The organism is Amycolatopsis orientalis DSM 43388, assembly GCF_000411975.1.
Taxonomy (GTDB): domain Bacteria; phylum Actinomycetota; class Actinomycetes; order Mycobacteriales; family Pseudonocardiaceae; genus Amycolatopsis; species Amycolatopsis orientalis_D.
On sequence record NZ_ASXG01000161.1, the window covers coordinates 1 to 50,198 of the forward strand.

A 50,198-nucleotide genomic window follows, 5' to 3' on the forward strand; every position below is an offset into this window, starting at 1 on the left:
GGGCGGGGCGGGAACGGCGCAGGCCAAGTGCGCCGTTCCCGCCCCGCTCATTCTGCACCGAAGCCTCGCCCCGGTCGCGGCGAGGACCTTGCCGGCGCGGCGAGCTCTGGAGAACAACGGGAGTCCGTGCGGGCCCGATCTCGTCGCTGACGTCTGCCAGCCGACCACCCCGAGAAGGGAGCGACATGGCCAGCCCCGCCGACCGCCTGCTGACCTCCGTCGCGCTGCTCGACCGTCCCCGCCTCGCCGCGGTCGCCCTCACGCCGCCGACCTCCGCCGCCTTCCTCAACCAACCCCGCCTCACCGCAGTCGTCGTCGCGTCGCTGACCTCCGCCACCCTCCTCAACCCCACCCGGCTCGCCGCGATCGTCCTCACGCCGCCGACCCCCACCACCCTCCACGACCAACCCCGCCTTACCACAGTCGCCCCGGCATCGCCGACCCCCGCAGCCCTCCTCAAGCACCCCCGGCCCACCACACTCGTCCCCGCGCCGCCAACCCCCGCCCACGCCGACCACCACGCGAACGGAGCGACATGGCCAGCCCCGCCGACCGCCTGCTGACCTCCGTCGCCCTCCTCGACCGTCCCCGCCTCGCCGCGGTCGTCCTCGCGTCGCTGATCTCCGCTGGCGCCGGGCTGCTGCTGCCCGCCGCCCTCGCCGCGGCGACCGATGCCGTGCTCAGCGGGCGAAGCAGCACCGGCGCGGTCGGGTGGCTGCTCGCCGTGGGCGTCGCGGAGATCGCCGCGGACGCCGTCCTCGTGGTCCTTCCCGCCCGCCTGACCAGCAACGCGAGCGCATGGCTCCGCCGCCGCGTGACCGACCGGCTGCTTGCTTTGGGCACCGGATCGCCCTTCGCGCCCGGCGACGCGGTCAGCCGGGTGACCGGCGATTGCGCGGCCGCCGGCGGCATCGCGGCGGTCGTGGTGCAGCTGATCTCGACCGGCGTCCTGTCCTCCGGCGCGGTAGTGCTGCTCGCCCTCCTGGACTGGCGGCTCGCGCTGGTATTCCTCGGCAGCCTCCCCTTCGCTCTGCTGCTGGCCCGCTCGCACCTGCGGGGCACCGCCAAGGATGTCCTTGCCTACCAACGGGTCTCCGGCGAGCTGTCCGCCCGCCTGCTCGACGCGGTCACCGGCCTGCGGACGATCGCCGCGTCCGGCACCGCCGACGCCGAGGCCGCCCGGGTGCTGCGCCCGCTGCCCCGGCTGAACCTGGCCGGTCAGGGCATGTGGCGCACCCAGGCGCGGATGGTGTGGCGAGCCGGTCTCCTGCTCCCGACGGTGGAAATCCTAGCCCTCGCCGCCGCCGGTTTCGGCGTTCTCGACGGACGCTTGACCGCCGGGGACGTCCTCGCCGCCCTCGGCTACGTCGCGCTGGGGCTCGGCCTGGTCACGCAAATCCCGTTGCTCACCACGCTTTCCCGCATCCGCTCGGCCGCGCACCGGATCACCGAGGTCCTCGACACCGATCCGCCGCCGCGCGGCGCACTCGGACTGTTGCCCGGAAACGGCACCCTGGAACTTCGCGGCGCGACCGTGCACGGTGCGCTCGCCAACGTCGACCTCACCATTCCCGGCGGCTGTTTCGCCACTGTGGTGGGAAGTTCGGGCTCGGGAAAGTCCACTGTGGTCTCGCTGCTGGCCGGTCTCCGCCGCCCCGATGCCGGACAGGTGCTGCTCGACGGCCGCGATCTCAGCGTCCTGCGCCCGGACGAGCTTCGGGCGGTTGTCGGATACGCCTCGGCCGAGCCCGCACTGCTGGGGGCCACGGTCGCTGATGCCGTCGCTTATGGTTCGTGGGCGAGTGTCCCGGCGGTCGACGCGGCGTGCCGGACCGCGCGCATCCACGACGTCCTCGTCCGTTTGCCGCGAGGTTACGACACCCCTCTGGCCGAAACGCCGTTGTCCGGCGGGGAAAGCGCCCGGGTCGGCCTCGCGCGTGCGCTCGCGCGGAACCCGCGAGTGCTCCTGCTCGACGACGCCACCGCCAGCCTCGACACGCTCACCGAGCGCGCCGTGACGGCGGAACTCGGCCGCCGGACCCGGGTGATCGTGACGCACCGGGCCGCGATGGCCGCGCGGGCAGATGTGGTGGTGTGGCTGGCGGCGGGGCAGGTACTGGCGGTCGGGCCGCATGCGCGGCTGTGGCAGATGCCGGGTTATCGCGCGGTGTTCACGGAGGAGACGTGAACACGGGCAGATTTCCCGGACCGGCCATGAGCGTCGGCCGCCTTTACCGGAGCGCGCTCGCCGGGCAGTGGCGCGGCGGGTTGGTTCTCCTCGCCTGCTCTGTCCTCGAAGGACTGCCCGCGTTTTTCTCCGGACGGCTCGTTGAACTGGCCGTCAACAGCGGGTTCGCCGCGGGCAGGCCCGGCGTCGGCCTCGGCTGGCTCGGGGTGTTCGGACTCGCCGCTCTCGCGGGCGCGTTCGGGTCGCGGCTGGTGTGGCGCCAGCTGGGCAAAGTGGTGGAGCCATTGCGGGACGCGCTGGTGACCGCCGTCGTGCGCGGGGTGTTGCACGATCCCGCGCCGCCGCGGGGCGGGCCGGACGCTCGTGGCGTCGCGCGGATCACTCAGCACGTCGAGGTCGTCCGCGACGCCACCGGCGGGCTTCTGGTCCAGGCCCGCGGCATGATCGTCACCACGGCGGCGGCGATCGCCGGGCTGGTGACCGTCGCCGGGTCGCTGGCGTTGCCGGTCGTGGTGCCGGTGGTGCTCGCGCTGGCCGGATTCGCCGCGCTGCTCCCCTCGCTCGCCCGTCGGCAACGCGCGCAGACGCTCGCCGACGAAGGCACCGCGGGCACCACCGGCTCGATTTTCGCCGGGATGCGCGACGTCGTCGCCTGCGGAGCCGAACCGGTCGCCGCGCTGACCGCCGACCACGCGGTGGACCGGCAAGCCGCCGCCGCGGTGCGCGTCGCCAGGTCAGCGGCGCTGCGGTCGGTGCTCGTGGCGCTCGGCGGGTTCGTCCCGCTGGTACTCGCGCTGGCCTTGGCGCCGTCGATGGTCGCTCGCGGCGAACTGACCGCCGGTGCCGCGCTGGGCGCGCTCGTCTACCTGGCGACCACCTTGCAGCCCGCGCTGCGCGGACTCGCCTCCACCGCGTCCACGGTCGTCCTCCGGCTGCTGGTCGCGCTGCGCCGGCTCGCCGAAACCACCGCCCCGCCCGAACACCGCCCGGAGACCGAAAGCCCCGCCGGACTCGGCCTCGCCGTCCGCGGCCTGACGTTCCGCTGGGGCGCGGCGCCGGAGCCGGTCGTCCGCGGGCTGAACCTCGACCTGCGCCCCGGCGACCACCTGGCGGTGGTCGGCCCGAGCGGCATAGGGAAATCGACCCTCGCCGGGCTGCTCACCGGTCTGCTGGAGCCGCAGCACGGCGAAGTCCGGCTGGGCGGCGTACGCGTCAGCGAACTGGCCGACCGGCCTCGGCATCTAGTGCTGGTGCCGCAACAGGCCTACCTTTTCGCCGGGACCGTGCGGGAAAACCTGTCCCTGTTCCACCCCGAAGCCTCCGACCGCCGCCTCGCCGCAGCCGCCGAAGCCGTCGGCGCCGCACCGCTGCTGTCCCGCCTCGGCGGTCTGGACGCCGAACTCGGCCCCGGCGCGGAAGGCATTTCCGCCGGGGAAGCCCAGCTCCTCGCGCTGGCGAGGGCTTATGCCTCGCCAGCCGGAGTCGTCGTCCTGGACGAGGCGACGTCCACTTTGGACCCAGCTGCGGAGGTCCATGCGGAACGCGCCTTCGCCGACCGGGGAGGCACCCTGATCGTGATCGCCCATCGGTTGTCGTCCGCAGTCCGGGCCCAGCGCGTGCTGCTGATGGACGGCCGGGACACACTGCTCGGCCGACACGAGGAGCTTCTGGCCACAGCGCCGCGGTATGCCGAGATGATGCGGGCCTGGCTGCCGGAGCGGTCGCGTCTTGAGGCCAGTTGAACTGCGGGCTGCCTGAAAGTGTGCGCTGAGCTTCCCGCTGACGCGTGAGAACCCGCCCCTCATACCTTGCGCGACAGGAAGATCTTGCTCCCGCGGGTCGGGTCGTCGCGGACGGAACGAGACGGACGATGCGCTTCCCGGCTTCCCTCAGGAGGCGTCGATTCGTACTTCCGCGCAGCCGCGGCGCGGGCTGGCCACCTCTCGTTGACAAGTGGAGACCGTCTCCATATTTTCGCTAAGTGGAGATAGTCTCCATTTCCCGGGCGATGAGGTGCGGCTGTGAAGATCTTGATGTTCGGACGCGGCGTCATCGCGGCGATGTACGGCTGGGCCTTGGAACGGGCGGGGCACGAGGTGGAGTTCTACGTCCGGCCGGGCCGGGCGGCGGAGTACGGTGACTCGATCGACCTCGACGTCCGCGATCTGCGGGCGTGGGGGCGGCGGGTCGTCGAGACGTGGCCGGTGCGGTACCGGGAGGAGCTGGAACCGGACCATGGGTTCGAGCTGATCGTGCTGAGCGTCCAGCACTACCGGCTGCCGGAGGCGGCGGCTTTTCTGGCGCCTCGGGTCGGGACGGCCACGGTGCTGGTTTTCGGGAACGTGTGGTCGGAGCCGCTGGACGCGCTCGGGGATCTTCCCTCGGACCAGGTCGCCTGGGGCTTCCCGCAGGGTGGCGGCGGTTTCGGCGAGGACGGTGTGCTGCGCGGGATGTTGTTGCCGCGCAGCGTGTTCGGCACCCTCGGCGGGCCTCCCGGCGAACGGGAGCGGGCTGTCCGACGGGTGTTCAGGGACGCTGGGTTCCGGGTTCGGGAACGCCCCGACTTCCGCGGCTGGCTGTGGGTCCATTTCGCGTCGGACGCGGGACTGCACTCGCAGGGCGTGCGGGCCGGGTCGTTGAGCGCGCTGGCCGGGTCCCGGGAGGGTTTGCGCGAGGCGTTGCTGACCGGCCGCGAACTTCTGCCGCTTCTCGAAGCCCGGGGCGTCGACCTGCGGCGCCATCGGGCCGCGGTGCTGCCGTTCCGAGCCCCGACCTGGCTGACCGCTCCGGCGCTGGGCTGGCTGCTGGCCCATGTCGCCCCGGCGCGGGTGAATTTCGAGGCGCACTCCGACCCGGACGCCCGCGAGCCGCGCGAGATTTGCCGAGACGCCCTGACCGAGGCCCGGCGGCTGGGCGTCCCAGTGCCGCGACTGGAGGCGGCGGAACCGTACTTCGGACTGGACCGGAAGTGACTCTTTCGACGGCTGTGGATCGCTTGCGTGGCGGGCCTGGTTGCCGGGGTAGGCGGAACGCACACGCCGATCTGCTCGCCAGCCACACCCGATGCCGGCCGGGCACGCGAGACCCGCACTCGCTAGGCGCGGCGCGGGCTGTTCGCGCGAGGCCGGATTGCTTGCCACGACGCGCAGAAACCGTTCGCACGAGCCCGGTCCCCTTGCCACGTCGAGCAGAACTGCTCGCGCGGGTCCGGCAGCTAACCGCACCACCGGAACTCCGCCCCGACCCGACACCACGCGACACCCCACTGTTCACGCGAGCCCGCCTGCCCGCCACATCCAGCAGAACCCATTCGCATGCGCCCGGCAGCACACCGCACCACCGGAAGCCCGCCCCAGCCCAGCATCACGCAACACCGCCCACCGTCCACACGAGCCAGTCGGCCGCCGTCCAGCAGAAGCCGTTCACGCGAACCCGGAAGCTCGCCCCAGCCCAGCATCGCGCGACACCGCCCACCGTCCACACGAGCCAGTCGCCCGCCGTCCAGCAGAACCCGTTCACGCAGTCCAGCAGCAAACCGCACCATCGGAAGCCCGCTCCGGGCCCCGCATCTCGCGCCAGCGCCCGCCGTTCGCACGAACCCGCATCCCCGCCACGTCCAACAGAACCAGTTCACGCAAGCCCGGCAGCACACCGCGCCACCGGAAGCCCGCCCCGGCCAAGCATCACGCGACACGTTCGCGCGAACCCCGCCGCGCGGCCACTGAATCGTGGAGGCGAATCCGTTGCCGCGCAGCAGATCCTCGGCGGCTCACCCGAGGATTCCCGGCCCGGCACACCCACACAGCCCGGCACCCTGGCCCGACGGCCTGGCTCACCACCCCGAAGCAAGGCGAGGCGGCTGCGAGGACAGGCGCGCGGGCTCACACCACCCCGGCCGCGATCAGCTGTTCCCAGATCACCCCCTGGTCCACGACCTCGACCCCCAGCTTCTCGGCCTTCGCGAGTTTGCTCGCGCCGACGTCGGCACCGGTAATGAGGAGGTCGGTGCTCGCCGAGACGGACGACGCGGTGGTCGCGCCCGCCGTTTCGCACAGGCGCTGGAACGTGGGGCGCGGCACCTTCTCCCCGGAGCGCGGGTCGCTGATCGCACCGGTGACGACCACGGTCTTGCCTTCCAGCGGCGCTCCCGCGACGACCGCCGGCGGGAGGTCTTCTTCCAGGACGTCCAGGGAGACCCCGCGTTCCCGCAGGCGTTCGAGTTCGGGGCGCAGCCGGGTGAGGTGTTCCACCAGCGAGGCGGCGACCTTCGGGCCGATGTCCTCCACTTCCACCAGCCCGTCCACACCCGCGTCCAGTACTTCTTCCAGCGAGCCGAAGCCGGCGCGGCACAGCCGGGCGGCGGTGCCTTCCGACGCCATCGGGATGGCGAGCCCGATCAGGGCCCGGCGCAGGCCGACCTGGCGGCTGGCGTCGATCGATTCGATCATCCGCGTCGCCGAGACCTCGCCGATGCGGTCGAATTCCAGCAGGCGTTCCTTGGTCAGCCGGTAGAAGTCCGACGGATGCTCCAAGATCCCGGCCTCGGCCAGCCGTTCGATCCACACGCCGCCGATCGCGTCGATGTCCGCGGCCGCACGGGACGCCCAGTGGATCAGCCGCCGGACGGTCTGCGCGGGGCAGGAAACATTGGTGCAGAACAGTTCCCGGCTGTTGCCCTGTTCGGTGAGCGGCTGCCCGCACGACGGGCACGTCGACGGCGGGACGATCTCGCGTTCGGCTCCGGTGCGTTTCGACTCGTCGAGCACCCCGGCGACGAACGGGATCACGTCGCCTGCCCGGCGCACCAGCACGGTGTCGCCGATCTTGATGCCTCGGGCGCGGATGACCTCCTGGTTGGCCAGGGTCGCGCGCGTGACCGTGGTCCCGCCGACGAACACCGGTTCCAGCCACGCGACCGGGGCGATCTTGCCGGTCTTGCCGACGTCCCAGACCACATCGGACAGTACGGTCGTCTTCTCCTCGGCGGCGAACTTGTACGCCAGCGCCCCGCGCGGCGAACTCGAACGGGTGCCCGCGGCGGCGTACGCGGCCCGGTCGGCCAGCCGCAGGACGGCGCCGTCGATGTCGTAGTCCAGGTCGTTGCGCTGCTGCTCGATCGCGGTGATCACCGCCTGCGCGGAGGCCGCGTCGGCGCACCGGCGCATGTCCGCTGCGGTGAACCCGAGTTCCAGCAGACCGCTGCCCAGGTCGGTTTCCGCGCTGCCGGGCTCGGTGTCGAGGTCGAAGGCGAAGAAGCGCAGCCGCCGCTCGGCTACTGCGACCGGATCCTTCGCGCGCAGCGTGCCGGCCGCGGCGTTGCGGGGGTTGATCAGCGGTTTGTCCGGATGCGCGGTGTTGTAGGCGGCGAACGTCGAGCGCAGCATCACGGCCTCGCCGCGCACTTCGACCCGGCCGGGGGCGCTGACCTGGTGCGGGATGCCGTCGGTGAGCGCGCGCACCAGCATGGTCACGTCGTCGCCGGTGGTCCCGTCGCCGCGGGTGACGGCCCGGGCGAGGCGGCCGTCCTCGTACACCAGGGCCAGCGACAGCCCGTCGAGTTTGGGCATCACGACCACCGGCTGGCCGGGGAACCGGTCGAAAAACGCCTCGACCTGCTCCGGCTTCGTCGCCTTCTCCAGCGACAGCATCGGCCGCGAATGCCGGATCGGCGCGTGCAGCACCGCCGGACCGCCCACCTGGTCCAGCGGATTCGGGTCCGGGGCCAGCTCCGGGCTCGCCTCGATCAACCCGCGCAGCTCGTCCTCGATCGCGTCGTACTCCGCGTCCGCCACCGCCGGGGAACCCCGGTAGTAGGCGTCGCGCAGCGCCACGATCTGGTCGGCCAGCTCCTGAATACGTTCCCGAACGTCCACGGACCGGAACGCTACCCGGCCGCACCGACAAAACCGGGCTGCGACGCAACCGGGGCACCCCGGCGGGCGGGAGAACGCGTTTCCGCTGCGGGAACAGCTGGCTTCCGCGACCGGGACGCTCCCCCTGAGGGGCGCCGGCTGCCCGCCCAACCGACCTGAGCCGAGCAAAAACGGGAAGGTTCCAGCGCAGGCAGGTGCGGGGATCGTCCGGCCCGCACCGATTCCGGACGAGCTGACGGGGGTCGGGAAAGCTCGCGGCGACCGGTCAGGAAGCCGGATCCGCGTCCAGTTCGGCGAGAGACCGGGCCAGCCGGCGGATCATCGTCCGTCCTTCTTGGACTTGCAGCCGGGGGAACTCGAACCCGAGGACCCCCACGCCGGTCACGCCGACGCGGCACCGCAGCGCCTGCGCCATCCCCGGCACCAACACCGGGTCCGCCACCCAGGCGAGCCGGTCGAGCGTCCACGTGTGCAGCAGTTTGCCCGGGGCGGCCCGGACCAGTCCGCCGACGGTGAAGACCGCCAGCCGGTGCGAGGTGAGCGTCAAGATCACCCGGCCGGGGATGGCGATCGGCGCTTGCGGGGCGTCGGACTTCCCCCGCCGCGCCGCGAGCGCCATGCCCGCCGCTCCCGCGATCCCGGCGATGCCCGCCGCACCGGCGATCATGGTGTTCCGCACCCCGCCGGTCCGGAACGCGAGCAACGCGGAGAACACGCGCTCTCCGGGCACGAGGTCGTCGGCGAGCCGGCTCTGGGCCTTTTCCTGCAATGTCACGTTCCGCGGCCTTCCTCGGTTTCGTCTCCGCGTGGACGATCCCAGGACGCCGGGCGGCCGGGGACGGGATTTTCGCCGACGGCCCGGAGCGGGTCAGCTCTGCCGCGCGGCTTGGGCGCGCTCACGAGCTTCCAGGATCTCCGGAACGTGGCTTTCCGCCCACTCGCGGACGGCGCGCAGCGGCACCAGCAGCGACCGGCCGAGATCGGTGAGCCCGTATTCGACGCGCGGCGGCTGTTCCGCGTACTCGACGCGGGCGAGCAGGCCGTCCTCCTCCATCGCGCGCAGCGTTTCGGTCAGCACCTTCGGGGTGACGCCCTGGATCTTGTCCGCCAGCGCGGTGAAGCGCAGCGGCCCGTGCTCCAGCGCGTTGACCACGAAAACCGTCCACCGCGCGCCGATCCGGTGCAGCACCACCCGCGACGGGCAGCTGGCGGACATGACGTTGTAGCCCACGGCGGCTCCTCCGGTTCCGGTTACGTTGAAGTACCTGGTTACTTTTCCATAGCCTACTTCGGCCACGGCGAACCGACGGAACGGAGAAGGACATGGGCAACGGACTGGCCGGACAGACAGTGCTGGTGCTGGGCGGACGGCATCTGGGCACGGCGATCGCCGACGCCGCGACAGCCGAGGGCGCGAAGGTGCACGTCGCGTCGCATCGACCCGGCGGGCTGCACATCGACCTGCGCGACGAAGCGACCATCGCCGCCGCTGCCGCCGAACTCGGACCGGTAGATCACCTCGTCAACACGGCGGCGGCACCCCACGCGGCGCCGGTTCGCGAACTCGACCGCGAAAGACCGTCGACGCCTTCACCGCCAAGGTCATCGGCCCGCTGCTGCTCGCGAAGCACTTCACGATCCGGCGGTCGCTGCTGCTGTTCTCCGGCCAGGTCGGCTGGCGTCCCGCGCGCGGAAGCGTGGTGACCGGCGTGACCAACGGGGCCGCCGCCTTCGCCGCCCAGCACCTCGCCGCCGAACTCGCACCGGTCCGGGTCAACGCGCTGTCGCCGGGCATCATCGACTCCGGCGTCTGGGACCGCAAAGGCGACGCCAAACCGGATTTCCTCGCCAACGCCGCGAAGCGCACCCTCGTCGGCCGCACCGGCACCGTCGCCGACGTGACCGACACCGTGCTGTGGTTGCTGCGAGCCGAATTCCTCACCCGCGAAACCATTCACCTCGAGGGCGGCCGTCCCTGACTCGCCTCCCGTGCCCCGTTGAGGGAAGCCGGTGCGGCCGCTCTCTCGTCGGCACGGAGTCTTTGGTCCCGGTCGGAAAGGCGTTGCGGCACTTCGGAATTCTTCCGTTCGCTGCGCCGGTCGACCGGGACCGGCCGCTTCGCCCGACCGTTCGAACCCCAGCGCCCGGAAATTGCGCCGTTCCCCGAACCGCCTTCCGGACGTGCGCGGCCTCCCCGGTCAATGGGCCGGACGGCCGGATTTCCCGTTCCGCTAATCAGCCGCCACGGTTTCGCGGAGAATGCGCTGCGCGGTCATCCGGGTCGCTTGCAGCGACGCATGCGCTTCCCGGGAATTGAACTCCCGTCGCGGGGCCGCCACGCTCAGTGCCGCCACCGCCGTCCCGGTCACGTCGAAGACCGGAATCGCCGCGGCGAGCAGTGCGCCCGGAACGCGCGGATTGAACGACACTTCGCGCTGCCTGATCTCGCGAAGCTCCGCGCTGAGCCATGCCGGGAGCGCGCCGTCGTGCCCGTCTTCGCCCCGGTAACCGGCGAATACCGCGAACCGCTCGGCGAGCCCGGGTCGAACGCCATCAGCACCCGGGTCACAGGTTCCGACATCGAGCAGAGCCCGCAGATAATGCCGCGCGGCGGGCCCGGGAAGCAAAGTCCCGTCCAACCGAGAAAGGCGGATTTCGGCGCGCAGTTCATGATCCGCGCAGATTCGCCGCAGCCGTGAAGCCCTTCCGCATGCGCTTCACGCGCTGACTGTACAGCGAGCCCGTTCGGTCAGCGCGGCTTGTTCCATGCCCCGGGACAGCGGGCTTCGCGCAGATACGCGGGAGTTAGCGGCGAGCGTGCTGCCCTTCGACCGGTGCCCGGAAGAACGACCGCACCGGCACCAGCAGCCCGGCCAGCGACAGGACCACGAACGCCACCTGATGCACGTGATCCGTCCCCGGCGGCAATCGGAACACCAGATGCGCCAGCCAGAACACCGGATAGAACCACAGTGCGAACCACGCCCACCGCTCCCCGGCACGGAACGGGAACACCGCGGTCAGCCCGCCGAACAGCCCGAGTCCGGCGGTGGCGAGCGCGTCCGTGCGGTAGAGCAGCGCGTCCCCGGCGGGCGGTGCGACGAGCACCACGATCCCGAACCCGAGAATCCCCGCGCTGACCGCCGCGAGGCAGATCCAGCCGATCCGCATCGGCACGCCACCGTTCATCCGGCGAATTTACTCCGCTTCCGCCGGGTTTGGCGCTGGAGAACTGACGGTGCGCGCTCAGGCAGGGGCGCGGTTTGCTCGACCACGACCTCGCGGACAAGTCACGCGCCGCTCCACACCGGCATGCCGCCCACCCGATCTGCTCGAGCCCTGCCAGTCTCGGCTCCAGCGAACTGCCCCGGAGCCGACCCCAGCTCGCCGCCCAGTCGCTACGGCTCGGCACGCGCCTGCGATCGCCCGCTCCTCGTCAGCACGGCATAAACCAGCCCATCCCCGATCTGTACTCAGCCATCCCCCGCCGGCAGGACGCAAGCCAGCCGACGCAGCGCCTTCTTCACCGCCGCCACCGACATCCCGCGCTCCTGCCGCTGATTCTGATACAGATCAGGCGCCAGCGGAGCCAGCAGCACATCCGGCAGCGCCTCGTCCCGCAACCCCGCCTCGCGAACCTGCGTCGCCACGAACACCCGCCAGAACCCGTACGCCCCGGTCCGATACCGCCGAGCCCCGGTTTCCGCGCCGAGCGCCAGCGGCAGATGCTGCTCCAGCAAATCGATCATCGCGTCGTAGAACGCCGTCAACCGCTCCCGCGGCGAAGCGCCCGGTCCGAGCGGCGGCGGGCCGGACAGCATCGCTTCCTGCAGGCGTCGCTCGTGCTCGTCCAGCAACGCGACCGCCACCGCGGCGACGCTGTCGTAGCGCCGGTACAGCGTCCCGCGTCCGACGCCCGCCGCCGCCGCAAGGTCGCCCATCGTGATGTCCGGGCCTTTCTCGGCGAAAAGCTCCTCGGCCGCGGCGAGGATCCGCCGCCGGTTCGCCGCGGCGTCCGCTCGTTCGGTGACTGGCTTGCCGTTCACCCGGTCACTGTATCTGGACAGCGTGTCCGGATCGAGTACAGTCATAAGTGGACACAGTGTCCACCTGACTGATGGGGGCGAAAATGCACTCGTTCACGCTCGCCGGCCGCACCGTGGGCCGGATCGGGTACGGCACCATGCAGCTCGCGGGTCCGAAAGCCATGGGCGGACCAGCCGACCCGCAGCGCGCCAAGGCCGCTGTCCGCGCCGCCGTCGACGCGGGCGTCCGGTTGATCGACACGTCCGGCTACTACGGGCCCGAGGTCGCGAACCGCTTGCTCGCCGAGGCGCTCCGGCCCTATCCGGAAGACCTGCTCATCGCTACCAAGGTCGGTGCACGCCGCAGCCCGGACGGCAGTTTCGTCGCCGATGCCACGCCGGAAGCGGTCAAGGCAGCCGTCCGGGACAACCTCGCGCAGCTCGGCGTCGAGCGGCTTCCCTTGGTACACGCCAGGTTCATGCCGGACAGCACCGTGCCGTGGGCGGAAACCGTCGGGGCGCTCGCCGAGCTGCGCGACGAGGGCCTGCTCGAACACGCCGGCGTCTCGAACGTCACGCGCGAATTGCTGGACCAGGCGCGCGCGGTCACGCCGATCGCCTCCGTAGAGAACGAATTCCACGTTGGACACCTCGGCGGTCGCGACGTTCTGGACGCCACCACCGCCGCCGGAATCCCGTATCTGGCGTTCCGTCCGCTCGGCAACGGAGCGCTGGTCAAGGAGACTTCGCCGTTGACAAGCCACGCCCGGCAACTCGGCGTTTCAGCGGCGACGCTGGCGTTGGCCTGGCTCCTGGGCCTCGCGCCCAACGTCGCCGTCCTCCCCGGCACGAGCGACCCCGGCCATGTCGCCGATCTCGTCGCCGCTCAAGACTTTTCCCTGCCGTCCGGCCTGCGCGCCGCACTCTACGAGGCATGACGATGGGCTGGATCGCCGTTTTCGCGGCCGGACTGCTCGAAATCGCCTGGGCGCACAGCATCCGCCTCACCGGCGGCTTCACCAAACTCGTCCCGACGCTCGTCTGCGGAGTGCTGACCGTCCTCGTGCTGTACGTGCTGAACGTCGGCATGCGGACGGTCCCGGTCGGGACGGCGTACGCAGTGTTCGTGGGAATCGGCGCGGTGGGCACGGCCGTCGTGGGGATCTTCTGGCTCCGCGAAACCGTGAGCGTGCCGCGGATCCTCGCGCTCGCGTTGATCGTCGGCGGCGTCGTCCTGCTTCAGCTGACTTCCCGGACCGCGTGACGGACGGGCCGCTCGGACCCGCTTCGGCCCATCGGGCGTCACCCGTCTGCCGGGATCGCCCACGGGCTGTCGCCTGCCGTCATCCGCCCGTGTCCGCGGCGGCATCGAACGTGGCCCGGCGACCGGCGCGCGGACACCTCGCAGGAGCGGTTTCCTAGGCCAGAAGAGGCACGCCGGACCGCCGCCGCCAGCCCGCGAGTGAATTCCCGCGAATCGCCTTGTCCGCGGAAAAGAATCCTCGATAGCCTCGGACCTCAGAGGGAGAAAAGCCGAGCGCCTCGCACCGAGACGATGTGCGCCGGCACAGTTCACGCGCGCCGACCGGAAATCGCGTTCCGGAAAAGGGAGTACATGATGACGTCCGTTGCCCGTCCGGTTGCCCGCACCGCGTATCAGCAGTCGGTCGCCGACTACTGGAATGCCGAAAAAGATCCGGTCAACCTGCGCCTCGGCGACGTCGACGGGCTTTACCACCACCACTACGGCATCGGCGACTACGATCCGTCCGTCCTGGACGGACGCGGCGAGAGGCGGGACAAGGCGATCATCGCCGAGATGCACCGGCTGGAGACCGCGCAGTCGCACTTCCTGTTGCGGCACCTCGGAGACATCCAGCCGGCCGACCGGCTGCTCGACGCCGGGTGCGGGCGCGGCGGCACGAGCGTGCAGGCGCACCAGCGGTTCGGCTGCCGGGTGGACGGCGTCTCGATTTCCGAGCAGCAGGTCGATTTCGCCAACGAGCAAGCGCGGTTGCGCGGAATCGACGACTCGGTGCGCTTCCATCTCCGGAACATGCTCGACACCGGATTCGAAAGCGGCGACTTCGCCGGGATCTGGAACAACGAAAGCACCATGTACGTCGATCTGCACGAGCTTTTCGCCGAACACGCGCGGCAGCTCGCGCCCGGGGGCCGATTCGTGACCATCACCGGGTGCTACAACGACCTGACCGGCGGGCGTTCGCGCGCGGTGAGCCAGATCGACCAGCATTACATCTGCAATATCCACGCACGCGGCGACTATTTCCGGGCGCTGGCCGCCACCGGGTTCGTCCCGATCGCCGTCGTGGACCTGACCGAGGCGACGATCCCGTACTGGGAGCTGCGCGCGCAGTCGTCCGTCGCGACGGGCATCGAGCAGCCGTTCCTGACCGCCTACCGCGAGGGCAGCTTCCACTACCTGCTCATCGCCGCCGACCGCGTCTGAGCGGGCCGCCATGTCCGGAATCGCAGCGGTCCGTCCCGACCTGGCGTGCCCGTCCTCGCTCTGGGCGGGCCCGGTCGGGCTCGGCACCTCGGCGGCGCGGATCGCGGCGCAGTTCGCGCCGTCGGCCAGCGGGCAGGACCCGGCGTACGCGGAGCGGGAATGGGGCGACGGCAGCGCGTCCCCGCTGTACTGCCCGGTCGTGCGGCGGGTGGACGAACCGCTCGCCGAAGAGGTGGACCGGCGGCTCGTCGCGTGGGCGGCCGACTGCGGGTTCGAGGGCGAAGGGCTGGACCAGATCGCGCACGCCGGTTTCGGCAAGCTGGCGATGCTGGCCCACCCGGATTCCTCCGATCCCGACCGGCTGCTGATCGCCGCGCAGCTCAACGCGGTGTGGTGGGCGGCCGACGACTACTACGCCGATGACAGCTCCCTCGGCGCCTCGCCGACCGAACTCCCGCCGCGGCTGGCGCTGGTGATGCCCGCGATGGACCCGGTCGCCCCGGCCGGCGAGTTCTCCGCGCCGCTGGAAGAGGCGCTGCGGGCGGATCCGATCCGGGTCGGCTTCCGCTCCGCGGTCGACCATCTCGGCAGGCACGGTTCGCCGGTGCTGGTCCAGCGGGTCTGCTACTCGACGTTCGCGATGTTCGTCAGCTGGGACGCCTACGCCGCGTGGCGCCACACCGGCCGCTATCCCCCGGCCTGGGAGTACCTGGCGGCCCGCCAGCACGACAGCTTCTACACCTCGATGACCCTCATCGACGCCGTCGGCGGGTACGAACTGCCCGCGCCGTTGTACTACGACCCGCGCGTGCGGGAGGCGATGATGCGCGCGGGCACCGCGACGGTCCTGGTCAACGACCTGCATTCGGTGGCGAAGGACGCGGCCGACGAGAACCCGGTCTGCAACATGGTGCTGCAGATCGCCGCCGACCGGAACTGCCCGGTCTCCGAGGCGGTCGAGACCACGGTCGCGCTGCACAACCGGATCGTGCGCGAGTTCGAGGAGGGGCACCGCGCCCTGCTGGCGGTCCCGTCGCCGGAACTGCAGCGCTTCCTCGCCGGCGTCCGCGACTGGATGGGCGGCGGCTTCGAATGGCACGCCACGAACCCTCGCTACCGATCCTGACCCTCTACTCCTGAGCCCAGGTTTCGCACCCGAAGACAAGGTGGTTTCGCTGTGACTGTCACCGACCCGGTCGACTCCGCGGACGTGGAAGACTCCGAACCCTTGAGCCTCGGCCGCGCGGCGGCGCGGCAGCTGGCCACGACCACGAAGTCCGTGCCGCAGATGCAGGGCATCAGCACCCGGTGGCTGCTGAAGGTGCTGCCGTGGGTCGAGGTGTCCGCGGGCACGTACCGCGTCAACCGGCGGCTCAGCTACACCGTCGGCGACGGCCGCGTCACCTTCGTGAGCAGCGGCTCCGAGGTCCGCGTCATCCCGCCGGAGCTAGGCGAGCTCGCCCCGCTGCGCGGATTCGACGACGAGGCGGCGCTGGCCGAGCTCGCCGGCCGGTTCGAGCAGCGCGAATACCAGCCGGGCGACGTGCTGGCGGAATTCGGCAGCCGTGCCGACCAGGTGTTCCTCATCGCGCACGGCAAGATCACGAAGGCGGGGGTCGGCTCCTACGGCGACCAGACGGTGCTCGGCACGCTCGTGGACGGCGACTACTTCGGCGAAAACGTGCTCACCACCGCGGACGGGATCTGGGAGTACACCGCCAAAGCGGTCACCGCCGCGACGGTGCTGACATTGTCGCGCCAGGAGTTCGAAGGCGTGCTGCACCGCTCGGACGCGCTGCGAGCGCACCTCGACGCCTTCGCCTCGGGCGGGGACACCGCCCGCAACGAGCACGGCGAGGCCGAAATCGCCCTAGCCGCCGGGCACGACGGCGAGCCGCGGCTGCCGGGGACGTTCGTCGACTACGACACTTCCCCGCGCGAGTACGAGCTGAGCGTGGCGCAGACCGTGCTGCGGGTCCACAGCCGGGTCGCCGACCTCTACAGCGAGCCGATGAACCAGACCGAGCAGCAGTTGCGGCTCACCGTCGAGGCGCTGCGGGAACGGCAAGAGCACGAACTGGTCAACAACCCCGACTTCGGGCTGCTGAACAACGCCGACTACGACCAGCGGGTGCCGACCCGCACCGGCCCGCCGACGCCGGACGATTTCGACGAGCTGCTGTCGCTGGTGTGGAAGGACCCCGGGTTCTTCCTCGCGCACCCGAAGACGATCGCCGCGTTCGGCCGGGAATGCAGCAAGGCCGGGATCTACCCCGGTTCGGTCGACCTCGGCGGCCACCAGGTGCCCGCGTGGCGCGGCGTGCCGATCCTGCCGTGCAACAAGATCCCGGTCACCGACACCCGCACCAGCTCGGTCCTGCTGATGCGGACCGGCGAACAGGCCCAGGGCGTGATCGGGCTGCACCAGACCGGGCTGCCGGACGAGTACCAGCCGGGCCTCAACGTGCGGTTCATGGGCATCAACGAGCAGGCCATCCTGTCCTACCTGGTCTCGGCCTACTATTCCGCCGCCGTCCTCGTGCCCGACGCGCTCGCCGTGCTGGAGGCAGTCGAACTCGGCCGGGAGGGCTGAGCCCGGTGCCCGTCACGGAACAACAGGAGCAGCTCTCCCTCGGCGTCAAGGCGGCCCGGACCCTCGCCACCACCACCAAATCGCGGCCGCAGATGCGGTCGATCACCCCGCGGTGGCTGCTGTCGCGGCTGCCGTGGGTCGAGGTGCCCGGCGGCAGCTACCGGGTCAACCGGCGGCTCACCTACACCGTCGGCGACGGCAAGGTGAGCTTCTTCCAGACCGGGCCGCGGGTGCAGGTCGTTCCGCTCGAGCTCACCGAGCTCGAACTGCTGCGCCGGTTCGCCGACGAGACGGCGCTCGGCGCGCTGGCCGACGCGTTCGAACAACGCGAGTACGAGGCGGGCGCCACGCTCGTCACCGCCGGGCAGCCGCTGGACCAGCTCGTGCTCGTGGTGCACGGCAAAGTCACCCGGCACGGCGAGGGGCACTACGGCGCGGAAACCCATCTCGGCACCTCCACCGACGGCGATCATTTCGGCGGCGAACTCCTCGCCCGGGACGACGCCGTCTGGGGGTTCACCGCCCGCGCCGCGACCCGGGTGGTCGCGCTGGTGCTGCCCGCCGGCTCGTACGCCCGGCTCAACGGCAGACTCGATTCCCTGCGCGCACACGTCGCCGAGGCGGTGTCGCGGCCGCGGAAACCGCAGAACCGCAAGGGCGAGGCGAACATCGACCTGACCGCGGGCCACGACGGCGAACCGGTCATCGCCGGAACGTACGTCGACTACGAGCCCTCGCCGCGCGAGTACGACCTCGCGGTCGCGCAAACGGTCTTGCGCGTGCACAACCGCGTCGCCGATCTGTACAACGACCCGATGAACCAGTTCGAACAGCAATTGCGGCTCACCGTGGAGGCGTTGCGGGAACGGCAGGAGCACGAGCTGGTCAACAACCCGGATTTCGGCCTGCTGCACAACGCCGACCTCAAATCCCGGATCACCACCCGCACCGGCCCGCCGACCCCGGCCGATCTGGACGAGCTGCTGTCCCGGCGCCGCAAAACGCGGTTGTTCCTCGCGCATCCGCGGGCCATCGCGGCGATCGGCCGCGAATGCACGAGGGCGGGCATTTACCCGGACCCGGTCGTGGTGGACGGGAAACGCGTCCTGGCGTGGCGCGGGGTCCCGATCCTGCCGTGCGACAAAATCCCGGTGACCGAGGCGGGCACCACGTCGGTGCTCGCGATGCGCACCGGGGAAGACGACGCGGGCGTCATCGGATTGCGGCCGAAATCCCTCGCCGACGAATACCGGCCAGGGTTGAATGTGCGGTTCATGGGGATCGACGACCGCGCGATCTCGTCCTATTTGGTCAGTGCGTATCACTCCGTCGCGGTTCTGGTGCCGGACGCGCTGGGGATTCTCGACGACGTCGAGGTCGCGCGAGGCTGATCTCGAGCGACGTTGACGCTCGCCGGAGGCAGTGGGCTTCCGGCGAGCGTTCCGCGGGTCCGCGGTCCGATGTTCCTGCCCGGCAACAGAGTCCGGTGCGACTCGAGCACGGTCGATCAGCGGTAGATGTGCTTGTCCGGCAGGCGAACCGTCGCGAAGCCGTTCGCGAAATTCGCGTCCACCTCGGCCGCTTCCTGGGCGTCGGGCGTCGCGTTCTTGCACGTGATTCCCGGCCCGTGCCCGGACATCAGTTCCGAGCAGGGTCCTTCGTAGTGGTCGGGGAGGCCGAGGTTGTGGCCGATCTCGTGGGCGATGATCCGGGTCGGGTCGTTGCCCTCGGCGACCTGCTGGGTGTCGATGTAGATGTCCCCGGTGCCGTGGCCGTCGGTCTGGGTGTACGAGCCGCCTCCGGTGGTTTCGTGCATGACGATCGTCGCGGCGCCGCCGCTGTTGAGGTGCACGTTGTGCACGGAGTTGTTCCAGTTGGCCGCGGCCTGGGCGGCCTCGGCCTGGTAGTCGGGCAGGCCGCTGGCGTCGTAGTACAGCTCGACCGCGTCCAGCGGGGCGGCCGACGCCGTGCCGACGCCGGTCAGCGGCAGCGCCAGGGCGACCGCCGCGCCGGCGGCCAACCGGCCAAAGCGTTGCAGGGTCATGGTTTTTGTCCTCTCCGCATGAGGATTTGGGATCAGCTTCCGATCTGCTGCTGGATCCACGGCAGGTACTGGGCGATGCCGGTGTAGAGGGTGGTGGTGGCGCATTCGCCGCCGTTGTCGCCGGGGCCGTGGGTTTCGCCCACCAGCGTCCAGTTCCCGGTGGTGCCGACGATGGCCGGGCCGCCGGAATCGCCGTGGCAGGCCGAATGCGCGTAGTCGCCGGAGACGCAGACGTCGCCCGCACCGCCGCCGCCCGCCGCGCACGCGCTGCTGTCGAGGACCTGGAGGTCGATCTGCTGCAGGGTTTGCGGCGTCTGGCAGTTGGGCCAGCTCGTGCAGCCCCAGCCGAGCAGCCGCGCGGTCGTTCCCGGAGCCGGGTTGGTCTGCGCCATCGCGACCGGCGCGGACTGGGCGGGCTGGCTCAGGTGCATCATCGTCAGATCGGTGCCCTGGTCGGTGATCACGTTGTCGATCTGGCCCACTTCGCCGGAATTGATGTCGGTGGACCCGATCCGCGCCTGCGAGGCGTATCCGCAGTGGTTCGCGGTGATGATCCACTGGGGCGCGACGAGGCTTCCGCCGCAGCCGTTGTCCAGGGACACCATGAACGAGTAGGTTTCGGTGGCGTCGCTGCCTCCGATGATGGCCGGCTGCGCCGCGGCCGCCGGTGCGGCGACCCCGAACAGCAGGGCCGCCGCGCCCGTCACCGCCAGCATGATTTTCCGCATCGTTTTCCCTTCCATGGCAACCATTCCCGCCGATCGCGGGATTGGAGTTCGGCCGGGGATACGGCCGGGACGACGTCGCGGGCGCCGGGCTCGCGACGGAAACACAGAGTCCCAGGGCCGCCGGAGTCCGAACACCGTCGAAAGGAGGGATGCGGCCGGGCGCCGAACCGTGCGCCGAGGCACGAACTTCGATGAGCGGGAGGAACCGAACGCGGAATAAGCGGTTCCGGTTCCGCGTCCGCGCGGAGAATGGCGTCCACGCTTCCGTTGAGCGGACAAAGCCGAACGGGGTTCGCGACTTTCGTGGGTATAAGGGATTGCCCGGCGTCCCTAAACTGCGAATTGCGCCCGCATTCGCTGACCGCGGCGCGCCATCGTCCTATTCGCAAGAAACGGAGATGTGCATGATCCCAGCACTCAGTCAAAGACTCGGCGGACGCGGCGGCATCGCCTTCGCCGCGGCCGTTCTGGCCGCTGGATCAGTTTTCGCCGCCTCGGGCGTCGCCGCTGCCCAGCCCTCGGCGGCCCCGCTGAACGCGAGGGCCGCGACCGCCGTGTCCGCCAGCCTCGCGAAGTCGCTCGGCGACCGCACCGTCGGCTCGTTCTACGACCAGTCCGCCTCGCGGCTGACGGTGACCGTCACCGACCAGGCCGCCGCCGACCAGGTCCGCGCGGCGGGCGCGACGCCGAAGTTCGTGAAATACCGCGCGTCCCAGCTGAAAGCGGTCACCGCGGACCTGGCCCGCACGGCCAGCGTCCCCGGCACCGCCTGGCGCGTCGACCCGCGAACCGGACAGGTGCTCGTCACCGCCGATTCGACGGTCACCGGAGCCAAGCTCGCCCAAGTGACCAACGCGGTGCACCGCTTCGGCGACAAGGCCCGGTTCGCGCGGACGAAGGGCGAGCTGCGCCCGCTGATCAGCGGCGGCGACGCGATCTGGGGCCAGGGCCTGCGCTGCTCGCTGGGCTTCAACGTGCACACCTCGAGCGGCCAGGCCGCGATCCTCACCGCCGGGCACTGCGGCGTGGCCACCAACGACTGGTGGGCCGACCAGGGCAACTCGCAGCACATCGCCAGCACGTCCGCCGCGAACTTCCCGGGCACGGACTACTCCTACGCCACCTACGACCCCGGCATCGACGCCCCGAGCGCAGTGAACACCGGCCAGCAAATCACCGCGGCCGGCGACGCGACAGTCGGCGAAACGGTCACCCGAAGCGGCTCGACCACCGGCGTGCACGACGGCCAGGTGACCGCGCTCGACGCCACGGTGAACTACCAGGAAGGCAGCGTAAGCGGCCTGATCGACACCACAGTCTGCGCCGAACCGGGCGACAGCGGCGGCTCGATGTTCGACGGAGCCACCGCACTGGGCCTCACCTCGGGCGGCAGCGGCGACTGCACCTCAGGCGGAGAAACCTTCTTCCAGCCAGTCCCCGCAGCACTGAGCGCCTACGGCCTGACCCTGCCGTAAAAAAAGCAAGCCGTGAGGGGAACCCTGATTCGCAGGATTCCCCTCACGGCCGCAAAAACCGCACCGCTGCACCCACGATCGAGGCACCCAGCCCCCGCTCCGCAGCCGCTGCACCCAAAATTCGAGGTGCCCAGCCCCCGCCCTGCACCCCGATACGAAGCCTCCCTGCGGGCGGTGGGTGCTTGTCAAGGCACGCTTTCCCGCCTTGACAAGCACCCACCGCCCGTCAGCACAATCAAGCTTCGGGGTGCCCCACGCACGCCGGATGGCGCAATGTCGCCGCCAGGCGACGAGCCGCCCCCCTTATCCACAAACCACAACGAATACTGCAACTCCCCGAACGACACACAGAAACGCCCACCGTCATCATTCCACGAATAAGATGCAATTCCGCCCTGCCGGGGCTCGCGCTCCAACGTCCACTAAGGACAGTCGCCTCACTCAACGTCCCGCATCGCGGAAAGAAGCACCGGCAGCGCGACGGCCAGCGCGACCGCCCGCACCGCGCCGGCCACCGGATAGGCCGCCCGGATGCCGAACGCGTCCGCGACCAGTCCGCCGGCCAGCGACCCGAGCGGCATCAGCCCCCAGCCCAGCATCCGGTAGACGCTGTGCACCCGGCCGCGCAGTTCCGTCGGCACCACCTGCTGCCGCAGGCTAACCGTGACTACGCTCCAGAGCGTGGTGGCGAACCCGTTCATCCCCAGCAAGATCCCGAGCACGACCGCGTTGGGACTGATCCCGATCAGCAGAAAGATCACCGCATTGGCGAGCAACGCGGTCAGCAACGCTTGCAGCGCACCGATCTTCGCGACGATGCGCGCGTTGACCATCCCACCTGCCACACTCCCAACCGCCGCGCCCGCGAGCAGCATTCCGTAACCACGCTCGCCGACGTGCAGGGTCTGCGTCGCGAGCAGCACGACCGTGACATTGCCGAGCTGGTAGCAGAACGTGTTCACCGCCAGCAGGCCAGCCAACGTCCGCAACAGCCGGTGCCGCCCGAGCCAGCGCACCCCCTCCACCACCGCGACCCGAATCGGCGGCTGCGCACCCGTCGGCAACGGTCGACGCGGCAAGGTCGCGAGCAACGCGGCGGACACCACGAACGAGAGCGCGTCCACTCCGAACGGCAACGCCGCCGCAGCCACGAACAACAGACTGCCGAGCGGCGGCCCGACGAACAGCTGCCCAGCGTTGGCGATCGCGTACTGACTGCCGTTCGCCCGGTGCAACTGCGCCTCCGGAACGAGATCGGGCAACACCGCGAGCGACGCGTTGGCGAACACCACCTCGCACGCACTGAGCCCGAACCCCAGCACCGCCAGCCCCGCGATGTCGATCCGCCCCAGCCCGGCCAGCACCGCGACCACCGCGACGAGCCCGGCCTGGAGAGCCTGCGACCGCCAGAGCAGACCGACCCGGTCGCGCCGGTCCACGAGCGCGCCCGCGGGCAGCGAGAGCAGCAGCCACGGGAGGTAGGTCGCCGCGGAGACGACCGAGACCAGAACCGGATCGCGGCTCACCGTGACCGTCAGCAGGGGGACGGCCGCCGAGAAGATCCCGTCGCCTACGTTGTCCACCGCCGAGGCGCACCACAACCGCCAGTACGCGGCGGGGAGTTTGGTCTTGAGCTCGCGTCGGTTCATGTCCGGGATGGTTCCCGAGTCGAACAGGTGTTCGCCATCATGTAGGCTGGAGCTACATCGAATGACCTAAGCCCCGACTCCCGCGATCGCTCGCCGGTGGCTCAGCCGCTGCGGCCTTCATGTCGCGCAACGACGGTCGTCCTGCCGCACCTTCGGCGGCCAGCTATCCGCTGGGCCGGGAGAAGGACCGGTGCGCAGAAGACGCGTCGCTGGGGCATCGGAAGACCAGCGCCTTCTCACTCTCGCCCGGCGGGATCGGGATCGCGCTCTCCCCCACACACCAGCGCGATCTCACTCTCGCCCGGGCAGGAGCGGGACCGCGCTCGCCCGCACAGCAGCGCGATCTCACCCTCGCCTGGGGAGCCGACCAACTCTCCGTCGTTCGGATGCCGATTCCGTCTCAGCCTCGTCTGCGGACCGAGCCTGCCCCCTCCGCAGGACGACCTGACCCAGCCTCGCCCGCAGACCAGGCACGCCCCGGCCTTGTCCGCAGGACAAGGCCGCCCCAGCCTCGTGCGCGGACCAGGCCCGCCCCAACTCCCGTCGCAGACCAATCCCCGCCCTGCCCTCCTCCGCGGACCAGGGCCACCCCGCCCTCCTCCCCAGGACAAGCTGTTCCAGCCTCGCCCGCAGCCCAAGCCAGCCCCACCACGTCGGCAAGCCAACCCGCCCTCGCCCTCCTCCGGAGACCAGCACCTCCCCAGACCAGCCCCGCCCGCCCTCCTCCAGAGACCAGCACCACCTCACGCTCCTCCGCAGACAAGCCCCGCCCGCCTACCGCCAGAGACCACATCCGCCCAACCCGTATGCAGACCAGCCCCATCCCGCGCTCCCCGGAAGACCAGCACCATCGCCCCTGCCGGCAAGCCGACCGCCCCCTCAACCCCACCCTCTGCCGCATAATCGCGACGTGCCGCTGACCCTCGAACTCAGCACCAGCGACCTGGCCGGAACCAGGCTCGCCGTGTCGCCGCTGTCCGAAACCGTGTCCGGGCTGCAGGCGCTGGCCGGGTGCTGGGGGCGCTCGCGGCAGCGCGGCTGGACCCGATGGGCCGCCGCCGAGCTGGCCGGGCGACCGTTGGACCTGGTCTGGACCTGGCCGTTGCTCGTCACCGGCCGGAGCAGCTGGCCGCAGTTCCTGCTGCCCGCCCCGGCACGTGCGGCGTGCACGATCGACGAGGCGCTCGCCGCGATGTGCCGGACCACCCCGGGGCAGGTCCGGCGGAGCCTGCGCGGCGTGTTCGGCGAAGAGCTGCCCGCCTCCGCCCGGGCGCTCGCCGACGATCCCGCGGCCGGGCTCCGCGCCATCGCCGCCGAACTCCGCCAGGCCCACGACCGCCTGATCGCGCCGCACTGGCCCCGGCTGCGCGCCGTCCTCGACGCGGACATCGCCTACCGGGCCAAACAATGGGCCGACGGCGGCGCGCGCCGCCTGTTCACCGCCCTGCACCCGGCGCTGAGCTGGCACGACGGCCGGCTCGCCCTCGACGGCGACCGTCGTCCCTCGCCCGGCCGTCCCGCCGGCGGGCTCGTGCTCTCCCCTGTCGTGCTCGGGCCGCCGTGGGTCATGGTCAAGCTGCACACCACCACCCAGACCACGATCCGCTACCCGGCCCGGGGCAGCGGTGCACTGTGGACAGCCGCCGAGCCTCGCCCGGCCGAACCCGCGGTCCGGCTGCTGGGCCGGCGTCGCGCCGAACTGCTCGAGTCCCTGCGCTCCCCCGCCACGACCACCGGTCTCGCCGAAGTCCTGCACGTCTCGCCGAGCGCGGTGTCGCAACACCTGCGGGTGCTGCGCGACAGCGGCCTGGTCGCCGGGCGGCGGTCCGGCCGCACGGTCTTCTACCGCACCACCGAACAAGGACTGCGCCTGCTGGATCCGTGACCCGGGCTCCGGGACTTGAAAGTGACAATCCCACCCAAAATGCCACATTCCGGAGTACGATTCCGCCGACCGCGACCGGCCTCGCGGGGAGGGGAAGCGGCGGGGATGAGCGACTGGCGGGCACCCGGATTCACCGAGGTCGACGTGCTCGGCGTGGGCGGTTTCGGCCGTGTCGTGCTGGCCAAGCACCAGGACTCCGGCCGGATGGTGGCGATCAAGTACCTGCTCGCCGAGTACCTCGCCGACCCGGACCTCGCGGCCGGGTTCCGGCGCGAGGCGTGGCTGCTGTCGGGCGTCCGGAGCCCGCATGTCGTGCGGTTGTTCGACTTCATCGAGACGCCGCAGGGCGCCGCGCTGGTGATGGAGGCTGTCCCCGGCGTGTCCCTGCGCGCGCTCCTGGCGACGGAGAACGTCCTCGCCCCGGAATCCGCGCTCGCCATTCTGAAGGGCTCCCTGCTCGGGCTCGCCGACGCGCACGCCGCCGGAGTCGTGCACCGCGACTACAAGCCCGGAAACGTGCTGGTGTCCCGGGAAGGCGAGTCGAAACTGGTCGACTTCGGACTAGCCACTTTGGACGGTCACAACGGACTGACCGCAGGTTCACCGTCGTATATGGCACCCGAGCAGTGGGCCGGGCAGCCGGGCCAGCCCGCCACCGACGTGTACGCCGCCACCTGCGTTTTCTACCAGTGCATCACCGGGCATCAGCCGTTCGAGGCGGACACTGCCGACGAGCTGCGCGCGCTGCACCAGACGGCGCCGGTGCCGCTGGACGCGGTGCCGGAGGAGCTGCGTCCGCTGATCGCGCGCGGCATGGCCAAAGACCCGGCGTGGCGACCGTCCACAGCGGACGCTTTCGTCTCCGAATTGGAAACCGTCGCCCGCAAGGCGTACGGAAAGGACTGGGAGAAACGCGGCTGGAAGCGCCTGGCCGCCTCGGCTGCCGCGCTGACCGCGCTCACTCCGTTGGCACTCCTGACGACGGCGGGCACGGCTGCCGCGCCGATCGGAGCCGGTGCCGGTGCCGTCGCGGCGGGAGTGCCGGCCACGGGTACCGGGGCAGGCGCGACGGCGGTGATCGTCGGCAAGGTCATCGCGGTACTGGTGGTCGTCGGCGCGCTGGTCACCGGCGGAATCCTGGTCTTCAATCACCCCGGCGATCCACCGCCGCCCGCCGCGCTCACGGTGGCCATCCAGACCGAATCCGGACGCGATCAAGCCCTCCCGATCACCTATAGCCTCCAGTATCCGCAAGTGTCCGGCGGCCCCGACGCCGCGGTGCGGAAACGCATCAACGACGCGTTGCGCGCCCCGATCGACAAGCGGCTGAAGGCCGTTCGCGACGCCCGCGCCGAGCCGGACTGGCAGCAGCGGTTCACCGAACTCGGCGAAACACCCGCCGCGCGAACGACCGCGCGGATTCTGCTGCAGACCCCTAGCCTGCTTTCCGTCCGCTACGACCACGATCTCGATTCGAATTTCCTCTCCCACCCGACGTGGCGCTTCCCGGAAACGGTGACGCTCGACCTCCGCACCGGGAACCTGCTCGGCCCCAAGGACGTGTTCCGGCCCGAAATACTGACCGCCGCCGGGATGAAAACCCTCACCGAGCGCATCGAACCGCATACCCGGCACGGTTTCTGCCGAGTGGCCTCGGTAGGCGATGAGGGTCCGCAAGCCACCATCGACGCGGCAGACCGGGACCCCTCCCGCGAGCACGTGCCGGGAGCCTCGATGGGCTTCACCAAGGCCGGGGCCGAATTCGAAATCCTCTGGTACGACCTCGGCTGCGACATGGCGAGCGGAAAAGAAACGGTGACCGTCCCGTACGCCGAAATCGCGGATCTGTTCCAGCCGAAGTTCGTGGCCATGCTCGGCACCACCACGCCTTCCTCAGCACCCGCGCCGCCTTCCTCGTCCACCCCGGCGGTCAGCAACACCTACACCAACCCCCGCTTCGGCTTCACCACACGCGTCCCCGAGGGCTACACCGCAGCGCCGTACCAGCCCGACAACGGCGACGGAATGACATTCACCAATCCCGCTCTCGACGCGACTTTGACCGTATGGGGCACCAATTCGGGCGGCCGCGGCACCGCGGCGGCATTGGCCGACGCGGCCGCCGCGGAAGAAGCCAACGGCGGCCGAGTCACCTACCGCAAGGACGAAGGCGACCACTACTCGATTTCCGGCTATCAAAGCGACGGCAAGATCTTCTACGAACGAGGCTTCTCCGGAACCGGGTCGACGGCCACGCTGCGCTGGGTCTACCCGCGCGAACGCAAAACCGAGCTCGACGCGCCAGTGAGCACTACCGTGGAGGCCTTCCGGCCAGGCGATCTCTCCCAGCCGCATTGACCCGCGGCCGCGCACAAGGATCAGCCGAGCCCGAGCAGCGCGTCCGCGTTTCCGTGGGCGATCTTCTCCTGATCCTCGCGGGAAAGATGCGAATCGGCCAGGAACGACACCGCGCCGTCGTTGCCGAGCATCGGGAAATCGACCGAATGCAGGATCCGGCCGACGCCGACGGTGTCGACGCAATACCGGAGCTGGGCTTGGCTGAACATGCCGCTCGGGGTGATGAACACGTTGTCCCGGAAGTATTCGCGAATCGTCCGGTCGAGCCCGGTCATCCGGCGCGGCAGGGTCTCGTCCAGCCGGTCGAGGTAGAACGGGATGAATTCGCCCCAGTGGCCGAGGACGAACTGCAGGCGCGGATACCGGTCCAGCACCCCGGCGAGCACCAGGTGCAGGAAGTGCACGGCGGTTTCCTGATGCCATCCCCACGCGGGGAGCCGGAACGCCGCCGACACCGCGGGAGAGAGCCCCGCGGCGTAGTTGGCCTCGCTGACCGGCACCGGCGGCGGGGCCGGGTGCAGGTAGATCGGCACGGACAGGTCGCTGGCCGCGCGCAGGATGGGCTCGAAGCGCGGCTGGTCCAGGAATTCGTCGTCGGTGCGCCCCATGATCATCGTGCCGACGAAGCCCAATTCGCCGACGCACCGGCGCAATTCGTCCGCCGCGGCACCGGGGACGGCTGTCGGCAGGGTGGCGAAGGCGGCGAACCGGCCGGGAAACCCCGCGACCGCCTCGGCCATGGTGTCGTTGGCCGCGGCGGTCAGATCCAGTGCGACGTCCGCCGGGAGAAAGGTATTGACCAGTGACAGCACCTGCGTGGTGATGCCGTGGCGGTCCATGTCGGCGATCCGGGCGGCGCCCAGGCCCTCCAGGAGATCGGGATGCCGCGGATACGGCATCCCCGAGTCCGGATCGAAGGCCGCCGCGTAGCCGGGCACGTGTTTCAGCAGTTCGGACATGCCGGCCGCGGTCACCGCCGGGTCGGTCCAGTGTTCTTCGAGCGTGACAATCCGCATCGCTGCCCCCGTTCGTCGGTCTGTCCCTCCACCATGGCCCCGGGAAAGCGATAAGCTCAAACACTTGTTCGTGATCCATTGATCAGTACCGCTGATAGGAGCCGAGATGGAGCTGCGGCACCTGCGCTACTTCGTCGCGGTGGCCGAAGAGGGCGGATTCAGCGCGGCCGCGCGCACGCTGCACGTCGTCCAGCCGACGCTGAGCATGCAGATCCGGGACCTCGAGCGCGAACTCGGCGGGCCGCTGTTCGACCGCACCGGGAGGCGGCCCCGGCTCACCCCGGCCGGCCAAGCGTTCCTGGCCGAAGCGCGGCAGGTGCTCGCGCAGGCCGACCGCGCACAGGACGCCGCGCGGTCGGCGTTGCGCGGGGAAACCGGGACCGTGCGGATCGGCGTGGCGGGCGCCGCGGTGTTCGGCGGCCTCCTGACCCGGCTGATCGGCGATTTCCACCAGGCGCGTCCGCTGGTCCGGATCGAGCTGCGGGAGGCCGGGCCGCACTATCAGCGCGGCGCGGTCCTCGCCGGCGAGCTGGACGTCGGCTTCAGCGCGCTCCCGGCTCCGCCCGGCGAACCCCGGCTGGCCTCGGTCCCGGCCAGCTCGGTGTCGTTCCTGGTCGCGCTGCCCGCCGGGCACCGCCTCGCCCGGCGCCGGACGCTGACCGCCGAACAGCTCGTCGGGGAGGAACTGGTCGAGTACATCACCGGCGACGGCGACCTCGCTCCGCCGGGATTCCCGCACCGCGACCTCGCGCCGCCGGCCCGATTCCGCGCCGACAGCACGTTGAGCGTCCTCGCCTTGGTCGCCGCGAAGGCGGGTCTGGCGGTGGTCCCGGCGGGCGTGGACCGGGCCGCGGTGCCGGACGTCGTCTACCGGCCGCTGGCCGAACCTGGCCGCACGACCGACTTTCACCTGCTGCATCGCAGTGCCGAGCCGGTACCGGCGGTGGCCGCCTTCATCCGCGCCTGCCAGGAGCCGGAGGCGCTCCGGCAGGACACCGAGGGCTCCGAGCAGGGTCGGGCCACGAAGTAGGCGCTTTCTTCCTTGGCAGTGGAGGCTGGAGCGAAATTCGTTAGACCGCCCGCCGAAAGCGTGGTCTGATCGTCTCACCCGGGACTTCCGACCGAGAGACTTGCCTTTGCCGACAACGCACTCCGCCGACGAAGCCTTGGTCAAGTGCCTCCTCTCCACACAGCTGCCTCGGCTGGCAGCTCTGCCGCTGGCACGCCTCGACCCGGCCGGCTCGGACAACGTCATCTACCGGCTCGGCGGCGAATTGTCCGTGCGCCTGCCGCGCGGCGAGTGGGCGGCGGAGCAACCGGAGAAGGAATCCCGCTGGCTCCCCCGCCTCGCGCCGCACCTGCCGCTGGCGATTCCCGAGCCGGTCGCGCTCGGATCGCCGGGCTGCGGATATCCATGGCACTGGTCGGTGTCCCGCTGGCTGCCGGGCTCGCCGCCGGAAATCGGCGCGCTGTCCCGCCCGGACCGGACCGCGCTCGACCTTGCCCGGTTCGTCGCGGCTCTCCACCGGTTCCCCGTCGACCTCTCGCTCGCCGCGGGACCGCACACCGGGTTCATCGGCGCACCGCTGGCCCGCCGAGACGCGGACACCCGCGCCGCGATCGCCGCGACCGCCGACGTTTTCGACCGCACCGCGCTCACCGCGGTCTGGGACGCCGCGCTCGCCGCACCGCCGTGGCCGCATCCGCCGGTGTGGGTGCACGGCGACCTGCATCCGGGCAACCTGCTGATGCACAGCGGGGAGATCAGCGCCGTCCTCGACTTCGGCGGGCTCGGGGTCGGCGATCCGGCCTGCGACGCGCTGATCGCGTGGACGCTCCTCCCGCCTTCGGCCCGAGAGATCTTCCGCGTCGAGTCGGGTCTCGACGACGACTCCTGGACGCGCGGGCGCGGATACGCGTTGAGCACCGGGCTCAACGCGTACACCGCTTATGCGGCAACGAATCCCCGAGTGGCCGCGAGCACGAGGCACCAGATCACCGCGACGCTGGCGGACTTCCAGCGAGCATGAGGAGACGGATTCCGCACCGCAGCGCGCCGGGCGAAGGCGGCGCGTTCTGTTGCTCCATTCGGATGATCGACAACTCTCTCGCCCGGCATCCTCCCCGTGTCGCACCTAGCCTCGACGGACCCGGCGGCCGCAGACTGTCCGCCGTCAGCTCGACTGCCGGTTCCGGCCTCGTGGCCGGCCGCGCGGCGCCGCGGGACAGCACTGCTGGACGAGAGGGGAGATCGACCGATGGCTGATCGGAGCACCGAGCGGGGCCGGGGAAGCTCGGACACTCCAGGCGAGGCACCCGCGGGCGAGGCCGCGGCAGGCGAGGCGACCCCGGCCGAGGCGGCCGAACGCACCGCAGACCCAGCCGAAGCAACCACGCACACCCCGACTGGCACGAACCGCCACCACACGACCGCAACCGGGCCGAACGCAAGCCAAACCACCCAGGCCGAAGAAACCGCACGCACGGCCTCGAACCCAACAGCCCCAGCAGGAGCAACCCGGCACAGTACAGCCCCAGCCGATGCACCGTCCCGCGAGGCAACTCCGGACGGGCGCACCGAAAACCCAGCCGGAGCAGACCCGAACACCGGCTACCCCGCCGACGCCGCAGGCGAGGCAGCCCCGGCCAACGGGCCCGCGACCGGGACGGCCGCACCCAAGGGCAGCCCCAAGAAGCTCCGTTCCCGGCACATCACCATGATCGCCCTGGGCGGCATCATCGGAGCCAGCCTTTTCGTCGGCTCCGGGAACGTCGTGCGCTCCGTCGGCCCCGCGGCCGTCGTCTCCTATCTGATCGGCGGCCTGCTCGTCTTCCTCGCGATGCGGATGCTCGGCGAGATGGCCGCGGCGCGCCCGGCGATCGGGTCGTTCATGGAGTACGCCCGGGTCGGGCTCGGCGAGTGGGCGGGGTATCTCGTCGGCTGGCTGTACTGGTACTACTGGATCGGCGTGATCGCGTTCGAGGCGGTCGTCGGCGGGTCCGTGCTCGGCGGGTGGTTCCCGGACGTGCCGCAGTGGGTGTTTTCGGTGGTGCTGCTGCTCTTCTTCACCAGCACGAACCTGGTGTCCGCGCGGTCGTTCGGCGAGGTCGAGTACTGGCTGGCGAGCATCAAGGTCGCCGCGATCGTCGTGTTCCTCGCGGTCGGCACGCTGTTCGCGTTCGGGCTCTGGCCGAAGGCGAGCTTCTCGATCCCGAACCTGTGGCAGCACGGCGGCTTCGCGCCGAACGGCTGGTGGCCGGTGCTCAGCGGCGTCGCGATCGTGATCTTCTCCTACTTCGGCACCGAGATCGCGGTGATGGCCGCGGCCGAATCGGAGGATCCGGCGAAGGGCGTGCGGCAGGCGGTCGTCACGGTGATCTGGCGGATCCTGCTGTTCTTCGTCGGCGGGGTGCTGCTGATCGTCACCATCGTCCCGTGGAACCAGCTGCCGAATCCCAAACAGGAAGGGCCGTTCGCGCACGCCTTCACGCTGTTCGGGCTGCCCGGCGCCGGTCTGGTGATGAACGCGGTCGTGCTGACCGCCGCGTGTTCGGTGCTCAATTCCGGGCTGTATTCCGCCGGACGGATGTTCTCCGCGCTCGCCGAGAAGCGGCTCGCCCCGCGGGTGGTGGCGAAGAAGAGCAAGTCCGGCGTGCCGATGGTGGCCGTGGTGGCGTCGACGGTCGGCGGGTACCTCGCGGTCATCGTCAACTTCGTCGCGCCCGACTCCGGCATCTTCGACTTCATCATGAACTCCGCGGGCCTGGTCGCGCTGTTCGTGTACTCGTTCATCGCGTTCACCCAGATGCGGATGCGGCACCGGATGACGCCGGAGGAACAGGCCGGGCTGAAGCTCAAGATGTGGCTGCACCCGTGGCTCGGCCTGCTGACCGTCGCCGGGGTCGTGGCGATCGTCGTCGTGATGCTGCTGACCGACGACTCGGCCCGCACCCAGGTCTGGACGAGCCTCGTGTCGCTGGCGGTGATCGCGGCGTTCTGGCCGCTGGTGCGCCGGAAACTGCGCAGGGGCTGACGGGGACCGCTGCGCCGGGCCGCGGCAGGCAGGGCAGCGGAGCTCGTCGGCGACCCGCCCTAGAACGGACGGCCGCTCAGCGACCGCCGCCAGATCGGGAAGTCGAAATAGGTGTCCGGGAAGGTCTCCGGCTGGAACGTGTAATGCCACCATTCCTCGGGCAGGTTCTTGAACCCGGCCCGCTCCAGCCCGTGCAGCAGAAGCATCCGGTTTTCCCGCTGTTGCCCGACGATCCGCGGGTCGAGCGTGTGCGCGAGGGTGTCGAAGCAGTCGAAGCCGGTGCCCATGTCGATCGAGTTGTCCGGGAAGCGGTCGGCTTTCGGTGCGTAGCAAGGAGTCAGCGGTTCGCCCGGGCGGTACGGACGCGTCGGGAGCGCGGGAAGGCGGACGAGCGTGAGGTCCACCGTGCTTCCGCGGCTGTGGCCGGATTTCGCCGCGATGTAGCCGTCGGCGAAGAGCCGGTCCTTGTCCACCCGCGGAAAGAACTCGGCTTTCATCCGCAGGTCGTTCAGGTCCTCGGCCCAGCGCACGAAATTGTTGACCGCGCGCTGCGGGCGATAGCAGTCGTAGACCTTCAGCGTGTAGCCCTGGCGCAGGAACGACAGTTGCGCGTTGTGCAGCGCCGTCGCGGCGTCCCGGGTCAGGATGCACATCGGCTGCCGGTAGCCGTCGACCGGCGCGCCGGTGAAGTTGTGCGGCGTGAAGTACCGGATTTCCTGCACGATGGTCGGATCGACGTCGCGCAGGGCAACGAATTCGGGCGGCGCCTTCGGCTCCGGCGCGGCCGGCGCCGGCGGTGCGGCGACGAGACAGGTCAGCAGGCTCATCGCGGCGGCTGCCAGGCCGCGCATCATCTTTCCGCGCATAGCCCGCTTGCTTACCACAAGATCACGCGCCGGTGTAGGCGGAATAGACCTGACGGTGCGCGGCCAACGCGGTCGTCATCATCCGCGGCACGTCGGCGATCACGTTGCCGTGCGCGGGAGCGATGAGGTCGGCCGGATGGACGGCCAGGAATTCGCCGATCCGGCCGAAGGTGTCGGTGACGTCGACATATCGCGTCCAGTACAGCGCCCGGCCGGTACCGTAGGCCGCTTGGCCGACGGTCGGCGCCGCGGGCATTTCGGTGGACAGCAACCGGCATTCGCCCGGCCGGTGGCCTGGCTCGTCGTCGCCCATCGAGGGCAGGGCGGGGACATCGTGGACGAAGGAGAAGCCGTCCGACACGTACAGGACGCGATCGCCCGGGTCGTAGGCCCAGACGGTGTTCGGCAGGTCCTGGATGTACGCCTCGGCCAATTCCAGCTGCCGGTCCCCGAGGTCCAGGCGGTCGCCGATCGCGAGCGGGCGCAGCCGGTGGGCGTACTCCGGATAGTGCAGGTGGTAGTCGCGCACGTCTCCGACGACCACGGCGCCCGGGTACCGCGCCAGGAGCGCCGGGAGATTGCCCGCGTGCGGAAGCTCGGGATGGGTCGGCAGGAGGTAGTCGAGCGGTCGTCCGGCGAGGGCGTCGTCCAGCTGCGCTTCGATCAGCGGCCAGTGCCGGGGGTCTCCGGTGTCGACCAAGACGGTGCTGGCGGAGCCGGAAATCAAGTACGCGGAGACGTGGTAGTGGACCGGGCCGTCGCCGGCCATCGCTTGCATGCAGCCGCCCAGCCAGTGCGTGGCGGGGGCGATCCGGCGAGCGGTCATCGGCCGATCTCCTTCAGCGTGGCTTCGACGTGCGCCTCGACGGTCTCCCTGCCCAGCAACGGGAAACCGTGCCCGGGCGCGATGGCCCGCACCGGGTCGGCGGCGAAGACGGCGCGGAGGTCGTCCAGCACCGGCGCGGGGTCGGCGTGGTCCAGCCAGGAGAACTTGACCCGCAGCTGCGCGGCGACCGCCGCCGGATCGGGCGCGTCGTCGGCTTCGGTTCTAGTGTGGCAGAACGAATCGGAGGTGAAGAGGGTCTGACTCAGCGGATCGTACGGCCACAGCGTCGGCAGCAAGCGCAGGCGCGGAGCGTGGATTCGCAGCGGGATGCCCGGAATCGGCTCCAGCTCCGCCGGGCGGCCTTCTTCGACGGTGATCCGCTCGCGGGGCGCGTCCACGACCGGCACAGTGATGCCGCCGGTGTAGTGCACGGCGGTCACCGGGAAAGCGGCCTCGATCTCCGGAAGGTTCAGGCAGCAGTCCATTTCGGTCCGGGTCAGCACCACTGCCAGCGGGGTGTTCTCCGGCACCGATTCCCGCAGCTGCGCGACAATCCGCGCCGCGTGCACCCGGACGCCGGTGTCGATCAGCACCGCGCCCTCCGCCGAGCGGACGAGGTAGCAGTTCAGCGGCTGTGTCCCGCGGACGTCGGCGGGCGCCCAGCTCACCCGGCCGTCGAGCGGGACCGAACCGCCCAGCCGGACGACCCGGCCTTCCCGCAGTGCTGTCATGCACTTCATTTTGTTGAAGATTAATCACTATGTCAACGGCCAGCCCGGTTCCGGTCGCAACATACTGAAGGACTTTTGATAAGATGACGCCGTTCGCAAGCTCCGCCCCGCGGGCGGACCGGCTCCCGGAGGAGACAGCAGAGATGGGATCCGCCCAATCCGAACCGCCCGCCGCGGAGGACAACCGCGACTACTGGGTGAACCACCTCGGCGCGACGCTCAGGGCACGCCGCAGCGGCCGGTTCACCGTCGAGGAACTGTCCGCGCGCTCGGGCGTGAGCGCGGGCCTGATCAGCCAGATCGAGCGCGGCATCGGCAATCCGTCGTTCGCCACGCTGCTGCGGCTGGCGAACGCGCTCGAGGTGCCGATGGCCGACATGTTCCTCGGCCAGCAGTCGCACGAGACGAAGGTGCTCGTGCGCCGCGAGGAGCGGCTGCGGATGGAACTGCCCGGCGACGGCATCGTGCAGGAGATGCTCGTCCCCAACACCGACCGCAAGCTCGGCGTGCTGGAAATGACCATCCCGCCCGGATTCCGCGGCGAGGACGTGCCGCATTCCCACCCCGGCGAGGAGGTCGTGGTGGTGCTGTCCGGAACGCTGCGCGCCACGATCGGCGGGCAGGCCTTCGTTCTCGGCGAGGGCGACACGATGAGCTACGACTCGTCCACGCCGCACTGGTGGAGCAACGAAAACGAGGAGCCGGCGGTCATCCTCGCGATCTCCACTCCCCCGTCGCTCGGCCGCGTGCACTGATGCGTCCCGGCGAAACGCGGCTCGGCCTGATCGTGCCGTCGTCGAACACGAACGCCGAACCGCTCACCGCGGCGATGCTGGCCGGGACTCGGGCGACCGCGCTCGCGAGCCGCTTCCCGCTGCCCGCGGACCTCGACGCGGTGATCGACGCCGCGCTGATCGGCCCGGCCGCGGATCTTCTCGCCGAGGCGGGGATTTCGGCGCTCGCGTTCCACGGGACGTCCGGTTCGTGGCTCGGGCTGGAGCACGACCGGGCGCTGGCCGCCGGACTGGCGAAACGGGTTTCAACGGCGGCGACCACGGCCTCGCTCGCCCTGGTCGCGGCGGTGGAAGCGGTGGGGGCCAAGAAGGTCGGCCTGGTTTTCCCGGGGCCGTCGCCGATCGCGGACACCATCGCCGAGGAGTACGCGGCGGCGGGGATCGAGGTGGTGTCGCGGTCCGTGCCGCCCCGGCCGATGACGAATCCGGAGATTTCCGCGCTGCCGTTTCCGGAGATCTCGGCCCTGGTTTCGGCGGCCGCCTCCGCGGCGGCGGAGGCAATCGTGTGCGTGGGGACGAATCTTCGGGCGGCGTATCTGGTGCCGGAACTGGAAGCCCGGCTGGGAGTGCCGGTGGTGGACAGCGCCGCGGCTACCGTGTGGCATCTGCTCGGGCTCGCCGGGGCCCCGAGCCGGCTTCAGGGGTGGGGACGGTTGTTCGAGACGGAGTTCCGCCAGTAGCGGGCGATCTCGTCCCGTCGCGCCAGCCACACGTCCTGTTCCGCCGCGAACCGCAGGAACGTCCGCAGCGCGTTCGCATACGCCGGACGGCCGATCAGCCGCGGATGCAGTCCCACGCTCAGCACCGTCGCGCCGGGACGCGGGTCGTCGAGCAGCATCGCGAGCGAATCGCACAGGTATGCTCCGAACGCGCGCCCCGTCCGGAATTGGCTCAACAGCCCCGAATCGTTCGTGTCGCCCGCGTACGGGACCACCGGCAGCGAACCGTCGACATAGGGCAGGTCGTCACAGAAGCTGTTGGAATCGTAGGAATATCCCTCCGCGGCAGCCGCGGCCCGGGTCCCGGGCGAGATGCCGTCGCGCGAGTACCAGCAGGCCGGACGCTTCCCGGTCAGCTCCCGCAGAAGAGCCGTCGACGACCGGATCCTGGACAGTTCCTCAGCCGGGCTCAGGTCGGTGTGCGTGTCCCAGCGCAGGCCGTGGTTGGCGATTTCGTGCCCGTCCGCGACCAGCGCGGCGGCGATCGGCGGGGTGAGCGCATGGGCACAGCAGAACGCGGTGACCGGCGCCTCGAACTCCCGCAAAACCCGCAGGACCCGCCAGAAACCCGCTCGCGCGCCGTACTCGAAGGCCGACTCCAGGGTCGGGTTGCGCCGCCCGGGCACGACCCGATGCCGTTCCCAGTGCGCGCCCAGGTCGTCGGCGCTGTCGCCGCGAGCGGTTTGCCGCTCCGCGCCGTCCTCGATGTTGAGCACGATGGACACCGCGACCTTCCGCCCGCCCGGCCACGCGCCCGCGGGCGGCTCCGCCCCGTACCCGATGAAGTCGCGTTCGCTCACAGGGACATATTGAATACTCTTCTATTTGTTGAAGCAAGCTCGTAGACTCGTCCGGCATGCGGACCGTCATCACCGGGGGAACAGTCGTCGCGGGGCCGGACGTGCTCCGGGCCGCCGTCACACTCGACGGCGGGCGGATCCGAGCCGTCGGCCCGCACCCGCCGGAGGACGCCGACGTCCGGCTCGACGCCACCGGATTCGTCGTCCTGCCCGGCTTGATCAACTGCCACACCCACGGAGTCACGCCCGGTCCGCTCTTCCCGAGCGGGGCCGCGGCCCTGCCCGCGGACGACTGGCTCGGCAACCTCGACCGGCATCTGCTCGCGGGCACCACGACCGTCCTCAATCTGTGCGGACTGGCCACAATGGACGAAGTACGCACCGCCGACCGAGCGCACGCGGTGAAGGTCAAAGGCGCGACGACGCACACCCCGGCCGCCCTCGCCGCCGCACAAGCCGCGGACGGCGAGGGGCTGACCGAAGAGCACCTGACGACGTCAGTCGAGAAGCAGCTCGCGGACGGGGCGATCGCGATCGGCGAGCTCGGCGGCGGGCAGACGATGGGCGGCGGCGGGCAAGACCTGCAGTACCTTCCGGCGGCGATCCGGCGCGAAACCGGCGTGATCGTCACCGCCGAGCAGGCGCGGACGCTCAAGGAAGCTGTCCTCGGCCCTCGCCTGGACAGCACTCCGGACGAACCCGCCCTGAAATCCGCACTCGCCGCGGCGGGGCTGGCCGGGTTCAGCACCCAGACCGCCGCGAAGCTGGTCCGCGAGTCCGTGCTGCCGTCCTTTCACGCCGCGCTCGACGGGCTGCGGGAGGGCGTCGAGGCGGCGGCGAAGCACGGAGTCCCCGCACTGGTGCACAGCGCGGCGGCCAGCGGGAAGCCGCTCCTCGAACTCGCCGGCGAACGGCTGGGCGCGCAAGTGATCGCCACGCACAGCAATCATCCGTCCTATACCCCGGACGAGGCCGTCGAAACCGCACTCGCGCTGCGGGCCGCGGGCTGGCTGCTCGAGTGCTGCACCTTCGACCTGCTGCACCGGCAGCACACCGTGCGCACGCGCGAGCACTGGGACCGGATGTTCGCCGAAACCGACGTCGACCTCCTCGCCACCGATTACGGCTACCTCGGACAGCACGATCCGCTCCTCTCCGGCGTCGCGGACCTGGTCGCCAGCGGGCACCGCAGCCTGTCCGCCGCGGTGGCGCTGGCCAGCGCGAACGTCGCCGACGCCATCCCCGGCCTCGCGCCCGGCACGGGGCGGCTGAGGCCCGGAATGGCCGCCGACGTGGTGATCGCCAGCGAGGATCTGCGGGAGGTGCGGCACGTGTTCGTCGACGGCATCCAGGTCGTCCGCGACGGCCGGCTCACCCTGGCGGCGCACCGGTGAACGAGGACGCACTCGCCGCCGTCGTCCAGCTCGTCGGTGAAGACGTCCTGGCGGAGGACCGCGCCGCGCTGGAAGCCGCGTACGCCAATCTCGCCGATGCGATCGAACAGCTGCGCGCGGTTCCCGGCGACGAGCCCAGCGACTTCGAAGTCAGGTGGACACCATGAACTGGCAGTACGGGATCGAAGAAGCCGGGAAACTCATCGCCGCCCGCGAGCTGAGTGTGGTCGAGTATGTCAGCAGTGTGCTCGACCGCCTCGCCGAAACCGAGCCTGAGGTGTCAGCTTGGGCGCGCGTGGACCGCGAAGGCGCGCTGGCGGCCGCGCAGCAGGCGGACCGGGAGATATCAGCGGGACATCACCGAGGGCCGCTGCACGGCATACCGTTCGGGGTCAAAGACGTCATCGACACGGCGGGCCTGCCGACCGAAGGCGGCTCGAAGGCGTATGCCGGGCGCACCCCGACGCGCGACGCGGCGACCGTCCGCACGCTGCGCGAGAACGGCGCGATTCTGCTCGGCAAGACCGTCACGCACGAAATCGCTTACGGGCAGAACTTTCCGCCCACTCGCAACCCGTGGGACCCGAGCCGGTATCCGGGCGGGTCGAGCGCCGGTTCGGGTGTCGCCGTCGCGGTCGGCTCGGCGCCGGGCTGCCTTGGGACCGACACGTCCGGTTCGGTGCGCAACCCGGCCTCTGTCAACGGGGTCGTCGGGATGCGGCCGACGACCGGGCTGATCGACGGGGCCGGGGTGATGAACCTCAGCGAGCAGCTCGACCAGGTCGGCCCGATCGCGCGTTCGGCCGTCGACTGTGCGCTTCTCTTGCAGGGCATGGTGAAAACCCGCGCCGGCCTCGGCCCGGAAGACCTCGCCGAGGCCGTGCGCCGGCCGCTGCACCGGCCGCGAGTGGGCGTCGACTTCGCCGCGTGGGAAGAATGGGGAGTTTCCGCCGAAGTGCAGGCGACGATCAAGGAAGCGGTCGGCGTCCTGGCCGCCACCGGCGCCGAAATCGTGGACGTCAGCCTGCCGGACCTGAGTCTTGCCCTGCCGGTCACGCTAGTTTTGTGTTTGGCGGACGCGGTGCGTCTGCACGGTCCGGCACTTTCCGACCGGCCGGAAGAATTCGAATCCGGCACCCGGGTCATGCTCGAGCTCGGTTGCGCGGTAACCGAAGAACACGTGACGCTCGCCCGCCGCGCCCGCGCGCATCTGCGAGAACGGATCCGCACGACGTTCCTGGACGCCGGCCTCACCGCGCTCGTCTCCCCCACGCTGTCCGGAATTCCTCCGCGGCTGGACGATCTTTCGACCGATCTGACCCGGGAAAGCAACGAAACCGACCTCTCGAGCGCGCTTCTGCTGCTGGCCCCGGCCAATGTCTGCGGCCTGCCTGGCCTGAGCGTGCCGGGAGGCTTCGCCAACGGGTTCCCGGCCGGGCTGCACCTGCTCGGCCGCCCGTTCGAGGACCTGGCGCTTCTGCGCTTGGCGCAGCACTATGAAACCGCCGCGGCCCGCCCCGCGCAGGCCACGCTCCGAAGTGGACGGTGAACCCCTCGTGACCTCGCTTCCGCCCTGGACAGAGGCTTCTTCAATATGCAACAGTGACCCAATGCATAGTGAAGGTCCGGCATGACCGCGGCGGCGGTCGGCACCGGCCGGGTCCGGTCCGCGCGACGGCGGGCCGGCCACCGGTTCCGCAACGCGGGCGTTCTCGCCGCGCTCGCCTTCCTCGCCGGCCTGTGGATCGTCGCGGCGTTCGTGCCGCTCCCCCACAGCCCCACGACGCCGGACGTGTCGGTGATCGCCGCCGCGCCGAGCGCGGCACATCCGTTCGGCGTCGACATCAGCGGGTTCGACGTCTTCTCCCGCACCGTCGCCGCCGCCGCGAGCGACCTGCCGATCGCGGTGTTCGGTTCGCTGCTGTCGCTCGCGATCGGAGTCCCGATCGGACTGTTCACCACGACCGGCCGGATCGGCGAGGCGTGCATGCGCGTGGTCGACGCGTTTTCCGCGCTGCCGGTCATCGTCCTGGCCGTGGTCGCCATCCAGCTGCTCGGCGGCGGCCTGCTCGACGTCGTCGGCGCGATCGCGGTGGTGAACATCCCGCGGTTCGCCCGGCTGACCCGCGCGGAGGCGGTGGCGCTGCGGCGGGCCCGGTTCGTGGAGGCCGCGGTGGCGATCGGCTGTTCCCCGCTGCGGGTCGCGTTCAACCACGTGTTCCGCAACGCCTACGGAGTCGTGCTGGTGCAGGCGATCTTGGCCGCCGCCAACGCGATCGGCGTGATCGCGGCGCTGAACTTCCTCGGCGTCGGGGTGCACCCGCCGCAGCCGACGTGGGGTTCGATGATCCACGACGGCGCCTCGATGCTGGTCGAAGGCCAGTGGTGGGCCGCGATCTTCCCGACGGTCGCGATCTTCCTCGTCGTCTCGTCCTTGACCGTCATCGCCGACTGGTTCGAGAACCGCGTCGAAGGAGGGACGAAAGCATGAGCGAATTGCTGTCGGTCCGCGGGCTGGAAGTCGAATTCCCGGTTCCCGGCGGCGCGTTCCGCGTGCTCGACGACGTGTCGTTCTCCGTGCGGGACAACGAGATCGTCGGGATCGTCGGCGAGTCCGGTTCCGGCAAGTCCACCACCGTGCGGTCGGTGATCCAGCTGCACAAACCGGCCCGGACCACCGGCGGCAGCGTCGTGTTCGACGGCCGCGAACTGCATCGCGCCGCGCCGAAGGAACTGCGCCGGATCCGCGGCCGCGAAATCGGTTTCGTCGCGCAAAGCCCGTTCGACGCCTTGAACCCGGTGCTGCGGATCGGAAAGCAGTTCGAAAACGTCATCCGGGCGCACGAGCGCGCCAGCCGGAGCGAGATCCGCGCTCGCGCGCTCGATTTGCTGGCGTCCACCGGGATCCCCGACCCGGCGCGGACGCTCGACGGATTCCCGCACGAACTCAGCGGCGGCATGGCGCAGCGCACGGTGATCGCGCTGGCGCTCAGCCTTGGCCCTCGGCTGCTCATCGCCGACGAACCGACGACCGCGCTCGACCTGACCGTGCAACGGCAGGTCCTCGACCTGATCCGCACCCTGGTCCGGGACAGCGGACGGTCGATGCTGCTGGTGACGCACGATCTCGGCGTCGTGGCCAACTACTGCGACCGGGTGGTGGTGATGTACTCCGGGCGCGTCGTGGAGGTCGGCGACGTCGCGACGGTGTTCGGCGATCCGCGCCACCCCTACACCCGCACGCTGCTCGACGCGGCGACCACCGACATCCGCGTCGCTGCCCCGAAGTCCGCCCCGGCGAAGCGGGAAACGGCACCGGGCTGCAACTTCGCCCACCGCTGCCCGCGCGCCGACGGAGTGTGCGCCGAGGAACGTCCCCCGCTCACCGTGACGGACCCGGGCCACGGCTTCGGGTGCCACCACCCGCTTTCGATCGAGGTGACCACCAGTGCCGGTACTCGTCGCTGAAGACCTGCGGCGCACGTTCCCCGGTCCCGGCGGCAGCCAGGTCCGGGCCGTCGACGGGGTGAACCTGGCGGTTTCCGAGGGCGAAACCCTCGGCCTGATCGGCGAAAGCGGGTCAGGAAAGTCCACGCTGGGCCGGTTGCTCGTGCGCCTGCTCGACGCCGACCGCGGCACGGTCACGCTCGACGGCCGCGAGCTCACCGGCCTGCGCGGAGCCGCGCTTCGCCGCAGCCGCCGCGACTTCCAGATCGTGTTCCAGGAGCCGTTCGCCTCGCTCAACCCGCGCTTGAAGGTCGGCGCGATCGTCGAGGAACCGTTGCTGGTCAACGGAAAGTCCGGCACCAAGGCGCAGCGGCGGCAGCGCGTGCTGGACACCCTGGCCGACGTCGGGCTCTCGCCGGAGCACTGTGCCCGCCGCCCGGCCGACCTCAGCGGCGGACAGCAGCAACGCGTCGGGATCGCCCGCGCGCTCGTCACCGGCCCTCGGTTCGTGGTGCTGGACGAGCCGACGTCGTCCTTGGACCTCACCGTCCGCGCCGAGGTGTTGCAGCTGCTCGCCCGGTTGCAGCACGAGCGCGGACTGACCTTCCTGTTCATCTCCCACGACATCCACACCGTCCGGCGGCTGTGCTCGCGGACGGCGGTGATGTACCTGGGCCGGATCGTGGAGATCGGCCCCACCGAGTCCGTGCTCGCGCATCCGCGGCATCCCTACACCAAGGCGTTGCTGTCCGCGGCGCTGCCGGTCGATCCCGGGCATCGCCTGCCGCACCTGCCGCTGGCCGGAGACCCGCCGAAACCGACCGCGCACCGGGCCGGCTGCGCGCTCGCCGGCCGCTGTCCTATCGCGACAGACGAATGCGCCGTCGCCGAGGTCGCGCTGCGTCCGGTCGCTGCCGCGCACGAGGCGGCGTGCCTGCACGCGGGCCAGGATCTCGGCCTCGAGACGAAGGAGGCGCAAGCATGATCGTGTTCGTGCTCCGCCGGCTGGCGGCCGGCGCCGGAATGCTCGTGCTGCTGATCGCGCTGAGCTTCGGGCTGGTGTCGATGATCCCCGGCGACCCCGCGGTCACCATGCTCGGCGACGCGGCCACGCCGGACCAGATCGCGCACGTCCACGAGCAGCTCGGCCTGGACAAGCCGCTGCCGGTGCGCTTCTGGGACTACCTGGTCCGGGTGCTGCACGGGGACCTCGGCACGTCGTACTTCACCGGTGCGCCGATCACCCACGAGCTGCTCACCCGGTTGCCGAACACCCTGGTGATCCTGGTGCCCGGCCTGCTGCTCGCGGTCGTCCTGGGCACCGCGATGGGGACCGCCGCGGCCTACCTGCGCGGGCGCCCGGCGGACCGCGGGCTGAGCTGGGCGTCGTCGCTGATCCTCGCGGTGCCGGAGTTCGCCCTCGGGCTCGTGCTGGTCTACGTCTTCTACCAGCTCCTGCACGTGGCCCCGGCGCCGCTCGGCATGGTCGACCCGACCGCGCCGGTCCCGCCGGCCCGAACCGGTTCGGTCACGCTGGACGCGCTGCTGTCCGGTTCGTGGCCCACGCTCGGCTCGATCTTCTCGCACGCCGCGCTGCCGGTCCTGACGCTCGGGATCTTCTTCGCCGCGTACTTCGCGAAAACCGTGCGCACCGGGCTGAGCCAATCGCTGCGCAGCGCTCAGGTGGAGTTCGCGCGAGCCTGCGGGCTGAGCGAGTTCCGGGTGTACCGCTACGCGCTGGCGGACATCAGGCGGTCGCTCCTGACATACCTGGTGATCCTGTTCGGTGCTTCGCTGAGCGGGGCGGCGATCCTGGAGAGCGTCTTCGCGTGGCCCGGCATCGGCGGGTGGTCGCTGGACGGGGTGTTGAAGGGCGACATCCCGGTGATCCAAGGATTCGTGCTGGTGCTCGGGACGGCCACGCTGGGCGCGTACCTGGTGCTCGACATCGTGACGATGCTGATGGACCCCCGGGTGCGGAGCAGGGCCCGCGCCCGGGGAAACGCAGGCGAACCCGCGGCGGCTTGACCAGTCCTTCGCCCACCCCCGCACCACGATGACATTCAGCGGCGGCACGTCGAGGTCGTCGACCTTCAGCGCGCACCGCGAAGGAACCGCCTCGTCGAGACGGGCGGAACGGGAAAGCTCATGACCTCTCGCCCGAGAGCGGGCCAAGTCACCGGCTAAGACCGGACGGGGCCCGAGTTCGTGCACAGCGGAAAGGCGCGGCCCCGGTCGGGCCGCGCCTTCCTCCCCGGCGGATCAGCAGGCCGGACGGCTCGCCACGTCCGAGGACAGCGACTGCTTCAGCAGCCGCCCGCCCGGGGACGGGGAACGCAGCGCGCCGTTTTCGACCAGGATCTGCCCGCGCAGGACGGTAAGCCGGTTGCGGGCCGCCGCCTCGTAGCCTTCCCACGGCGTGTAGTCCGCTTCGTGCAGGTCGGCCGCGGTGATCCGCCACTCCAGACCCGTTTCCAGCAGCGCGAAATCGGCGTCGCTGCCGATCGCGATCGCGCCCTTGTGCGGGTACAGGCCCATGATCTTCGCCGCGTTGGCCGACGTGAAGTCCACGAACCGGTGCAGCGGAAGACCTCGCCGCACCACGGCTTCGGTGTACGCGACCGCCATCCGGACCTCGACCCCCGCGTGGCCGCCGGTCGCGTCGAGGATCGTCTGCCCGCGGGTTTTCACGTCCAGGTCGGTGCAGACGCCGTCGGTCGCGAGCGTGCTGAGTGTCCCGGCGACGAGCGAATGCCACATCGCGTCCCGGTCCGCGGCGGACTTCAGCGACGGATAGGTGTGGTAGATGACGCCGTTCTCGCGCTTGTAGTCCTCCGCGGTGTAGTACGCGTAGTGCGGCAGGACTTCGCCGTACACGGGTTGTTCCCGCCCGCGCGCCTCGCGGATCGCCTCGATGCCTTCCGCCGCGCTCACGTGCATCAGGTAGATCGGAGCACCGACGTGCCGGGCGAGCGTGATGACACGCTGGAACGACAACTGTTCGGACAACGCGTTGTGCGCGTCCGGCATGTACGGCACCGCAGTCTTCTGCTCGCGCTGCAGCCGCTTGTACGCGTACATGACGATGTCGTCGTCTTCGCCGTGTACGCACAGCATCGCGCCGGCCTCGGCGGTCTTCTCCATCAACGCCCAGATGTGCCCGACGTCGGTCTTCTGCTTCGGCCGCGTCGGCGTCGTATTCGTCATCCAGACCTTGAAACTGCCGTGCCCTGCCGCGACCGCCTCCGGAACCTGGTCGAGGACCTCGAACGGGATTTCCGGCTGGGCGAACGTGCCGTGCAGCGCGTAGTCGGTGTACGAGCTGCCGGACCATTCCTTGCCCTTGCGCTCGAACGACTGCCACAGCTCCTCCCCCGGTTTCCAGTGCGCGAAATCGATGAGCGTGGTCGTGCCGCCGTGCACCGCGCCCTCGCTGACGCGGTCCGGGCCGAAGCATTTGATGCCGGATTCCGCGGCGGTGGGCAGCACGGAGTTGGTGTGCACGTGCGGGTCGATGCCGCCGGGCACGACGAGCAGCCCGGCGGCGTCGACGGTCCGCGCCGCCTCCGGCGGTTCGCCGTGCCCGGACTGGTACAGACCGACGACGATTCCGTCCGCCACCGCGATGTCGACGTGTTCGACCCCGGCCGGGGTCACCACGGTGCCGTTGCGCACGATGAGATCGAGCATGGGTTCCTCCGCTACGGTTGGGCACGCGTCAACCAGGACGCGAGCGGGGTGCCTGCGAAATGCGCGACGTCCACCGCCGCTTTGGCCGACAGCCGGGCGTTCACGAGCTGGCAGATCCCGGCGTCCGCGGCGATGCTCAGGAACATCGCCGCGCGCTCGCGGGTCCAGCCGAACGCGTCGACGGTCAGGGCGAGCAGGTCTTCCAGGGCCGCCTGCACGGCCTCGGCGAGCGTGTCGCCGTCGCCGATGGTCAGCAGGCGGCCGTCCGCGCTGAGCACGAGCGGGCGATCGGAGCCGGTCGCCGGTGCGCGGCGCCAGGACAGCGTGACCGCCCCTTCGACCTCGACGCCGGTCAGCGACGATTCGCCGTCGCCCTGGCAGGCGTGCAGATCGCCGGCGTACAGCGCGGCCCCGTCGGCTTGCGCGGTCAGGAAAATCGACGCGCCCGCGGTGAGTTCCTTGCAGTCGAGGTTGCCGCCGTGGACGCCGACGGTGCTGCTGCCGGGCGCCTCCCCGGGCACGCCGACGCCGATCTTGCCGACCATCGGGCGCACCGGGATCCGGACGCCGTCGCCGAACTCGACGCAGCCGTCCCTGATCGGCACCGAATGCCCGGAGGTGCCCAATCCCGCGACGGCGCCGCGCCCGGGCAGGGTTACCAGCGCGCCTCGCTCGGCGATGTCGATGGCGTGCAGGTCGACCCGGATCCGGTCGCCCGCCCGGACTCCGGGCAGCCGGACCGGGCCGGTCAACGGAATGGACAGGTCGGTGTAATCGCGCGACCGGTCGAACCCGCCGCCGGTGTGCAGGCTGCGGGTGCCGAGGACGAACCGTTCGTGCTCGGCCACCTCGCATCGCGGCGGGATGTCCGCGCCGAACTCCTGCTCGGCGCGCTCCGTGCTGACGACCACCGTCATCGGCCCGCCTCCGTCAATCCGCGCAACACGTTGAGCAGGCATTTCTCCCAGTACACCGAGCACGCGTCCGCACCGCGCGCGAACGCCGCCGCGACCCCGGCGGCGTCCGCCGCGGGCAACCCGACCGGAACGCCGTGCTCCCGGAAGACGCCGAGCGCCCGGTCGATCAGCTCGGGCAGCCGAGACACCGCCTCCGGCCGGTTGGCGCGCAGGTCGTCCGCCAGATCGGTCGGCCCGAACCACGCCGCGCCGACGAGTCCGGATTCGGCGAAGGAAGCCGCCTGCTCGACCGCGTCGACCGTTTCCACCAGCACCGCGATCCTGGGCGCCCCGCTGAACTCCGTGCCGTACCGGCTGGCATACGACACCTGCCTCGACCGGGTGCCGGCCGGCGGAAACCTGGTCGCCCGGTGCGCGGCTTCGATCTCCGCGAGCGTGCGCACCTGCGGCAGCAGCAGCTCCGTCACGCCGATGTTGGCGTAGGTGACGAGCGTCTGCGGCGCCAGATCCGGCACCCGCACCGAGACCTCGACGCCGCTGCCCGCGAGCGCCCGCACGACGTCCGCGCACCGGTCCGCGGACAGAGTGGTCTGCTCGGCGTCGAGGACGACGAAGCCCAGTCCCGCCTGCGCGATCTGGGTGATCAGCAGGCGGTCCGGCTCCGCCGTCAGGACACCGACCCGCCGGGTCACCTGGCCACCGCGGCGGGCGCGTACACCGGCCGCGCCCAGCCGCGGTCGGCGGCCGCGCGGTTGCGGACCGCACGCCGGTAGAGGTCCTGCAGCGCCCGGGTCAGCTCGCCGGGTCCGCCGTCGGCGACCGGGATCCGGTCGACCGAGCTGACCGGGCTGACCTCGGCCGCGCTGCCGCAGACGAACACCTCCTCGGCGGAGTACAGCTCGGTGCGGTCGATCGGCCGTTCGGTCACGTCGATGCCCAGTTCCGTCCGCGCCAGGTGCAGCACCGAATCCCGCGTGATGCCTTCGAGGATGCTCTCGGTCACCGGCGGCGTGCACAGCTTGCCGTCGCGGACCATGAAGACGTTGTAGCCCGCGCCTTCGGACACGTGACCGTCCACAGTGGGCAGCAACGCGGCGTCGTATCCGTTGCGGCGCGCCTCGAGCAGCGCGAGCCTGCCGTTCTGGTAGTTCGCGATCGATTTGACCCGAGGCGGCATCGACCGGTCGGAAATCCGGGCCCAGCTGGAAATCTGGACGTTCAGGCCGGGCCGGTCGAAGTACCGGCCCATCGGGATCGCGGCCATGAACATCGTCGCCGGCCCGGTGTCGTCCGGTTTGCCGTCCGGCGAGTCCACGAACACCTGCGCCCGCATGTGCAGGTCCTCGTGCAGGTCGTTCGCCCGGATCAGGCCGAGCAGCTGCTCTTCGAGCCGGTCGACGTCGTCGGGACCGTCGATCCCGACGACCCGCATCGAGGCGACCAGCCGGCGCAGGTGGTCGGCCACGCGGAAGGCGTACAGTTCGCCGGCCTCGTCGTCGAAGTACGCGCGGAAGCCCTCGAAGACGCCGACGCCGTACTTGGTCGAGGTCGAAAGCACGTGGAGCCGGGCTTCGGCGTAGGGCACGAGTTCGCCGTCGTGCAGCAGATAGGTGGGGGTGGCTCCCATCGGGATCGCCTCCTACTCGTCGGGGATGAAAGTCCAGTTCTCGGCGACGCTCATGCCGACGACCAGGTCGACGTCCTGGCCGGTGTCGTTGGTGAGGCCGTGGACCACGGATTTCGGGATGTAGACGGCGTCGCCCGGCCGCGCGCGGAAGTCCTGGTCGCCGAGGTGGATCAGCGGTTCGCCGCCGATCACGACGTAGAACTCCGAGGCGTCCGGATGGTGGTGGCGCAGGTGGTGCTGCCCGGGCCGGATCCGGCCCCAGCTGACGTTGAGGTCGTCCGACCCGCTCAGCTGCGGGTTGATCAGCGGGCAGACCAGCCCCTCGTCGCGCTGGCCGCGCAGCCCGGTCTTGCCGAGTTCGGCGAATCCCTGCTGCGCGACGCTGTGCACCAGCCGGCTGAGATCGAGCGTCACCGGTCCCCCCGCGGCGCGTGGTCGATCCACCACTGCGCGATGTCCGCGCGAGTGGCGAACCAGACGCCCTCCTGCGCGAGCGCGTACTGCAGGAACCGCCGCAGCGCGATCGCGACGCCCGGCCGTCCGCCGATCCGGCAGTGCAGGCCGACCGACATCAGCTTCGGCACCGTGTTTCCTTCGTGCAGCAACATATCGAGACTGTCCGACAGCACGGCGACGAAGTCGTCCGCCGTGCCGAGGCTGCCGGGGCCCCAGAACCGCGCGTCGTTGGTGTCGCCCGCGTACGGAACCACGAGGTGCTCCGCGTCGCCCGCTGGCACGAAGTACGGCAGGTCGTCGCAGTAGGCGTTGGAGTCGTAGCGGAAGCCTTCCTCGACCAGGATCTCGCGCGTCTTTTCGGTGATGCCGTCGCGCAGGTAAAACCCGACCGGCCGGACGCCGGTGGCCTTCTCGACCGACTCGCGGGCGCGGCGGATCTCCTCGCGCTCGTCCTCCTCGGGCATCCCGACCGTGCCCTGCCAGCGGTAGCCATGGCAGGCGACCTCGTGCCCTTCCCGGACCAGCGCCTCGGCGACCTGCGGGTTCCGCTCCAGTGCCATGCCGCAGGCGAAAACCGTGGACGGCACCTCGAATTCCCGCAGGATCCCGAGCAACCGCCACACCCCGGCACGGCTGCCGTACTCGAAGAACGACTCCTTCATCATGCTGCGCCGCTCGGGCGGGCTGCTCCAGCCGCCGAAAACGGAGATGTCCTCGTCGGCCTCGTCGCCGTGCGCGATGGAGCTTTCCGCGCCTTCCTCATAGTTCAGCACCACCGAGACGGCGACCTTCGCGCCGCCCGGCCACGGCACCGCGGGCGGGTGCTCGCCGTAGCCGATCAGGTCGCGCTCGCTCACGACGTCACCCGGCGACGCGCGCCCGCCTTCCACGCCGCGATCGCTTCCTCGAGCGTGCAGGTGTCGTGCCGGGCGCGCATGACGGTCATCGCCGCGTTGTGCACCTCGGTGTCGTATGCGCCGACACAATCTTCGACGAGCACGGCGTAGAAATCGTGGTGCGTCGCGTCCCGCAGCGTCGCTTCGACGCAACCGCCGGTCGATATGCCGATGACTGCTACCGACTCGATGCCCTGGCTGCGCAACAGCAGTTCGAGTTCGGTGCTGACGAACGCGCTCGGCCGGCGTTTGGTGACGACCGCTTCGCCGGGTTCCGGCCGGCATTCGGCGCAGAAGTCGGCAGCCGGGTCGCCCGCCAGGCTGAGCCTGCCCAGGTCCACCGAGCGTCCGTTGGCGATCGTGTACAGCGACCGCAGCCAGGCCGGCGGCGAACTCTGGGCGTCCGGCAGGTTTTCCACGCGGACGTGGAACACCGGGACGCCGTTCTCGCGCGCGGCCGCGATCGCCTGGCCGCAGCGCCCGGCGACGCCGCTCATCATGGACAGGTCGTGGTCCTCGCCGATGGTGCCGCCCTTGGCGACCGCGCCCTGCTGCATGTCGATGACGAGCAGGGCGTTCACCTCCGGGTCGAGCAGTTCGTCCAGGGTGTCGCGGACTTGCTTGCCGCAGATTTCGATCATGGTTTCCCCTTGTTTCGTGGCCCGCGCCCGGCTCCGGGAACGGCCCGGAGCCGGGC

General features: G+C 70.6%; 48 protein-coding genes. 27 read left to right on the forward strand and 21 right to left on the reverse strand.

The features are described from left to right. The first annotated feature begins 185 nt into the window (after window positions 1–185). From L942_RS33445 to L942_RS33460, 4 genes are all read left to right on the forward strand, one after another. Window positions 186–563, forward strand: coding sequence for a hypothetical protein (locus L942_RS33445; protein ID WP_037367970.1), 378 nt, complete (start codon window positions 186–188; stop codon window positions 561–563). Further along, complete coding sequence (locus L942_RS33450) at window positions 536–2,188, forward strand: ABC transporter ATP-binding protein (RefSeq protein ID WP_037367971.1); 1,653 nt, start codon at window positions 536–538, stop codon at window positions 2,186–2,188. Before L942_RS33445 ends, L942_RS33450 begins: the two co-directional genes overlap by 28 nt. 26 nt (window positions 2,189–2,214) lie before the next feature. Next, a complete protein-coding gene (locus tag L942_RS33455; RefSeq protein WP_037367972.1) occupies window positions 2,215–3,930 on the forward strand; it encodes an ATP-binding cassette domain-containing protein in 1,716 nt (571 codons plus the stop codon). A gap of 279 nt (window positions 3,931–4,209) precedes the next feature. Next, complete coding sequence (locus tag L942_RS33460) at window positions 4,210–5,160, forward strand: ketopantoate reductase family protein (RefSeq protein WP_037367973.1); 951 nt, start codon at window positions 4,210–4,212, stop codon at window positions 5,158–5,160. A gap of 909 nt (window positions 5,161–6,069) precedes the next feature. Here L942_RS33460 and ligA read toward each other — a convergent pair. The 3 genes from ligA to L942_RS33475 form a co-directional block, all read right to left on the reverse strand. Continuing rightward, entirely contained in the window at window positions 6,070–8,061 is a 1,992-nt protein-coding gene (gene ligA / locus L942_RS33465) for an NAD-dependent DNA ligase LigA (protein ID WP_037367975.1), read from the reverse strand. A gap of 265 nt (window positions 8,062–8,326) precedes the next feature. After that, window positions 8,327–8,836, reverse strand: a complete 510-nt coding sequence (locus L942_RS33470) for a hypothetical protein (RefSeq protein WP_037367976.1) — start codon at window positions 8,834–8,836, stop codon at window positions 8,327–8,329. Between the two features lie 93 nt (window positions 8,837–8,929). Next, on the reverse strand, window positions 8,930–9,292 hold the full coding sequence (locus L942_RS33475) for a winged helix-turn-helix transcriptional regulator (protein WP_440201354.1): 363 nt from the start codon (window positions 9,290–9,292) through the stop codon (window positions 8,930–8,932). A gap of 92 nt (window positions 9,293–9,384) precedes the next feature. Here L942_RS33475 and L942_RS45100 point away from each other — a divergent pair, with 92 nt between their 5' ends. Together L942_RS45100 and L942_RS45105 are read left to right on the forward strand one after the other, a co-directional pair. Next, window positions 9,385–9,765 (forward strand): hypothetical protein, encoded by a 381-nt coding sequence (locus L942_RS45100; protein WP_200863012.1) that lies wholly within the window; start codon window positions 9,385–9,387, stop codon window positions 9,763–9,765. Continuing rightward, window positions 9,762–10,040: an SDR family oxidoreductase gene (locus tag L942_RS45105; protein ID WP_440201355.1), complete on the forward strand. Its 279-nt coding sequence runs from the start codon at window positions 9,762–9,764 to the stop codon at window positions 10,038–10,040. Before L942_RS45100 ends, L942_RS45105 begins: the two co-directional genes overlap by 4 nt. Before the next feature lie 252 nt (window positions 10,041–10,292). Here L942_RS45105 and L942_RS43360 read toward each other — a convergent pair whose 3' ends face one another. The 3 genes from L942_RS43360 to L942_RS33500 all read right to left on the reverse strand — a co-directional run bounded on the left by L942_RS43360 (window position 10,293) and on the right by L942_RS33500 (window position 12,152). Then, the gene (locus L942_RS43360; protein ID WP_158684575.1) at window positions 10,293–10,700 is read right to left on the reverse strand and encodes an IclR family transcriptional regulator domain-containing protein; all 408 of its coding nucleotides are present in this window, start codon (window positions 10,698–10,700) and stop codon (window positions 10,293–10,295) included. 166 nt (window positions 10,701–10,866) lie between these two features. Next, window positions 10,867–11,250, reverse strand: a complete 384-nt coding sequence (locus L942_RS33495; RefSeq protein WP_037367979.1) for a hypothetical protein — start codon at window positions 11,248–11,250, stop codon at window positions 10,867–10,869. A 284-nt stretch (window positions 11,251–11,534) separates the two neighbouring features. Next, entirely contained in the window at window positions 11,535–12,152 is a 618-nt protein-coding gene (locus tag L942_RS33500; protein ID WP_037367980.1) for a TetR/AcrR family transcriptional regulator, read from the reverse strand. A 38-nt stretch (window positions 12,153–12,190) separates the two neighbouring features. On the opposite strand from L942_RS33500, the gene L942_RS33505 reads away from it, so the two are divergent. The 6 genes from L942_RS33505 to L942_RS33530 all read left to right on the forward strand — a co-directional run bounded on the left by L942_RS33505 (window position 12,191) and on the right by L942_RS33530 (window position 18,540). Then, window positions 12,191–13,024, forward strand: coding sequence for an aldo/keto reductase (locus L942_RS33505; RefSeq protein WP_158684576.1), 834 nt, complete (start codon window positions 12,191–12,193; stop codon window positions 13,022–13,024). Further along, complete coding sequence (locus L942_RS33510) at window positions 13,021–13,350, forward strand: DMT family transporter (protein WP_326929376.1); 330 nt, start codon at window positions 13,021–13,023, stop codon at window positions 13,348–13,350. The genes L942_RS33505 and L942_RS33510 overlap by 4 nt, the downstream gene beginning before the upstream one ends. Before the next feature lie 354 nt (window positions 13,351–13,704). Next, window positions 13,705–14,556, forward strand: a complete 852-nt coding sequence (locus tag L942_RS33515; RefSeq protein ID WP_037368007.1) for a geranyl diphosphate 2-C-methyltransferase — start codon at window positions 13,705–13,707, stop codon at window positions 14,554–14,556. 10 nt (window positions 14,557–14,566) lie between these two features. Then, window positions 14,567–15,682 carry a family 2 encapsulin nanocompartment cargo protein terpene cyclase gene (locus tag L942_RS33520; RefSeq protein WP_051166425.1) on the forward strand — a complete coding sequence of 372 codons (1,116 nt, stop codon included), beginning with the start codon at window positions 14,567–14,569 and terminating at the stop codon, window positions 15,680–15,682. Window positions 15,683–15,733: 51 nt separating this feature from the next. Next, window positions 15,734–17,149, forward strand: a complete 1,416-nt coding sequence (locus L942_RS33525) for a family 2B encapsulin nanocompartment shell protein (RefSeq protein ID WP_037367984.1) — start codon at window positions 15,734–15,736, stop codon at window positions 17,147–17,149. Further along, window positions 17,146–18,540 (forward strand): family 2B encapsulin nanocompartment shell protein, encoded by a 1,395-nt coding sequence (locus tag L942_RS33530; protein ID WP_440201356.1) that lies wholly within the window; start codon window positions 17,146–17,148, stop codon window positions 18,538–18,540. Before L942_RS33525 ends, L942_RS33530 begins: the two co-directional genes overlap by 4 nt. 116 nt (window positions 18,541–18,656) lie before the next feature. Here the strand turns inward: L942_RS33530 and L942_RS33535 are convergent, their stop codons facing one another. Further along, complete coding sequence (locus L942_RS33535) at window positions 18,657–19,193, reverse strand: snapalysin family zinc-dependent metalloprotease (protein ID WP_037367987.1); 537 nt, start codon at window positions 19,191–19,193, stop codon at window positions 18,657–18,659. A gap of 32 nt (window positions 19,194–19,225) precedes the next feature. Continuing rightward, window positions 19,226–19,936 (reverse strand): S1 family peptidase, encoded by a 711-nt coding sequence (locus L942_RS33540; protein WP_081655335.1) that lies wholly within the window; start codon window positions 19,934–19,936, stop codon window positions 19,226–19,228. Window positions 19,937–20,325: 389 nt separating this feature from the next. Between L942_RS33540 and L942_RS33545 the strand changes: the two genes are divergently transcribed. Next, window positions 20,326–21,396 (forward strand): S1 family peptidase, encoded by a 1,071-nt coding sequence (locus L942_RS33545; protein ID WP_235079562.1) that lies wholly within the window; start codon window positions 20,326–20,328, stop codon window positions 21,394–21,396. Window positions 21,397–21,833: 437 nt separating this feature from the next. On the opposite strand, the gene L942_RS33550 is transcribed toward L942_RS33545, so the two are convergent. After that, window positions 21,834–23,045, reverse strand: coding sequence for an MFS transporter (locus L942_RS33550; RefSeq protein ID WP_037367989.1), 1,212 nt, complete (start codon window positions 23,043–23,045; stop codon window positions 21,834–21,836). A gap of 910 nt (window positions 23,046–23,955) precedes the next feature. On the opposite strand from L942_RS33550, the gene L942_RS33555 reads away from it, so the two are divergent. Beyond that, window positions 23,956–24,930, forward strand: coding sequence for an ArsR/SmtB family transcription factor (locus L942_RS33555; RefSeq protein ID WP_037367990.1), 975 nt, complete (start codon window positions 23,956–23,958; stop codon window positions 24,928–24,930). A gap of 105 nt (window positions 24,931–25,035) precedes the next feature. Next, complete coding sequence (locus L942_RS42280) at window positions 25,036–27,288, forward strand: protein kinase domain-containing protein (protein WP_051166426.1); 2,253 nt, start codon at window positions 25,036–25,038, stop codon at window positions 27,286–27,288. 20 nt (window positions 27,289–27,308) lie between these two features. Here the strand turns inward: L942_RS42280 and L942_RS33565 are convergent, their stop codons facing one another. Further along, window positions 27,309–28,304, reverse strand: a complete 996-nt coding sequence (locus tag L942_RS33565; RefSeq protein WP_037367991.1) for an amidohydrolase family protein — start codon at window positions 28,302–28,304, stop codon at window positions 27,309–27,311. A 106-nt stretch (window positions 28,305–28,410) separates the two neighbouring features. Here L942_RS33565 and L942_RS33570 point away from each other — a divergent pair, with 106 nt between their 5' ends. From L942_RS33570 to L942_RS33580, 3 genes are all read left to right on the forward strand, one after another. Next, on the forward strand, window positions 28,411–29,334 hold the full coding sequence (locus L942_RS33570; protein WP_051166427.1) for a LysR family transcriptional regulator: 924 nt from the start codon (window positions 28,411–28,413) through the stop codon (window positions 29,332–29,334). Window positions 29,335–29,434: 100 nt separating this feature from the next. Then, window positions 29,435–30,334 carry an aminoglycoside phosphotransferase family protein gene (locus L942_RS33575; RefSeq protein ID WP_037367992.1) on the forward strand — a complete coding sequence of 300 codons (900 nt, stop codon included), beginning with the start codon at window positions 29,435–29,437 and terminating at the stop codon, window positions 30,332–30,334. A 681-nt stretch (window positions 30,335–31,015) separates the two neighbouring features. Then, window positions 31,016–32,338 (forward strand): amino acid permease, encoded by a 1,323-nt coding sequence (locus L942_RS33580; RefSeq protein WP_200863016.1) that lies wholly within the window; start codon window positions 31,016–31,018, stop codon window positions 32,336–32,338. Window positions 32,339–32,397: 59 nt separating this feature from the next. On the opposite strand, the gene L942_RS33585 is transcribed toward L942_RS33580, so the two are convergent. Genes L942_RS33585 through L942_RS33595 form a run of 3 tightly spaced genes read right to left on the reverse strand, consistent with a single transcriptional unit; the run spans window position 32,398 to window position 34,761 of the window. Further along, window positions 32,398–33,204, reverse strand: a complete 807-nt coding sequence (locus L942_RS33585; RefSeq protein ID WP_037367993.1) for a M15 family metallopeptidase — start codon at window positions 33,202–33,204, stop codon at window positions 32,398–32,400. Window positions 33,205–33,226: 22 nt separating this feature from the next. After that, window positions 33,227–34,030, reverse strand: a complete 804-nt coding sequence (locus L942_RS33590; protein WP_037367994.1) for an MBL fold metallo-hydrolase — start codon at window positions 34,028–34,030, stop codon at window positions 33,227–33,229. After that, a complete protein-coding gene (locus L942_RS33595; RefSeq protein WP_037367996.1) occupies window positions 34,027–34,761 on the reverse strand; it encodes an MBL fold metallo-hydrolase in 735 nt (244 codons plus the stop codon). The genes L942_RS33590 and L942_RS33595 overlap by 4 nt, the downstream gene beginning before the upstream one ends. Before the next feature lie 143 nt (window positions 34,762–34,904). On the opposite strand from L942_RS33595, the gene L942_RS33600 reads away from it, so the two are divergent. After that, window positions 34,905–35,516, forward strand: a complete 612-nt coding sequence (locus L942_RS33600) for a helix-turn-helix domain-containing protein (protein WP_051166429.1) — start codon at window positions 34,905–34,907, stop codon at window positions 35,514–35,516. Beyond that, on the forward strand, window positions 35,516–36,235 hold the full coding sequence (locus tag L942_RS33605; RefSeq protein WP_037367997.1) for a maleate cis-trans isomerase family protein: 720 nt from the start codon (window positions 35,516–35,518) through the stop codon (window positions 36,233–36,235). Before L942_RS33600 ends, L942_RS33605 begins: the two co-directional genes overlap by 1 nt. On the opposite strand, the gene L942_RS33610 is transcribed toward L942_RS33605, so the two are convergent. Further along, window positions 36,193–37,074 (reverse strand): polysaccharide deacetylase family protein, encoded by an 882-nt coding sequence (locus tag L942_RS33610; RefSeq protein WP_037367998.1) that lies wholly within the window; start codon window positions 37,072–37,074, stop codon window positions 36,193–36,195. The genes L942_RS33605 and L942_RS33610 overlap by 43 nt on opposite strands. 56 nt (window positions 37,075–37,130) lie before the next feature. Here L942_RS33610 and L942_RS33615 point away from each other — a divergent pair, with 56 nt between their 5' ends. From L942_RS33615 to L942_RS33640, 7 genes are all read left to right on the forward strand, one after another. Continuing rightward, a complete protein-coding gene (locus L942_RS33615; protein ID WP_037368000.1) occupies window positions 37,131–38,468 on the forward strand; it encodes an amidohydrolase family protein in 1,338 nt (445 codons plus the stop codon). Next, window positions 38,465–38,635, forward strand: coding sequence for a hypothetical protein (locus tag L942_RS44615; RefSeq protein ID WP_158684577.1), 171 nt, complete (start codon window positions 38,465–38,467; stop codon window positions 38,633–38,635). The genes L942_RS33615 and L942_RS44615 overlap by 4 nt, the downstream gene beginning before the upstream one ends. Continuing rightward, window positions 38,632–40,017, forward strand: a complete 1,386-nt coding sequence (locus L942_RS33620) for an amidase (RefSeq protein WP_051166430.1) — start codon at window positions 38,632–38,634, stop codon at window positions 40,015–40,017. The genes L942_RS44615 and L942_RS33620 overlap by 4 nt, the downstream gene beginning before the upstream one ends. Window positions 40,018–40,098: 81 nt before the next feature. Next, window positions 40,099–40,959 carry an ABC transporter permease gene (locus L942_RS33625; RefSeq protein ID WP_051166431.1) on the forward strand — a complete coding sequence of 287 codons (861 nt, stop codon included), beginning with the start codon at window positions 40,099–40,101 and terminating at the stop codon, window positions 40,957–40,959. Then, window positions 40,956–41,936, forward strand: coding sequence for an ABC transporter ATP-binding protein (locus L942_RS33630; RefSeq protein ID WP_051166432.1), 981 nt, complete (start codon window positions 40,956–40,958; stop codon window positions 41,934–41,936). Before L942_RS33625 ends, L942_RS33630 begins: the two co-directional genes overlap by 4 nt. Further along, window positions 41,917–42,900 (forward strand): oligopeptide/dipeptide ABC transporter ATP-binding protein, encoded by a 984-nt coding sequence (locus tag L942_RS33635; protein WP_037368001.1) that lies wholly within the window; start codon window positions 41,917–41,919, stop codon window positions 42,898–42,900. The genes L942_RS33630 and L942_RS33635 overlap by 20 nt, the downstream gene beginning before the upstream one ends. Next, window positions 42,897–43,943: an ABC transporter permease gene (locus tag L942_RS33640; protein WP_037368002.1), complete on the forward strand. Its 1,047-nt coding sequence runs from the start codon at window positions 42,897–42,899 to the stop codon at window positions 43,941–43,943. Before L942_RS33635 ends, L942_RS33640 begins: the two co-directional genes overlap by 4 nt. A gap of 234 nt (window positions 43,944–44,177) precedes the next feature. Here the strand turns inward: L942_RS33640 and L942_RS33645 are convergent, their stop codons facing one another. From L942_RS33645 to L942_RS33675, 7 genes are all read right to left on the reverse strand, one after another. Beyond that, window positions 44,178–45,605 carry a dihydroorotase gene (locus L942_RS33645; RefSeq protein WP_037368004.1) on the reverse strand — a complete coding sequence of 476 codons (1,428 nt, stop codon included), beginning with the start codon at window positions 45,603–45,605 and terminating at the stop codon, window positions 44,178–44,180. Between the two features lie 11 nt (window positions 45,606–45,616). Beyond that, complete coding sequence (locus L942_RS42285) at window positions 45,617–46,522, reverse strand: acetamidase/formamidase family protein (RefSeq protein ID WP_051166433.1); 906 nt, start codon at window positions 46,520–46,522, stop codon at window positions 45,617–45,619. Continuing rightward, window positions 46,519–47,214, reverse strand: a complete 696-nt coding sequence (locus L942_RS42290; protein ID WP_051166434.1) for an aldolase/citrate lyase family protein — start codon at window positions 47,212–47,214, stop codon at window positions 46,519–46,521. Before L942_RS42290 ends, L942_RS42285 begins: the two co-directional genes overlap by 4 nt. Next, entirely contained in the window at window positions 47,211–48,149 is a 939-nt protein-coding gene (locus L942_RS33660; protein WP_037368005.1) for a branched-chain amino acid transaminase, read from the reverse strand. The genes L942_RS42290 and L942_RS33660 overlap by 4 nt, the downstream gene beginning before the upstream one ends. Before the next feature lie 12 nt (window positions 48,150–48,161). Next, window positions 48,162–48,563, reverse strand: coding sequence for a cupin domain-containing protein (locus tag L942_RS42295; RefSeq protein ID WP_051166435.1), 402 nt, complete (start codon window positions 48,561–48,563; stop codon window positions 48,162–48,164). Continuing rightward, complete coding sequence (locus L942_RS33670) at window positions 48,560–49,462, reverse strand: polysaccharide deacetylase family protein (protein WP_037368021.1); 903 nt, start codon at window positions 49,460–49,462, stop codon at window positions 48,560–48,562. The genes L942_RS42295 and L942_RS33670 overlap by 4 nt, the downstream gene beginning before the upstream one ends. Further along, the coding region (locus L942_RS33675) for a cysteine hydrolase family protein (RefSeq protein ID WP_235079563.1) at window positions 49,459–50,198 on the reverse strand (740 nt) is incomplete at its 5' end. The genes L942_RS33675 and L942_RS33670, both read right to left, overlap by 4 nt.

Coding starts and splice junctions, on each gene's coding strand:
- L942_RS33445 (WP_037367970.1), top strand. CDS start 186: ATGGCCAGCCCCGCCGACCGCCTGCTGACCTCCGTCGCGCTGCTCGAC.
- L942_RS33450 (WP_037367971.1), top strand. CDS start 536: ATGGCCAGCCCCGCCGACCGCCTGCTGACCTCCGTCGCCCTCCTCGAC.
- L942_RS33455 (WP_037367972.1), top strand. CDS start 2,215: ATGAGCGTCGGCCGCCTTTACCGGAGCGCGCTCGCCGGGCAGTGGCGC.
- L942_RS45100 (WP_200863012.1), top strand. CDS start 9,385: ATGGGCAACGGACTGGCCGGACAGACAGTGCTGGTGCTGGGCGGACGG.
- L942_RS33495 (WP_037367979.1), bottom strand. CDS start 11,250: ATGAACGGTGGCGTGCCGATGCGGATCGGCTGGATCTGCCTCGCGGCG.
- L942_RS33500 (WP_037367980.1), bottom strand. CDS start 12,152: ATGACTGTACTCGATCCGGACACGCTGTCCAGATACAGTGACCGGGTG.
- L942_RS33505 (WP_158684576.1), top strand. CDS start 12,191: ATGCACTCGTTCACGCTCGCCGGCCGCACCGTGGGCCGGATCGGGTAC.
- L942_RS33510 (WP_326929376.1), top strand. CDS start 13,021: ATGACGATGGGCTGGATCGCCGTTTTCGCGGCCGGACTGCTCGAAATC.
- L942_RS33515 (WP_037368007.1), top strand. CDS start 13,705: ATGACGTCCGTTGCCCGTCCGGTTGCCCGCACCGCGTATCAGCAGTCG.
- L942_RS33520 (WP_051166425.1), top strand. CDS start 14,567: ATGTCCGGAATCGCAGCGGTCCGTCCCGACCTGGCGTGCCCGTCCTCG.
- L942_RS33535 (WP_037367987.1), bottom strand. CDS start 19,193: ATGACCCTGCAACGCTTTGGCCGGTTGGCCGCCGGCGCGGCGGTCGCC.
- L942_RS33540 (WP_081655335.1), bottom strand. CDS start 19,936: ATGGAAGGGAAAACGATGCGGAAAATCATGCTGGCGGTGACGGGCGCG.
- L942_RS33545 (WP_235079562.1), top strand. CDS start 20,326: ATGATCCCAGCACTCAGTCAAAGACTCGGCGGACGCGGCGGCATCGCC.
- L942_RS33550 (WP_037367989.1), bottom strand. CDS start 23,045: ATGAACCGACGCGAGCTCAAGACCAAACTCCCCGCCGCGTACTGGCGG.
- L942_RS42280 (WP_051166426.1), top strand. CDS start 25,036: ATGAGCGACTGGCGGGCACCCGGATTCACCGAGGTCGACGTGCTCGGC.
- L942_RS33565 (WP_037367991.1), bottom strand. CDS start 28,304: ATGCGGATTGTCACGCTCGAAGAACACTGGACCGACCCGGCGGTGACC.
- L942_RS33570 (WP_051166427.1), top strand. CDS start 28,411: ATGGAGCTGCGGCACCTGCGCTACTTCGTCGCGGTGGCCGAAGAGGGC.
- L942_RS33585 (WP_037367993.1), bottom strand. CDS start 33,204: ATGCGCGGAAAGATGATGCGCGGCCTGGCAGCCGCCGCGATGAGCCTG.
- L942_RS33590 (WP_037367994.1), bottom strand. CDS start 34,030: ATGACCGCTCGCCGGATCGCCCCCGCCACGCACTGGCTGGGCGGCTGC.
- L942_RS33595 (WP_037367996.1), bottom strand. CDS start 34,761: ATGACAGCACTGCGGGAAGGCCGGGTCGTCCGGCTGGGCGGTTCGGTC.
- L942_RS33600 (WP_051166429.1), top strand. CDS start 34,905: ATGGGATCCGCCCAATCCGAACCGCCCGCCGCGGAGGACAACCGCGAC.
- L942_RS33605 (WP_037367997.1), top strand. CDS start 35,516: ATGCGTCCCGGCGAAACGCGGCTCGGCCTGATCGTGCCGTCGTCGAAC.
- L942_RS33615 (WP_037368000.1), top strand. CDS start 37,131: ATGCGGACCGTCATCACCGGGGGAACAGTCGTCGCGGGGCCGGACGTG.
- L942_RS33620 (WP_051166430.1), top strand. CDS start 38,632: ATGAACTGGCAGTACGGGATCGAAGAAGCCGGGAAACTCATCGCCGCC.
- L942_RS33625 (WP_051166431.1), top strand. CDS start 40,099: ATGACCGCGGCGGCGGTCGGCACCGGCCGGGTCCGGTCCGCGCGACGG.
- L942_RS33630 (WP_051166432.1), top strand. CDS start 40,956: ATGAGCGAATTGCTGTCGGTCCGCGGGCTGGAAGTCGAATTCCCGGTT.
- L942_RS33640 (WP_037368002.1), top strand. CDS start 42,897: ATGATCGTGTTCGTGCTCCGCCGGCTGGCGGCCGGCGCCGGAATGCTC.
- L942_RS33645 (WP_037368004.1), bottom strand. CDS start 45,605: ATGCTCGATCTCATCGTGCGCAACGGCACCGTGGTGACCCCGGCCGGG.
- L942_RS42285 (WP_051166433.1), bottom strand. CDS start 46,522: ATGACGGTGGTCGTCAGCACGGAGCGCGCCGAGCAGGAGTTCGGCGCG.
- L942_RS33660 (WP_037368005.1), bottom strand. CDS start 48,149: ATGGGAGCCACCCCCACCTATCTGCTGCACGACGGCGAACTCGTGCCC.